Genomic DNA, 55840 nt, shown 5'->3' with positions numbered 1-55840 from the left:
TGATTTCGTGGATTGCGGCCACGATGTTGAACACCGCCGGCAAGACGAAGATGCCTCCGACGCCGATCCATACGCACCCCGCGGTTCGGTAGCCGCGGCTACGCGGCGGCGGTTGGATCAGCCGATCGCCCGCTCTCACCGTCTCGTTCGGAGCGACCAGGCTGCGCCCGGTGCGGCGTTGCCTCCGTCCCAGCCATATGAAGACGACCGCTGCCATCGCCGTGAAGGCGGCCAGCTGGAGATGTTGACTCGGTGAATCAGCGCCAGCAAGCGTCACGGCCATGCACGACACAAGACTTCTCCCCAAAGGATCACCGTGGGTGGATCACCTCACGACGGTTCAACCATGTCAAGCGAGTTGGGGCGCTTGCACGTTGCTCTCCACACGCTTTCCAACTGTGGGGGTGGTCCCGGGGGCCTCGGATGGGGGCGTTCACCTGCGTTCATGGGCGTTCGGCCGTGGGAGCGGCTACCGGCTTCGGTCTCGCTTGAACGGCCGTGAACGGTGCTGAATGAGACGGAAACTGAGACGGCTACGCGCGCCCCTACGGGCACGACAGGTCGTGGGGCAGGTCGCAGTCGTCATCGCGCACGTGCAGCCGGCGGAGGTCTTGGACCAGTGCGACGGGGTAGGGATGCATTGCCCACTTGGCGAGATAGCCGGCCTCGTCGTGCTCCTTGAGCACAGTGTGGGCCGCAGTCAAAACAGCGTGAGCGAACGTGGGACGCGGATGGGCCGACTGCCACATCACCGTGCCGTCGGAGTCCGGAAGGTCGGGGCTGACCGCGATGTCGGGGAACTCATAGATGGTCACGTTGATCACGTCATTCGTTTCGCGGAGCACCCAGCGAAGCTCTTGGGGCTCGGCGTCGAAGAAGAATCGGGCTGAACGCCGCTGCCCAAAGAGCTCGCCCGTGCCTGCTACGAGGTCTGCCAACGCGTCAGTGCAGTAACTGGCGATCACCGATGCCGCCTGAGAGCCATCAGCTAGGTGGCATCGTGCCCAACCGTGGCCCACCAGTTCCCACTTCAGCTGAAGGGCTCCCTCTGCCTCCTGAGTTCTCGACACGGGCCCAGGCTATCGGCAGCGATTGCCCATGGGTTTGGGAGGTTTGGATGCTGCGCCGACCTGCGGCGGACGGTGTTGGAGTACTGGCAGCACCGGGGCCAACCCCCGCTGTTCCCCGTGGTTCCCCGCACGATCTGGCACGCATTTGGCACAGCTTCCCGGGTGACGCTGGCTGACGCCAGGGCGTTGTCAGCGGCGAGCGCTGGCCTCTGGCGCGGTGGGCCGGATCGATGTCCCGTTGAGGGCACGGCGGTGATGAGGACGGGAAGTGAACGGTCCCGTTGGCCTCGGGGCTCCAGCCGTGTCAGCGCACTGTAACCCTCCCACAGCTTCTTGGTGGCGGAACCTCTTCGTCCCGAAGCAACTTGAGTAGGCACTCGCCCTTGGGCTGCTGTGCCGCTCACCTGCTGGGACGGTCCGCAGGCGTCCGCGCATGTCCGCAGCTGTCCGTCGGGTCACACAGGTGGACACGCAGCGCTCCTCGATGCGAACTACGGGCACGACGGTCGTTGCGGTTGCTGCACTTCGCTGCTGTACTGCAGGATCTCGGAGGGGTGGCTATGGAACGGCACTTGTTGAACACGGAGTTGAACGGGAGCGGCTGAATTCAGCCCACTTCATTACTGCTGTCCAAGGAGGACTTCTCGATGTGGGCCAGCATTATTGCCGTGGTCGGCACACTGCTTGGGGGAACTCTGACCGGATTGCTTCAGATCAAGAGCGCGCGCATCACTCAGAGCGCTGCCCGTGCTGACCAGCGGGAAGAGGCGCTGCGCAGGGCTCTGGGTGAATTGGTGGCCGCCCTAGGCGACCATCGGCGGGCCATGTGGCATCGCGAAGTCCTGCGCCTGAACGGTGCAACCGAGGAAGCCGTAGAGGCAGCCCGCACGGTCTCCCGTGCCACCCGCTCGGCTGTAACCGGCCCATTGGTCGCGGTATCCGTCCTTGAACGATCTCTTGCTGGTCCAGCTCGTCAGGCCGCCCTGGCCGCGTTCAACCTGCGGGACGCCACCGACCACACCACCCTGGCTGCCCACCGCGAGGCCGCCATCGCAGCGACTGACGAACTGGTCGCCGCAGCCAGCCGTGCCATGGCGTGAGATGGCGTCCCTTCTCGTGGTGTAGCCGATCAAGGTGGTGGAATCCCCAGGGCGTGGCCCGAACTTCCTTCGTCGGAGGTGCTCTATTGGGGCTCACCGAGCCGGAGCCGGTGGCGATCGCCAGGCGGCCCGCAGCGGCATGTACCGGACGGCTCCGAAGCGGAGCCGACGGACCGTGATCGGCTACCCACGACGAGGGACACAACCTGGCGTGACGTCCCGGACAGCCAGGTAACCCACGGCATCAAGCGATTCAAGTGACAGGTCGATCACGGGGTATCGCCGATGTCGCACGGGCCTTGCTGCGTCCTGCTCGGTCGTCTGCCGACATTCGGTACCCGCCGCTGTTGATGTCGGACAAGGAAGATCACTTAGGGGATGTTGAGGAGATCAACTCCGGCAGTGAGGGTGCGGTGAGGCCGTAGGCAACCTGTAGCCAGAGTGGTAGACGCCAGGGCGAGGAAGGCCCCGGACTCTCGCTGACCTGGGAGTTCCGGGACCTTAGCCCTGATCAACCTGGCGCCCCGGCAGGATTCGAACCTGCAACCTTCTGATCCGTAGGATCGGGCAGCTCGTTGGGCAGGGGCGCCGCCTTCCTCCGGGCTGATCGCTGGCGTTCGTGATCCCTGGCCTCTGTGTGCCATCGTTGCCGTCAGAGGGCGTTTGAAATAGGCGGATCGCCCTTTACGCCCTAGTAGGTTCCTCGCCAGGTGGGGGTGGTCGCGTCCGTTATGGGCTTGGTGAGGTTGTCGATCGAAGCGATGTGGATCATGACTTCGGAGCTGGCGGTGAGGGTCTCGTAGTCGCGGGCCAGACGGCGGTGCATCATGATCCAGCCGATACTCCGCTCGACCACCCAGCGCCTTTTCACGACGTGAAACCCACGGGTATTCGGGTTTCTGTTGACGACTTCGACATCGATTCCGAGGCGGGCACCGTGCTGGCGGTCAACGTCGGCTCGATCAGGGCCCATCGGGCGTCGGACAGGTCGCTGGGGTACGGCTTGCGCTCGCTCACGGCGTAGCGTGATCACGAGTGAGCCGGAGGGATCGGTTCCGCTGCCCATCAGGCGATTCCGTGGCATCGTCAAACCAGACGGACTTCCAGGTATAGAAGCGAACGAGACGGATGGCCAAGCCTCCGCCCTGGAGAAGGCCATTCGGCGCCTATAGGATGAAAGCCCTCAGAGCAGGGCAGGGACCAGAATCGCATATAGGGCCTAACCTGCATAAACGCCCTCTCAGAGGGCGTTTACATAGTTCTATTCTGGTAAATGGCTTTTATCACTGTCATGATTTGCGCTGCTTTAGCCAATATGTGGACTTCGTCGCCTCATGCTGTACAGGCCCCGCCGTCCGTTTCGCTCGCTTCTGCCACCGGGATTCCGTCTGATTTGAAGATGCACCAGAACCTCCCGATGTTCAGCGGAACAGTACCTTCCGGCCCTCTCGTGGCAACGCTACGGCGTGAGCGAGCCGAAGCCGTACCCCAGCGACCTGTCCGACGCCCGGTGGGCCTTGATCGAGCCGACCCTGACGGCATGGCGGAAAGCCCGGCTCGACCGCCGCCCCACGGGCCAACCGGCGAAAGTTGAACTCCGCGACGTGTTCAACGCGATTCTCTACGTGAACCGCACCGGCATCCCCTGGAAATACCTCCCGCACGACTTCCCCGGCCACGGCACCGTCTACTTCTACTACGCGGCCTGGCGTGACGAGGGAATCTTCGCCCAGCTCAATTACGACCTGACCGGACTCGCCCGCGTGAAGGAGGGTCGTAAGCCCGAACCAACGGCCTCTGTCATCGACACCCAGAGCGTCAAGACCTCCACCAACGTGCCCATGACCAGCCAGGGAACGGACGCCGCGAAGAAGATCGTGGGCCGGAAGCGAGGCATCCTCACCGACACGATCGGCCTGATCCTCGCCGTAACCGTCACCGCCGCGAGCCTCTCCGAGAACGCCCTGGGAATACGCCTCCTCGACCAGGCCAAAAGCACCTACCCAACCATCGCCAAGAGCTGGGTCGACACCGGCTTCAAGAAAGCCGTCGTCGAGCATGGCGCGAAACTCGGGATCGACGTCGAAGTCGTCGACAAAAACCCCGGAACCCGCGGATTTCATGTCCTGAAAAGACGCTGGGTAGTGGAGCGAAGTATCGGTTGGATCATGATGCACCGTCGGCTCGCCCGCGACTACGAGACTCTCGCCACCAGCTCCGAAGCCATGATCCACGTCGCGTCGATCGATAACCTTGCCAAGCGCATAACGGATGAAGCTACGCCAACCTGGCGAGGAACTTACTAGGGCATAAGCGGCAATCCTGCCACATCAAACGCCCTCTCAGTGTTTCCGTCAGACTGACGGCACCTTGGCCACCGCTACAGGCAACACCGATGCACCTCAGATCACCCTCAACAATGCCCTCGACGCCTTGTCGCGCTTGACCTGAACATGGTTGACTCCAATTACTTGATCACTGACCAGACCAAGTAATTCACCACTTCATGGGGGGGGATCCACCATGCAGATTGGCCTGCGGAGATTCGCTGTGGCCGGAGCGATGACATTGGGGGCAGGGCTGCTGCTCGCGCCGTCTGCCACAGCGGCCGAGAGCATTCCTCAGGGTTGCCCACCGGACGTCTGGTACAAGGTGGTGTCATCGGGCGCTTCGTACGAAGCGATCGGTAGCACCGCAGGCAAGTACAACGCGAGTCCGACATCGGCCATTCTGCGCTACGACCTGACCACCTCCAAGTCGAAGCAGACGACCTGGAGCGCCGAGCTCGGGGGAAGCCTGGACTTTGGAGTCGGCCAGGTCGAGTCCAAGACGAAGTACGACATCACCAAGTCGACCACCAGAGGCAAGACGGTATCGAACACCATCAACGTTCCGGCCAAAAGATACGGATACACCACACCGAAGATCGAGCGACGTAAGTTCACGATTGAGAAATGGCAGGACACTGCCAGGTGCGGCGCGCGCTTCCTCGGTAACGTGGGAACCCTGGGCGGAATCACCGCCTATCCCTTTTTCTCAGAGTGCACGGCCAAGAGCGCGTGCACGCCCAAGCCGTAACGCTGCGACTGCCGGGGCGGGTTGACCGCTCGTCCCGGCATACTACGGAACCTCTGACTACGCTGGGGGAAGGCCCGATGGTCCGGAAGTTGACTCACGCCACTGTTCGCGCGCGTCGACGTGGTGCCCTGGTCGGTATGGGGGTCCTCGCCGCCTTGGCTGCCGCGTGCGGGCCTGGCGATGGTAGCCAGTCCTCGGCCCCTCACGATGTCGTGGTCGATCTGGGTGGCGAAGTGGCCGTCCTGAAGGACCTGAACTCTCATCCCCGGATCGTGGGTTCGCGGCCGGCCGGAGCCGAGAATGCCGACGCCTATCGTTTGGACAGCCCGCGCCAGCTTGCCTCGGGCGAAGTCGTTGGCATCCGCGACGGCGGGGTTGTCGCCATAGAGCCGAGCACCCCTGGACGAGCGGTTCTCCTTGGTCAAGCCAGCGCATGGTTCCCCAGCGCCGACGGCAAGCAGCTGTGGGCCGTCACCGAAGAGTCAGCCGATACTGCCTGCGCCGGCCAAGAACTGCCGCAGTCGGTCTCGGCCCGCTTTACCGTCAGCAAGTACGAAACCTCCGGTCACCCGTCCCGCACCAAACTGACGCTGCCCTGCGGCATGCGGCCAGTCGCTGACACGTCTCGGGGCTTGCTCGCCGAACGCACCACTGGCGACACAGGTGGAACCGGCACGGGCGGTCGAGCGGTGACCAACATCGTGGTTCTCAACGCCCGAGCCGACACAGCCACAAAGACCATCGCCACCAACGCCAGTGTGGTCGCCGCTGCAAGCAACCGCGTGATCTGGCGCGACGACGCGTGCAACACGGGAAGTTGCACACACTCCTACGATGTGGACAAGCCCAAGAGCGACCACGCTCCCTCGTGCAAGGGCGGCGACACCGTGGGCGTGGGCACACTCGATCCGAGTGGACGCTGGTATGCGAGTGTCCTCCGATCCAACCACCTGGCAGTCCTCGACCTGGACCAGGGCACCTGCCATGAAGTCGACGCGTTGCCCACCACCAACGCCGGCGACCTTGATCAGACATTCGCGGTGGCTTGGTCAGGACAGAACCTGATGTTGCTGGACCAGCGGTCAGGCGTGCTCGCCTCCATGGACGCCTCATCCACCGAGATCGATAAGCGGTCCAAACCGCTCTCGGTCGTCAACCAAGCGCAGATCTGGGGCGCGGGCACTACCTGAACGCGTCGCCATGCGACGGCCGTATCCCCTGTGTGAGCGCCCACGTGGGACGGACTACGCGGCCGGAGGTTTGAGCCTGATCCCTTGGAGTGGACACCCTGACAATGGGTCTTGATGGTCCAGGAAGGGATCTCCGGGTGGGATGCCAGTCTCCGTACCCGGAGGAGTTCCGGAGGGACGCCGTCGCGCTGTTTCGCGCGGGTGGCGGCAAGCGCACGTACGCGGCCGTGGCCGCCGAGCCCGGGATCACCGGGGAGACACTGCGCACGTGGGTCCGCAAGGACACCGGGGCGAACATGTCGGCCGTCCGGGGCCGGAGCGGCCCGGAGAATCAGACCGACGAGCTGGCCGGCTGCGGGCCGAGAACGCCAGGCTCCTGAAGGCCGAAAAGCAGTGGCAGCTGGAGCGCGAAATCCTGCGCCGAGCGGCAGCCTATTTCGCCAGGGAGGTGAAGTGAAGGCCTGCCGCTGGGACTTCATCTCCGACCATCGCGCCAACTTCGGCGTCAAGCGGCTGTGCCGGGTCCTAGAGGTCTCCCGCTCCGGCTCCTACCGGCACCAGGCCACAGAAGAGGCGCGCGCCGAACGCCAGGTGCGCGAGGCGGCGGCCGTCGCCGAGATCCGTGCCATCCACACCGAGCACCAGGGCGACAGGGACGATCCGACTGCGAAGCTTCCCCGGCACACCCACACGCCATCGAGCGCGGGAGTCGCAGATCGGGGCCTGGCGGCCGAGGGCAGGATGGCGTCCCGCCGAGGACAAAGGCCGACCTGCTGGACACCCGCCGTCCATACTCCCGCATGACGGTCATGATCAGGGTCGACTGCACCACGAACTTCGAGGCGGAGGCGGTTGCCGTCAAACACTGCCGTCAAGGCAAAAGCCAGAGGCCCTGTGGATCTCTCCACAGGGCCTCTGAACTGTTGTGCACTCGGCAGGATTCGAACCTGCAACCTTCTGATCCGTAGTCAGATGCTCTATCCGTTAAGCTACGAGTGCTTGTTTCTTATTTTTCATCTTCGCTCCCGGCCCTTTCGGCCCGCTCGCGGCGACAGGAAGAACATTACATGACTGCCGCCGTCATGTGAAATCCGATCCGCACACCCGTTGTGACCTGCGGAAATGCCTGGCAGCGAGGGCCGGGGAGCGAGCCGGGGAATCGAGTAGGAGGGACGGGTCGCCCGTCCCTCCTCTCACACTGGGCTGCCAGAAGACTCACCCGACCAGTACGCCTCATACACGGTTCGTGTTCCTCGGTACCCAGGTCTCGCCTCGGGCTTCCTCCAGACCCCACCTCACGATGACGCCCTTGCCTCCGGCTCGGGGTTAGCACCACCTCTTCCCCCAGGGGACTTCCACCCCCAAGCAATCGCCCATGCTGGGCGCACACGCCGAAGCCCCGGTCCTGAGGACCGGGGCTTCGGGATCAGTGCGGAGGCGGAGGGATTTGAACCCTCGATGGGGGGTAAACCCCAAACCGCATTAGCAGTGCGGCGCCATAGACCGGACTAGGCGACGCCTCCAGCACAACCGCTCGCGCAAGCGCGCGATCGGTGCGTGCAGATGATGACACAGTCGAGTGCGGTGTCACCAATCGCCCCCCACGGTACTAGGCAGTCGGGCCACAGGGCAAAGGCCTTCCGCGGCGGGGCGCCGGGCGACGTGCAGTCGGCGAGCGGGCGGACAAGCAGCGGGGACGCAGGGCCCGAGCCGGCTGCTGACCGTGGGGACGACCGGCTGCGCAACGTCCGGCGGGTACCGGCGTTGGACAGGGCATGGTTCCTGTCCTTCCTGCCGTCGGACGGCGGCTTCTCGTATCGTCGCTCGCCGCTGTCGCCTCCCTCGTCCCGTTCTCCGCCGTGCCCGCCGTGGCAGCCGGTGCCGTGGCACCGCCCCTCCGGCCCGGGGACCGGGGCACGGAGCGGCACGGCGATCACCTCATCGTCGTCGTCCGGCACGCCGGAGCCGGGCAGGACGGAGCGTACGAGGTCTTCTGTCACCCCGATGCCGGCCTTCATCCCGACCCGGCCGGGGCCTGCCGGGTCCTCGACTCCCACACCCGCTGGGGACAGGACCCCTTCGCTCCGGTGGCGCCCGGCAGCGTCTGCACCATGCTGTACGGCGGACCGGCCACCGCCCATGTCACCGGCACCTGGGCAGGCCGGCCGGTCGACGCCTCGTACGACCGCAGCAACGGATGCGAGATCGGGCGGTGGGACCGGATGGTGCCGCTGCTGCCGAAGGTCGGCGGACTCGGCTGACGCTCCCGGGTCTCCCTTACCGACGTACCGATCTCCACCCCGGTTCTCACGATCCTCACCGTCTGTACCGTCCTCGGTGCCTCCCCGGCGGAACCCACGGCACGGCAAGAGTCCCGCGGAGAGACCGCGGAGCCTGAGCAGGCGGTCACGCGTTCGTCGTCACTTGCACGTGGGACCTCCCTCTCATCCGGCATCGCGAGCGCGACGCATGCCTTTAGACTCCCTCCCGTGACACGCCGCGGGCCGGTTGGCAAGATGGCCCGAGCGGTCGGCAAGGAGCAGTAACAGGGAGGAAGCGTCTCGTGAGCAGCAGGCCATCCCGAGGCGCTGCTCGCCTCGCAGCCATACTCGACGCCCTTCCGGACGCGTTGGTCCTGGTCAACGCCAACGGAACCGTCGTCAACGCCAACACCATCGCGCTGGAGGCTTTCGAAGCGCCGGGGACCGCACTCGTCGGGCGCGGGCTGCTCGACCTGCTCCCGCAGTTCGACTCCAGACTCATCCCCGGCTCCATGCGGCGGCCCGATCACATGGACCCGCGCGGGCGGACCAAGCCGACCCGGATGGTCGCCCGGCGGACCGACGGGACCGAGTTCCCGGTCGAGGTCACTAGCGCGAATCTCGAGAACGGGCAGCAGGCGTACGACAGTTACGGCTACACCGGTGACGAGCTGCTGATGCTCGTGGTCCGGGACCTGTCCGGGACCGTCGACACCGAGGCGGAGCTGGCCCGGTCGCAGCGGCAGACGGAGATGATCCTGCGCGCCGCGGCGGAAGGGGTCGTGGGCACCGACACCGACGGGCGAATCGTGCTCGTCAACCCGGCCGCCGCGCAGATGCTGGGGTACCGGGCGGGTGAACTCGGCGGCAGGGAGCTGCACACCCTGGTGCTGCACTCGCGTCCCGACGGGTCCCCCTTCCCCTACGGGGATTCACCGCTCGCCGACACCCTGCGCTCCGGCCGCAAGCACCGGGTGCGCGGGCAGGTGCTGTGGTCCAAAGGAGATGAAAAGGTACCGGTCGATCTGACCACCGCCCCGGTGCGGGACGGCGATCAGCTCGTCGGTGCCGTGATGACCTTCACCGACCGGCGCCCCTTCGACTCCCTCGCCGAGGAGAAGTCAGCGCTGGAGAAGGCGCACGCTGCGGAGCTGGAGCGGCTCTCCGAGGAGCACGCCTCCGATCTGACCGCGCTGCGCCAGCAGCATGTGACCGAGCTCGACGAGCTGCGCGAGAAGCACGCGGAGGAGCTGACGGCCGGCGAGGAACGGTACGCGGCGCTCGCCGAGCGGGAGAAGGACCGGTTCGAGGCCCTCGCCGGGCGGCACGAGCAGCTGCTCAGCCTGCTCGCGCGTTCCCTGCGCGGGCCGCTGGACGAACTGCGACGCGAACTGGCCGCGCTGGCCGCCGACGACGCCGGGCAGCTGTGGCCCGAGGCCAACCAGGTGCTGCATCACCTTTCGGCCGGGTACTCGCGGATCACGACGCTCATCGACAACGTCCTCGGCTACCAGCGGCTGGACGAGGGCTGCGAGGACATCACCCGTACGAAGGTGATGCTGGACGCCGTGGTCACCGCCGGCGTGGACGGAGCGGTGGAGCTGATCGGTCCCGGTCGGGTGCAGTTCGCCGTACACGCGCCGCCCATCGAGGCGGAGGTCGATCCCCAGCGGCTCGCCACCGCGCTCGCACATCTGGTGGCCGACGTCGCCGGGGTCGATGCCACCGGCAACACCTCTGTCTCGGCGGGCGGTTACCTGGACAACACCGTCGTGGTCGCCGCCGCGCAGCGCGGCGAAGTCGCACGGATCGAGGTGCGCGGGCCGTACAGCGGTGGAGACCCGGTCCACGAGCCGATCGTGCGCGGCATCGTGCGTGCTCACGGCGGTGTGCTGCAGACGCACGAGGTGCCCGGCATGAGCGGCAGCGCATACGTGCTGGAGGTGCCGCTGGGCAGCGGCGCCGGGACGGTCGCCGAAACGTCCGCCTCGGAGACCGCGGGCACGGCGGTCGCCGGTGCTGGCGCCGCGCAGCTTCCACGCGCGGGTGAGGCGCCCGCGCGAGAGGCGGCCGAGCAGGATCCGTCGGTGCGGGAGCAGCCCGTGCAGGAGACCGGCGCCGGCGAGCAGGGCGCCGTGGGCCCGGGTGGTGGACGTCGGCGGGCCCGGCGGGCTTCCACCGATGCCTTCCTGGAGAGTGATGTGCCCGGCGCCGACGGCACGAAGGCTCCGGCGCCGACCGGGCGGCGTCGCAGGCGCGCCGCAGCGCCCGCCGAGGAGGCCGGCCCGGTTCCGGCCGAGGGCACGGGAACCGCGTCCAGCGGCACCGGGCGACGCCGTGGACGGCCCGCCGAGAGCGACGCCGGTGACGGCCTGGGGGTGTCCGAGGGCGCGGTGGTGACCGCGGCCGAGCACGCCGCGGGGGCTGCGGCCTCCGGTACGGGTCTCGGCAGCGCGGTGCCGCCGCAGGGCGTGCCCGCGCCCAGTGGCCGAGGTGCCCGCCACGGCTCCGCCGCACCGCAGGCGGCAGCCCTGCCGCCCGCCCTGCCCATGGCCAGCAGCGAGACCGTGCAGGGCCCGGAGGCGGTTCCGGGGTCCGGAGCCGATCCGGCCGAGGGGACCCAGCCGACCGGGCGGCGCCGGCGCGCACTGGCCGCGGCGGCGGAACGCGCCGCAGCCCAGGAGGCGGGCGGTGCCCGCACGGTCTTCGCGCTGCCGCCGGCCGAGGCCGACCGCTCGCCGGAGTCGGCGAACGCCGCCACCGACCTCGGGAAGGGGACGGCACCCGACGTCTCCACCGGGTCGGAGTCCGCTGTGCCTGCGGAGTCAGCGCCCGGTGTCCCCTCGGACACCACGAGGGGCTCAAGTACTGAAGGGCCACAGCAGCTTGCAGGCCCTGTCCCAGGGCAGGCCCCGGGGCAGACTCCAGGACCCAAGCCGGTTCCGGATGCGGTCCCGGAACCAGGGCAGGCGCCCGGTCCGGTTGCCGGGCCGTTGCCCGCACAGGTGGCGGTGTCCGCGGACGGCGGCCCCGGCGACGACGGCCGCCACGATGCCGTGCCGCTCGACCAGGCCGAGGACCACACGCCGCCGCAGCCGCATCCCACCAGCACTCCGACCGGTCGGCGCCGCCGGGCCTCGGCCCAGTCAGCGGATGCCGTCCAAGCGGTGGCACCGGAGGCGGCTCCCGAGGTCGCTGCGGCTGCCGCGCAGCCGGTGGCGGTGCCGGCGGCCCCGGGACAACCGGCTGCCGCGGTTGAGCAGGCCGTAACGGGTGAGCCCGGTCCGGATCAAGCCGATGCGCATCAGGCTGTGCAGGCCCCGGCCGTTCGGGACCAGGCAGTGCCGGTGCCGGCGAATCGGTCTCAAGCGGTTCCGGTTCCGGCCGCTCCCCGGGTTCCCCAAGCTGCAGCGGCACAGTCGGCTTCGGGCCAGGGATCTCCGGTTCACGGCGTTCCGGCACAGGGTACGGCCGGTCCGGCTGTCCCGGCCCAAGCCAGCCCCTCGACAAGGGCCGACCGAGCCCCTGCCGGGGCCCCGGCAGCCGTGCCGCCCCAGCCCGATCTCCCCGTCCCCGGCACACAGACGGCCGCACCGCATACCGCACAGGTCGCACGGGCCGCTGTTCCCGCGCAGGGACCTGCTGGCCGCCCCCTGCCGGTCCCCTCGGAGCAGCCGGCACCTATCCAGCCAGTGGCACCCGTCCAACCAGTGGCACCCGTCCAACCGGTTGTGCCCGCCCAGGCGGGACAGGCCCCGGCGGCACAGCCCGGCACCCCCGCCACCGGCACCCCGGTGGCGCCCCCGACCCCTCAGCCGCTGCCCGCGGAGTCGGCTTCCGGCCGGGCGCCGACGCCACCCACCGGCACGGCCTCCGCGGACGCCGCCTCCCAGCAGTGGCCCGGTGCCGACGGCACCTCCGGCTCGGGCACGCCCGCACTTCAGGCACGCCCGACCGGCACTCCAGCACCCGGCACCCGGCCGCCTGCCGAGCACACCGGTGCCCAGCCGCAGCAGGCCGCCCAGCCGCTGCCTGCTGAGTCCGCGGAGGTCCGGATCGACCCGGACTCGACGCAGGGCCGAGCGATCAACGTCCGGACGCTGGGCCAAGGCGTGCCGTTCGCACGGCAGGCCGGTCAGGCTCAGCAGCCGACGGCGACGCCGCCCCCGCACACACCCGGCGGTTCCGGCCGCCGCCGCAAGTTGGGCACACCCCCCGACCCGGCCAACCGCCCGGAGCCGCAGCCGGGACAGGCGGCCCGGCCGCATCCGCAGACCGACCCCGCGCCCGCATCGCCCGGTGGGCAGTCCCGGCTCGCGCCGGGCACGGAGGGTGCCGGACGGTCGTACGCGATAGGCGCCCCGGGGCCCGGAGCCGCCGAGGGTCCCGAACCGCTGGACGGTCCCGGCGGTGCCGTCGAGATCGCGGACAGCCCGCGTCCGCAGCCGCTGGACGACGAGCTGCCTCCGGAACCACTGGACAACCCGCGTCGGCTGCTGGTGTGGCCGGCTCCGGACGTGACGACCCAGCAGGCGCTGAGCGACTGTGGCTACCGACCGGTGATCGTGCACTCCCGCGAGGAGGTCGATGCGCAGATCGCGGCCTTCCCTGCCGCGCTGTTCGTGGATCCGCTGACCGGGCCCATCACCCGCACGGCGCTGCAGGCGCTGCGACAGGCCGCCGTCGCGGCCGAGGTGCCGGTACTGGTCACGGCAGGGCTCGGGCAGGCGACGCGTGAGGCGGCCTACGGTGCCGACCCGGCCATACTGCTGAAGGCGCTCGCCCCTCGGGACAGCGAGCAACACCCGTCGCGGGTGCTCCTCATCGAGGAGCACGCGGAGATCGCGCTGGCGCTGACCGCGACGCTGGAGCGGCGCGGGATGCAGGTGGCACGGGCCGCGAGCGACAACGACGCGGTGACGCTGGCGGGGCAGTTCCGGCCGAACCTGGTGGTGATGGACCTGATGCAGGTACACGGGCGGCGGTCCGGGATCGTGGACTGGCTGCGCGCGAACGGGCAGCTCAACCGCACCCCGCTGGTCGTCTACACCGCCGCCGTCGACCAGGCCGATCTGCCCCGACTGGCCTCGGGCGAAGCCGTGCTGTTCCTAGCCGAACGGTCCACCAGCAGCGAGGTGCAGTCACGGATCGTGGATCTGCTGGCCAGGATCGGGACGAACTGAACGCCGCCCAGCCGAGCCGCTGAACCTTCAGCGGGCGACCAGCCGGCGGGCCGCCTCCTTGATCGAGGCCCGCAGGCGGTCGCGGTCGGCGTCCTGCGTACCCGTGAGGATGCGCCCCATCTGCGGGACCACGGCGGTCCAGTTGGCGAGGGCGACCAGCAGCAGCAACAGGTCACCGGGCGGGATCACGTCGGTGATCACGCCCCGGGTGATCACCGACGCTCTGGTCGCCTCCCACGTCGCCAACCAGACCCTCGCCCTGACCACGACCTCCGCCCCGGCCACCGCGAACACCGCCCACGTCGTCTCCGGCTTCGCCGGTGGTGCCCTCGCCTCGGCCGCCGCGGGTCCCGCCTTCGGCCACTGGGGCTGGGGCGGGGTGTGCGCGGTGGCCGGGGTGTGGCTGTTGCTCGGTTGGTTGTCAGCCTCGGCCCACAGTGACCGCTCGGTGCACCGGTGAAGCCCCCGGGCTCGGGCGACCGGCGGCCATCAGAGGCGGGTGATGTCCAGCCGGCCGTCCGCGTACTGCCGGCGCAGCACCTTCTTGTCGAACTTGCCCACACTCGTCTTCGGCACCGACTCGATCACCGTCCAGCGCTCGGGCAGTTGCCACCTGGCGATGTGCCCTTCCTCGGCGAGGAAGGCGCGTAGGGCCTCGAAGTCCGCGGTGGCTCCCTCCCTGAGGACAACGGTGGCCAGCGGGCGCTCGCCCCACTTCTCGTCGGGCACGGCGACCACGGCAGCCTCGGCGACGTCCGGGTGGGACATCAGGGCGTTCTCCAGCTCCACCGAGGAGATCCACTCGCCACCGGACTTGATGACGTCCTTGGCTCGGTCGGTGAGGGTGAGGAAGCCGTCGGGGGAGATGATGCCCACGTCGCCGGTCTTCAGCCAGCCGTCCTCGCTGATCTTGTCAGCGGGACGCAGGGGTTCGGCGTCGGGGCCGTTGTAATAGGCGCCGGCGATCCACGGGCCGCGGACTTCGAGTTCGCCGGCCGTCTCGCCGTCCCAGGGGAGGCGTTCGCCGTCGGGTCCGGTGAGACGGGCCTCGACACTGGCCGGGAAGCGGCCCTGGGTGAGGCGGTAGGCGAACTCCTCCTCGGTGCCGATCGCGTGGGCCGGCGGACGGGCCACCGTGCCGAGCGGAGAGGTCTCGGTCATGCCCCAGGCGTGGCACACCCGCATGCCGAGCTCGTCGAAGGCCGCCATGAGGGAGGGTGGGCAGGCCGAGCCGCCGATGGTGACCTGGGAGAGGGAGGAAACGTCCCGGGGCCTGGCCTGGAGTTCGGCGAGCAGGCCCTGCCAGATGGTCGGAACGGCCGCGGCATGGGTCGGCTTCTCCCGCTCGATCATCTCGGCGAGTGGTGCGGGCTGCAGGAAGCGGTCCGGCATCAGCATGTTGACGCCCGTCATGAAGGTGGCGTGCGGCAAGCCCCAGGCGTTGACGTGGAACTGGGGCACCACGACGAGCGAGGTGTCCTGGTCGGTCAGCCCCATCGACTGGGCCATGTTGACCTGCATGGAGTGCAGGTAGATCGAGCGGTGGCTGTACACCACCCCCTTGGGGTCACCGGTCGTGCCCGAGGTGTAGCACATGGCCGCGGCCTGGCGTTCGTCCAGCTCCGGCCAGTCGTAGGCGGTGGGGCGGTCGGCAATCAGCTCTTCGTACTCGTGCACCCGCGCGTCCGCGCCCGTCAGGGCAGAACGGTCGCCGGGACCGGAGACCACGATGTGCTCCACGGTCGACAACCTGGACAGCAACGGCGCGAGCAGCGGTATCAGCGAGCCGTTGACGATGATCACGCGGTCGGCGGCGTGGTGGACGATCCACAGCAGCTGCTCAGCGGGCAGCCGCAGATTGAGGGTGTGCAGCACCGCGCCCATGGACGGGATCGCGAAGTACGCCTCGACGTGGTCGGCGTTGTTCCACATGAGCGTTGCCACCCGCTCGTCGTCCCGAACCCCCAGTTCGTCGCGGAGGGCGTGCGCCAGCTGGGCCGATCGGGCTCCGATGTCGGCGAAGCTGCGCCGCTGCGGCTCAGCCTCGCCGGTCCAGGTGGTCACCCGCGATCGCCCGTGGACCGTCGACCCGTGGGTCAGAATCCTGGAGATCAGCAGCGGTACGTCCTGCATGGTGCTCAGCACGGCGTCCTCCCGGGCGACATCGCCTACGCGGTAGTAGAGGTTCCGCTGATTCTGCGCACATACCAAGCGGTATGTCACTAGGGGAGGAGAAATTCGGGCTACCAGGTGTCCGGCGGAGAGGGTAAGGAGGCCTGGCGGGGGAAGCGGAGGGGCAAGCCACGAGGGGGCGCCGGAAGACGCCGGGAGCGGAAGGCCCTCAGCGCACCAGCACCAGCTCGGGATCCTCGCGCAGTTTGCCGAGAGCCCGGGACACCGCCGACTTCACCGTACCCACGGACACCCCGAGCACCTCGGCGGTCTGGGCCTCGCTGAGGTCCTCGTAGTACCGCAGGACGACCATCGCCCGCTGCCGCGTCGGCAGCTTGGTGATCGCCCGCCACATCGCGTCGTGCAACGCCTGCCGTTCCGCCGGGTCAGCGTCGCCGGACACCGGCTCCGGCTCGGGCAGTTCGTCGCACACGAACTCGTCCACCCGGCGCCTGCGCCACTGCGAGGTCCGCGTGTTCAGCAGCGCCCGGCGCACATACCCATCGAGCGCCCGGTGGTCCTCGATCCGCTCCCATGCCAGGTAGGTCTTGGCGAGCGCGGTCTGCAGCAGGTCCTCGGCATCACTGGGGTTCGCGGTGAGCGAGCGCGCGGTGCGCAGCAGGACCGGTTGGCGGGCCCTCACGTACGACGCGAACGACGGGTACGGGCGGGTCTGCCGCGCTGGTGCGGCGGACGCCGAGGCGCTGGCGCAGACGGGTGTGGTCATGGCTCCACGCTAGAAGGGCTCCCGCCCCACCGGATCGGCCGCAGGTCCCGAAGCGGGGTCCCTCTCAGGTTGTAGGGCAGGCGGCACTTGCACCTCCTGAAGGTGGACTGCGGGCGCATCCCGTCTGCGGGTCCGCCGCCAGCTTCGTGCACGGGTCCAAGCCCGCCCCCGTTATGTTCTTGGCGGTCCTGCAAGAGGACCGCTGGCCTCCGGGCCCGGCATGACTGTGTCCCCCTGTCGAACGGATGACCTGGGGGGTGGTGTCACCGGGCCCGGGAGGTGTTCGTCGGAGACGCTGATGAGAGGTCCGGCCACCGTCCGGTCCGGCGCAATGCCGGGCAGTTCGCGGGCGGCAGGTCTGCATAACGTGGATGCGCGCGTACGACACCGCTGCCGAGGTCGGCACGTTCAACTCCCTGGGAAGGGCGCGATGTTCGACACCGAAGACGTGGGCGTGTTCCTCGGCCTGGACGTCGGCAAGACGACCCACCACGGCCACGCGCTCACGCCGGCCGGCAAGAAGGTCCTCGACAAGCAGCTGCCGAACAGCGAGCCGAAACTGCGGGCCGTGTTCGACAAACTGGCCGCGAAGTTCGGCACCGTGCTGGTGATCGTGGACCAGCCCGCCTCCATCGGCGCCCTGCCCCTGACTGTCGCCCGGGACACAGGCTGCACCGTCGCCTACCTGCCCGGACTCGCGATGCGGCGGATCGCCGACCTCTACCCGGGCGAAGCCAAGACCGACGCGAAGGACGCCGCGGTCATCGCGGATGCGGCCCGCACCATGCCGCACACCCTGCGCTCGCTGGAGCTCACCGACGAGATCACCGCCGAACTCACGGTCCTCGTCGGCTTCGACCAGGACCTCGCCGCCGAGGCCACCCGCACCAGCAACCGGATACGCGGACTGCTCACCCAGTTCCACCCCAGCCTGGAGCGCGTTCTGGGTCCCCGCCTCGACCACCAGGCCGTCACCTGGCTGCTGGAACGCTACGGCTCCCCGGCCGCACTGCGCAAAGCCGGACGCCGCAGGCTCGTCGAGCTCATCCGGCCCAAGGCCCCGCGCATGGCCCAGCGGCTGATCGACGACGTCTTCGAGGCATTGGACGAGCAGACCGTCGTGGTCCCGGGCACCGGCACCCTCGACATCGTCGTGCCCTCCCTGGCCCGCTCGCTCGCCGCTGTCCACGAACAGCGCCGGGCCCTGGAAGCCCAGATCAACGCCCTGCTGGAGGCCCACCCTCTTTCCAAGGTCCTGACGTCGATGCCCGGCGTCGGCGTCAGGACCGCCGCCGTCCTGCTGGTCACCGTCGGCGACGGCACCAGCTTCCCCACCGCCGCCCACCTGGCCTCCTACGCGGGCCTGGCCCCGGTCACCAAGTCGTCCGGAACGTCGATCCACGGCGAACATGCCCCCAGAGGCGGCAATCGGCAGCTCAAACGCGCGATGTTCCTGTCCGCGTTCGCCGCCCTGCACGACCCCGCCTCCCGCACCTACTACGACAAGCAACGCGACCGCAACAAGACCCACACCCAGGCCCTCCTACGCCTCGCCCGCCAACGCATCAGCGTCCTGTTCGCGATGCTCCGCGACGGCACCTTCTACGAACCCCGCGATCCGAAGGACGTCGAGCTCGCCGCGTGACCCCAGCAACGCCAAACCACCCAAACCCGACACAGGCGCCTTGACGAAAGACATAGAGGCACCCCCCACGGGCCCAGGCCCGTGTCGTCACGTGTCCGACCCCAGTACCAGCCCCGAGGTCGGCACCCCCGTGCCGGCCGTCACCAGGACCCGGGCCGCCCCCGGTATCTGGTTCACGGCCGTGCCGCGCAGCTGGCGCACCGCCTCCGCGAGGCCGTTCATCCCGTGCAGGTACGCCTCCCCGAGCTGTCCCCCGTGCGTGTTGAGCGGCAGTCGCTGCCGGGCCACGAAGTCCGCCGCCTCCCCCCTCCCACAGAATCCGAACTCTTCCAGCTGCATCAGCACGAACGGCGTGAAGTGGTCGTAGAGGATCCCCACGTCGATGTCGGCCGGACCGAGCCCGGACGTCCGCCAGAGCCGCCGGGCCACCACACCCATTTCCGGCAGCCCGGTCACATCGTCCCGGTAGAAACTGGTCATCTGCTCCTGCGCCCGGCCGGCCCCTTGCGCGGCCGCCACGATCACGGCGGGCGGATGCGGAAGGTCCCGGGCCCGCTCCAGCGAGGTGACGACGATCGCCTGCCCACCGTCGGTCTCCTGGCAGCAGTCCAGCAGCCTCAGTGGTTCCGCGATCCAACGGGACGCGGCGTGCTCGGCGAGAGTGATCGGGCGGCCGTGGAAGTACGCCGCCGGATTCGTCGCCGCGTACATGCGATCCAGCACGGCCACGTGCCCGAACGCGTCCGGCGTCAGCCCGTGCACGTGCAGATACCGCTGGGCCGCCATCGCCACCCAGGACGCCGGGGTGAGCAACCCGAACGGCAGCACCCAGCCGAGCGCCACGCCCTCCGCCGACGGCTCCCGGTGCTGCACACCCGCGCCGAACCTGCGGCCCGAGCGCTCGTTGAAGGCCCGGTAGCAGACCACCACCTCCGCCACGCCCGCCGCCACCGCGAGAGCCGCCTGCAGAACCGTGGCACAAGCCGCCCCACCCCCGTAGTGGATCCGGGAGAAGAAGGACAGCTCGCCCATCCCGCAGGCCTGGGCCACCGTGATCTCCGGGCTGGTGTCCATCGTGAACGTCACCATCCCGTCCACGTCGCTCGGGGCGAGACCCGCGTCGTCGAGCGCGGCCCGCACCGCCTCCACCGCCAGCCGCAGCTCGCTGCGACCGGAGTCCTTGGAGAATTCGGTGGCCCCGACACCGACGATCGCCGCCCGGCCGCCAAGGGTGTCCGGGGTGCGAGGGCTCACGGCGCGGCCTCCGGAGCCGGAGCCGGGACGCGGGCCGGGACCGTGACCGTGACCGTGCCCTTCACATGTGTGCCGATGCCGTTCGCACCGACGACGTGCACGGTGGCCGTGTCGCCGTCGACCGCGGTGATCCTGCCGGTCAGCACCATGGTGTCCCCCGGATAGTTGGGTGCCCCCAGCCGGATGGCGACCTTGCGGAGCACCGCTGTCGGACCGAAGTGGTCCGTGATGTACCTGCCGACCAGGCCGTTCGTGGTCAGGATGTTCATGAAGACGTCCGGTGAGCCCTTCCGCCGGGCGGCTTCCGCGTCGTGGTGCACATCGTGGTAGTCCCGGGAGGCGATCGCCCCGGCCACGATCAACGTGCGGGTGACGGGAATCTCCAGCGGGAGCAGTTCGGCGCCCACCCTCAGTGCCGTCGTCATGCCTCACTCCCCGCGCTGCGCCCCGTCCGGCTCCCCATCACAGTCCCCGTCCGGCTCCGTCTCCGGTTCCCCGTCATGCCTCCCCGCAGCAGATCCACGTCATCCCTCGCCTTCGACGGCCCTGAAGACCGGGAGGTCCAGCTCCCCCGCGCCGGCTCCTGCGACCTCGTACCGCCGGAACTCCGCCCGCACCGGCAGCCCGATGCGCACCTTGTCGTACGGCACCCCCACCACGTTGCTCACCATGCGCACACCCTCCGCGAGCTGGATCAGGCCGACGGCGTACGGGGGCTCGAAGGCCGGGAAGGGCGGATGGTGCATGATCACGTACGAGTGGACCGTGCCCGCGCCGCTCGCCTCGATCGTGTCCCAGTCCAGACAGCCGCAGGCGTTGCACCCCGGCAGCCAGGGGTGGCGCAGGGTCCCGCAAGCCGTGCAGCGCTGGATCAGGAGTCTGTGTTCGGCCACGCCCTGCCAGAAGCCCTCGTTGTCCCGGTTGACGACCGGGCGGGGGCGCCGCGCACCGGACCCGGTGCGTGCGGTGGAGCTCCTGGAGGCGTCCTCGGTAGCGGACTCGGCAGCCTCCCGGGAGAAGCCTTGCGGAGCGGTCTGCGAGTCAGGCTCCGGGGCAGAGTTCGAAACGGCCGTCGGGGCAAATTTGAGGATGCGGAAACGGTGCCTGCCCACCAGTTCGCCGGCGACCCGTACGTCCGTGCGGGTCGTGACGAAGTGGCCGGTGCCCAGCTTCGTCTTCTTGCGGCTGGAGACGGACTCGATCACCGAGTCGAAGGTGACCTCGTCGCCCGGGCGCAGGGGCCGCAGGTACTCCTGCTCGCAGTCGGTGGCCACCACGGACGTGCATCCCGACTCGTCTAGCAGGGCCAGCAGTTCGGCGTAGGCATCCGCCCGGCCGGTGTACGCCGAGAGGCCGGTCATCGTCCACGCCTGGAGCATGGTGGGCGGGGCGATGGCGTCCGGGCCGGAGTACGCCGGGCTGGTATCGCCCATCGCCTCGCACCAGTGCCGGATCATCGGCAGGTTCACCGGGTCCCTACCCATACGGGCGACGGCGGCCGGACGCCCCTGGTACGCCTTGAGCCGCGATTCCCGCTCATCAGGGTCCGTGCCCGCGGTACCGTCCTCGGCGCTCATCCCGGTCCCCCTCTCCTCGCTCACCGCCGCCCCCGGTCGTCCCGAACCGCAGCGTCGCGACGATCACCCGCCTGCACCTCGCTCACCCCACCCCGAACGTGTCGATGTGCGCCGCCCTGTCCGGTCGACCCGGCTCGCCGTCCCGGTCACCGCCCGCGGCCCCGAACGGGCCGGCCCGCCGCAACGTCCGTGCCGGGCACGTGCCGGCGTACGCGGTACCCGCGCCCACCGATTCGTCGTGCGCAGCCTCGCCTTCTCTACCACTGACAGTTTCTGACTCTCCGTCAGTTCCGAGTCTCTGTCAAGACCGTTCACTGCGAACCGCGCCCGGCCGAGAACGCCTGCGCGGCGGCACCGAAGTGCCGCCGCGCTGACATGTCGCGCCCCCGAAGCACACCCTGCGAGAACGCTCGTCAGGAGCGCCCTCGCCCCAGGCTCACCACAGGTGGACGAAGTGGATGAGCACGTTCTCGTTGCCCTGCTGAATGGCCGCGAACGCGGAACCGTTCACCTGCGCGGTGTTGCTCTGGTTCGAGGCGCCGGGGCCGACCGCGTTCTGCTGCGTGGTGGATGAGTTGCCGTTGTTGTCGTGGCCGACCCCGCTACCGATGACACTCGCCACGCCCGCGTTCGATCCGTCGCCCGCGAAGGCACCGTTGTCCGCGGCCGCAACACCGGTGAAGACGGTGGCTGCGAGCGGGAGCGCGGCGACGGCGGCGAAAACGCGGGCGGTACGGATACTTGCCATGCTGTTCCTCCAGAACCAAGCACTCATCGGCCCCAGGCCTCAAGTGCACGAACTACGGCTTGTGTCGGGGTGGTTGGCCAACCACCCCGACGGTCGTGGACGACGTCGCGCCTCCAGAGTTGCCCAGCGAATCCCCACCGAACCATCCCGGAACCCCTGATTCGCACGCAAGCGTGATGACAAGTCGATAAACCATCATCACCATCTTTGGGAATCCCGCCCCACCGACGGACATGGCCGCACCGCCCCCCGAGCAAGCAGCGCAAGGGGTGAATCGTTTCGTCACACCGCCCGGCACATCACCACACCGCCGACACGCCACGAACCCCCCTCTTCCCATTTTCGAACACAGGTACGAACATGGAGTCATGGCCACCATCGAACGGCAGGCCAGGACGCCGGCCCTCGCAAACGCCCTCTCGGCCGCCGAGCGCGGCCTGGCCGTCATCCCGCTGTCCCAGACGAAGCACCCCGCCCTGCGCTCCCCGCACCACATCGATCAGGCATCGGCCGAGCCGCGCTGTCACGGCGAGTGCGGCCGTTTCGGCCACGGCGTGTACGACGCCTCCACCGATCCGGTCCGCATCCGTGAGCTGTTCGCCGCCGCGCCCTGGGCCACCGGCTACGGCATCGCCTGCGGGCTGCCGCCGTACCACCTGATCGGTGTCGACCTGGACACCAAGCCGAGCACGGACTCCGCCGCCACCCTGCGTGAGCTGGCGCTACGCCACCTGTTCACCATCCCGGAGACGGTCGTCGTCCGCACCCCGAGCGGTGGTCGCCACCTCTGGCTGACCGGCCCGGCCGGTGTCGTCGTACCGAACTCGGCCGGCCGGCTCGCCCCCGGCATCGACATCAGGGGCGCCGGCGGCTACCTCGTGGGCCCCGGCTCCCGCACCGACCACGGTGTCTACACCATCGCCCCCGGCACCGCGCACCTGACTCCCGCCGCCTGTCCGCCGTCCCTCCTGCGCCTGCTGCTGCCCCCGCCCCGTACCAACCGTCCAGCTCCGCCCGCACCTCCCTCCGCGCCCGCACCTCCCTCCGCGTCCGGAGACCACGGCCGCGGCCTGGTCCAGTTCGTCCTCTCCGCCCACCCGGGGCAGCGCAACACCCGCTTGTTCTGGGCGGCCTGCCGCGCCTACGACAACGGCATCGGTCCCGCCCTGGCCGCACCCCTCGCCGAGGCGGCCATCGCCACCGGCCTGCCGGAACGAGAGGCCCGCGCGACCATCGCCTCGGCGGCCCGGATGACGGGGCACCGGCCGTGACATCCGGGGCGCTGCCGGACACGGCACCCCGGCGGGCTGCCCGGGCGGCGCCGACGACGCCGGGCCCGGCTTGCGTCAGCCGGCCGAGGGGCTTGGAGCACCGCGCCTGAGCGCGTCGGCCCACGAGCGGACAGGAGCACCTCGGCGGACGCCCCTACTTGCACGTCTCGACAACCACGTCTCGACAACCACGTCTCGACATCCACGTCTTGATCACCACCGCCAGCGGATCGGAGCTCGCCGAAGCGTCGTTCCCCTCCGTCGGGGCACGCTCCCTGCTGCGAACTCCTGCGTCGGTTGTGGCCGCAAACGCGCCGGTGCGCCGATATGCGTGCACTCGGGTGGCACGCGAGGCTCCGCACCGTGGTTGATCCGCTGCGGAACTGATCCTGCACCCAGGTGTCCGGTCCGAACTCGTGCCGCGCCGTGCACCGTCCCGTCCCGCTCCGCCCAGGACCGGGACTTCGTCACCCTCCGCCATGGACCAGGTCGGCGACGTCCTGAGCCGTCCAGTGGTCGACCGCTCCGGGGCGGCTCGCCACGTATGAGGCCACTGCATCCAGGTCCCATGCACCAGCGGACAGGAGACCCGCCGCCAGGAAGCGGACGTAGGCAGCGGACGGGGGCACCCACGGCACGTCGTTCACCCCCCACGGTGCGGTGAACGTCAGCACCGGTATGCCGTCCACCTGACCTGCGCACACGAGCGTCTCGTAGCGGCCTTCGCCCAGTTCGGCGCGCCCAGTCGTGAGAACGTCGATCACGTCCAGGTCCAGGGCCACGCTCGGACCTGGCGTGCGGTACATCTCCTGGGCCGCGATGTCGGCGAACTGGCCGGTGGTCACCGAGTACGCCCTGGCCAGTACCCGCCCGTCCGCTCGCGGATCGTAGAAGGCCCTTCCACCTCCCCACACGGGAGACTCGGTTGCGAAGTACATCGCTCCGGGCAGTTCCACCGGAATCGACCGCACCGGCATGGCAGGGTCGCGGCACCCCGGATACTCCCTCGCCGCGCCCGGCGGGCGCCCGCCCCGAATATAGGCGGCGAGCCGGTCCAGGTGCGTGTTGGAACCGTAGGACGTGTACCAGACCCGTTCTGGATGCCGGTCTCGTGGCAGCGTCGCGTCGATTCTGCGTAGGGCCTTCACGGCTGTTCGCTCCCGGAAGTCATTCTCACTGTGCCGAAGCGTCGCACCCGGCACAAGGGCAGGAGAGCAAGAGCGAGAGCAAGGCGTCCTGGACCCTGGCCAGGCTGGCCGCGTGCACCGGCCGACGGCCGAGCACCGCCGGATCAAGGGGAGACGGATACACATGCAGAAGGGGTGCCCCTTCTGACCTGCACGTCTCTGACCTGCTGCGCGGTGGGTGTGGGATTTGAACCCACGGTGACTCGCGCCACGACGGTTTTCAAGACCTTTCGCCGGTCAGAGGCCTTCTCCGCTCCCGCGCAGGTCAGACCGGCGAAGCGGCTTCGCCACGGCCGCAACCACGCTCACCGTGCCCTCTGCGTGCCCCAACGCATGGCCGTGCCCGCTCAGCCGCCAGTCACAACGGGAACGATCACCGCGGCGATTGCCGACAGCAGGCCCCCCACAGCAAGAACGCCATTGAACTTGTCTTTGGCTGTGGGAAACACGGACCGCCCCACGTTCCCGACCTTGTTGCGCAGGACGATCATCTTGATCTTCTGCCACCGGTGCTGACGCTTCGAGCAACCCATCAAGAGGCCATAGGCGTTGTTGCGGCAGTAGGTCTGGCCGTCCCGGTTGACCGCCCCGCACCAGACCGGCACCTGGAAGGCGACGTAGGCCGAGACGCCGACCGAGAGAGCCACGATCACCGGCAACGCCCACCGCTGGGTCCATGCAACGACCAAGGCAGCAGCCACCATGCATCCCCAGTACAGACGCACTACTTTCCCCATGAGCACGCAGAGTAGTTATGCATATGCGTTGAGCAAAGGCGGGAATCGGCCAGGTCGAGCCCCAGACCTTCGAGCCGTTGAGGTCCGCCACGGGGCAGGAAGCAGGGCGTGACCATTTGTCTGCCGCGCAACGCGATGCCCCTGACCATGTTCCTGGCCAGGGGCGTCAGCGCATCAGGGACATTCAATGCGGCTGGTGAACCTCAGAGTTGCCGCCCTCTCCCTCCTCTCCGAGCCATGCATCTGCCGCCTCGGCCACCTGATCATCGCGACCGGCGACCGGCCGGGCGTAGTGCCGAGTGGTGACGCTCGCGTTCGAGTGACCGAGCCGATGGGCAGCGGTCATCACGCCGTACCGGTCCGCGACCCACTTGCCGTGTGAGGCACGGAGATCGTGCGGGGTCACGTCGGTCAGCCCAGCCGCCGACACCGCGGGGTCGAAGTACGCCTTACGCCACTGGTTGTAGCGCAGGGGCTTGCCACCTGGGGTCGTGAAGAGGAGCGCGTCCTCCCCGCCGGGCAGAGTCTCCAGGTGCCGGCCGAGCCGCTTGGCGAGGGACGGGCCCACGCGGAGCAACCGCTTCTGATGCGACTTGGGAGTGTCGAAGACCAGAGCGCCGTTCGCTTCGGCCAGGTTCTCGTCGACCAGGACGAAACCGCCGGACACATCGATGTCCACGCGCCGCAGGGCGAACGCCTCACCCACCCGCAGGCCCGCGTACGCAAGGAGGGCGATCAGCAGGTCATGCGGCTTGGTCGCGCTCTTGACGATGCGCGACGCTTCGAGCGGCGTGAGGATGTGCGGCTCGGTCTGCGGCATACGGGGCAGCTTCACGCCCCGACACGGTGTCTGAGGGATCATGTCGTTGTCGACGGCGGACTGCGTGATCTGCGACAGCACCCGGTACGCCTGGCGGATGCGCGAGGCGCTGAGCCCCTTGGTCCGCATCGCACCGACCCACTCCGTGATCGTGATCGGCCGGAGGCTGGAGAGTTCACGATCTCCGAGTGCCGGATTGATCAGCGAGTTGATCAAGGATTTGTACGATGCCTGAGTCTTGTGCTTGAGCTGCGGCGACACAGCGGCAAGCCACCGGGCGGACCAGTCGCGCACGGTCGTCTGCCCCTCGGCCGGGTCCAGCCAACGCCCTTCCTCGATCTCGATGCGCTTCCGCATGAGCCAGCGGTCGGCGTCCGTGGTCGTGGCGAAGGTCCGGTCGGCAGGGCGCAGCACTCCATCCGGCCCGGGGTAGCGCACTTGGAATCGACCGGACGGGAGCTTGCGGACACGGCCGAAGCCCCGGCGGGACTTGCGCTTGCCGGCCATCAGGCAGCCCTCCTCAGCCCGGCGGGCCGCAGGCGGATCGGTTCCACGGTGTTGTCGCTCACGTACGCCTCCACGGCGGTCTCCGGGATGCGGACGTGTCGGCCCACCTTCACGAAGGTGATGCGGCGTTCTTCAATGAGGCGCCGGGGGAAGCGGGCCCCGGTGCCGAGGCGTTCCGCGACCTGGTCCACGGTGAGAAGGCGGTCCATGGTCACCACTCCCCCTCGTCTGCGGGCTGCCCGGACAGGGCGTCACGGGCGGTCTCGCGGTTGAGCTGGATTCCTCGCGCGATGGTGGCGGCGAGGGCGGATTCACCAGGGGTGTGGCCGTGTCCGGCGTACTGCCAGTCGGTGAGGACGAGCACGGTGTCCGGCTCGCGGTCGTCCAGTCCCAGGGGCGTGGCCTCTTGCGCGGCCCGGTAGTCGGCACGTGCCTGGCGCAGGGCACCCAGGGTGGTCGAGTAGCGGCGGGACTTGGAGGAGAAGTGGCCGCGGAAGCCGAGCATGTGAGCCCAGGCCCACAGGCGCCGGTCCGGGTACAGCCGGTCCAGGTCGCGGCATGCGGTGATGAGTCGGCGGGTGTGGTCCGGGATGTCGTGGCGGTCGAGTTCGGCAAGCTCGCCGATGCGCCGGTCGAGGGTGCCGGTGTTCTCTGCCGCCTTCGTGGAGTACTTGGCGACGTACGAGGCGACGGCTTGTTCGGTGATGTCGGAGCCGTCACCGAACGCCTTCACTGGACGGACGTCGAGTTGCGTGCCCCAGCTGAAGGAGCGGGCCGGTTGGTCCCCGGCGGACGGGACGGAGACGGACGTGTAGGAGTGCGCCGCCGCTGCGTGGATCGCGTCGGCGAGGAGGTCGGCCGTGGCCCAGGCGGGTGGCGGTGTTCCGGGTCCGTCCGGCCCGTCGAGCCGGATCACTGCGTGGAAGTGCAGGGCACCGCGCTTCTGGAACTCGGCGACCTTGCCGTAGGAGACGCGGAGTCGGTCGGCGAGTTCTCGGCGGGTGAGGCCGATGCGGGCGGCGAGTTCACGGCGCAGGCGGGTGGTGAAGCGCTGCCAGAGCTGTCCGGCGTGGTTGTTGAAGAGGACGGCACCCGCGTAGTCGTACGTGGCGGGGTCGAGGGCGGTGCCCAGTTCCGGGGCGTCCGAGGCGTGCTGTACACCGCAGCGACAGGCGCCACGGTCGGGTCGGTTGTGGACCGGGCCGAAGGAGGGGGCGGTGAGAGTAGCGAACACGCGGGGGTGGTCGCGGACGGTGGTGGGGATGTCGCGGCGGTCGTCTCCGGCCAGGCCCGCGCGGATGAGGTGGTAGGTGTCGCCCGCGTAGGTCCAGGCGCAGGAAGGACAGCGGGAGGCGCGGCGGTTGCCGCAGGCGAGCCGGAGGCGTCCGCCGGGTTCGGTGGCGGTGGTGTAGTGGTGCAGGGTCTCGCCGGTGGTCTTGTCCTTGTGGAGGGTCCAGCCGGTGAGGTGGATGGGGTCGGAGCAGCCGCCGGTGCGGCGGATCTGGTCCTCCCAGCGGGTGTAGTCGGGGGCCGAGGCGACCCGTAGGAGGTCTTTGAGGGTGGTCGGGTCGAGCGGCGGGGCAGCGGGCACGGCAGAGGCGCGATGCGCCATGCTGGGGTCTTCCTTCCGGTTGTGAGATCGGACAGGGACGGCTCCCGGGCGGCGGATGCTTGGCGGTATCGAGGCCGCCCGGGGGCCGGTCAGCGTCGCTTGGCGTCGGCGTCGGCGTGGACGAGGGAACGGATCACCAGGGCGCAGACGGCAACCGAGGCGCCGGTGACGGCGACTGCCAGGAGCAGGGAGACCAGGACGGCGCCGACGACCAGGACGACGGCCGTTCCGCCGCAGACGAGGGCGAGGGCGGTGCCCGGGGTGAGCTGCACCGAAGGCCGGGACGGCATCGGGGCGACCGGAGCAGCGGGCGGAACCTGAACGCTCGGTGCGACGCTGGTCGGCTCGGTGATCGCGGGCGGTGTGACGTGGCCGGTGGGCGTGGGGTTGGTCGGGATCTTCGGGCGGAGCATCGGTGTTCTCCCTTCGGGCCGTGCTACTTGACGAAGCCGTTGACGACGGGGGCCAGAACGCTGTGGGCGAGGAGGAAGCCGCCGAGGAGGAGTACGGCGATGAGCCACCAGGGCGGGCGGATGAGCTTGACGCCGAGGTAGCCGACGGCGAGCAGGGCGAGCCAGAGCGGAACGTTCATCGGGGGCGGCCTCCTAGCTGACGCGGCAGCGGTGGGTGCGGGCGGCGAGCTGGGCGGCGGACTGGCTGGAGTAGTCGGCGGACCAGCCGCAGCGGTCGTTGGTGCAGACGGCGGCGTGTTTGGTCCGGCCTCGGCGGTCGCGGTGGGTGCCGATCTGCACGGGGCCGATCCGCATGACGGAGTGGAAGAAGTCGCGGGCGGGCATGTCAGTCGGTCTCCTGTCGGGTTGCGGTCGGGTCGGGGTAGGCCGCGCGGATACGGGCGGCGGTGGCCGGATCGGTGGTGCGTCGGGCGGCTTCCTCGGCGAGCAGGTGGGCGAGGTAGGGCCGGTCGGCGGCGGTCATCTCGCGGGCGCTGTCGAGGTAGTCGGCTGCGGTCAGGTCGGCCGGGTCACGGGTCACGGTGTGTCTCGCTTCCTGGTCAGGTGAGTTGGGCGGCGATGGCGTCGGCGAGGGGTGGCGGGACGCCGAGGCGGGCGCGGAGGGTTTCGGTGTCGATGCGTGTGCCGGTGCGGGCGTGGTGGTCGTCGGCGACCTTGCGGGCGTGTTCGATCAGCGCGGCCGGGACCGGCACTGCTGGGGGCGGGGCAGGGGCTTGCTCGGGCTGCGGGGTGGTGGCCGGCTCGGACACGCCGCCTTCGGGTGCGGCGTCCGGGGCCAGGACCGGGGCCGGGGCCGGGGCCGGGGCGGAGGATGTCGAGGGGGCCGGGGCGGGGCCCGTGGGTGAGTGGGCGAGAAGAGTGCCGCCCATGAAGGCCAGCGCGGGCCAGGCAGCGACGAGGATGCGCAGCCAGGCCGGGACGGCGTTCACGTCGAGGAGCCCGGCGGTGGCGACGTTGGCGCCGAGGGATGCGACCAGGGCGACGACGAACCAGCACCAGGCCAGCCGGGACGGCCCGTCGGCACGCAGCCGACGCCAGGAAGCGACCAGGAGCAGGTCGACGGAGACCGGGTAGGCCCAGGCCTTCCACCCGGTCTGCCCGGCAGCGGCGGCAAGGTCATGCAGGTGGGCGAAGGACAGCGCCCCGGCGATGACGGCCTGGACAAGTACGGCGTCGACACGGAGAGCGGGGCGGGCCATCACGGCTCCTTCCTGTCATCGGGCATGGCGGGGGTAGGGACATGGCGCGGAGGACGGTCGCGCCGACCGTGGGGCGGGGGTGGGGTGTCGGGTGTGGGGGTGTGCGAGTCAGGCGGTCGCTGGGGCCGTCTTCGACAGCCGGACGCGGACCGAGGGCAGCGAGGCGACCGCAGGCCGGAAGGGCGCGAGGGCGGGCACTTCGGGAGTGCGGTCGGCGTGCTTGTTGCAGATGTTCACGGCCTGGCGCAGTGAGGTGTGCGGGGCGCGGATGCGGTGCCAGCCGCCGGTGGAGTCAGCGGCGATGGCGATGCCGCGCGTCTCGGCGGGAATCTGGATGGCGGCGAGGACGGCGTCCGGGGCGATGTCGCCGAAGGCCATGTTCGCGGACGTCTCGTCGTTGACGCGGTGTGCGGTGCGGCCGGTGAGCTGGGCGCGGAGCATGGTGATGCCCTTGCCCAGTTCGGAGCCGAAGCGCTGCCCGCAGATCTCCAGGTAGACGCCGGCCGCACGGCCGAGTTGGGCGAGGCGGACCAGGGCGGTGATGATCCTGTCCCGCCGCTTCTCTTCCTCCTTGCTCGCGAAGAGGGCGAGTTCAGCGACCTCGTCGACCAGCACGACGACCGGTACCGGCCGCAGATCCTCGGGCAGGTCCCAGATGTCGGCGGCGATCTCCGCGTCCGGCACGGCGACGCTGATCCGCTGCTCGGCGCGGATGAGCTGATACACGTCCTGCATGTGGGACACCAGCGCTTCCAGCAGCTCCAGTGCGGTGTCGGGGTTGTCGGCGAGCGCGGAGAACCGGAGGGCCAGCGGGAAGAGTTCGACGCCTTGCTTGCAGTCGATGCCGACCAATGCGACGTGGTGCGGGGCGAGCCCGGCGACGAGGTTGCGCTGATAGACGGACTTGCCGGACTCAGTGGCCCCGAGGGTCAGACCGTGCGGGACGGCACGGTAGTCGCGGTAGTGGACGGAGCCGTCCTCCCGCAGCGCGACCGGGATGCGCATCGGCCGGGTGTCGGTCTTGGCGGGCATCTGCACCCGCTTGAGCACGTCGTAGCCGGTCATCCGGATCTCGACCACACCGGAACGCAGCTCACGGGAGGTCACGCCGTACATACCGAAGGAGTGGCGCAACCGGTCCGAGGCGGCAGCGACGTCGAAGGCGTCCTGCCCCGGGCGGAGTTTGAGCCTGAGGACCAGGCCGGTGTAGGTGGGCCGCAGCCGCAGGATGCGCGGCGCGCGGGATTCCGGCGCCGGGCGGTTGCCCATCCGGGCCAGCATCAGCCGCCAGCGCGAGGGCGGAACCGTCAGCCCGCAGGCCTCCATAACGGAGGCGTAGCGGACCAGGACGCGCACACCGGCGAAGACGACCCCGAAGGTCAGCCAGTACCAGGCGGGACGCCGCCACCGCAGGAGACCCGCAGCGGCGACGACCACCAGCAGTAAGACCGTCGGCCATGTCATGGCTCAGGCCGCCTTCGAACCCGTGCCCGCAGTGGCCAGCGAGGTCACGGCGACCGCGCGGAAGGCGATGCCGTGCCGCTTCTGACCGTTGAACTCGTTCTCCCACGGCCGGGCGATCAGCCCGGTCAGCGCGGCCGGGGTGCCCATGGTCAGGTCACCGGAGATGCCGGTCTCCGGGACGGTGACGGACAGGATCTCGACCTCGTCGTTGGCCGCGAACATCACGTCGACGGTCATCAGCTTCGCCCCGGTCTCGGCGTCGGTGGCGATCTCACCGGTACGGCGGTCACGGACCTTGAGCTGCGGAGTCTTGGCGACCATCACAGTCGCGGCGGAGGTGTCGACGGGGATCTGACGCACAGCGGATCACTCCTCTATAGATGACGAACTCCGCCACTCATGTACATGAGTGACATGAAGAAGAGTGCACCACTCCTGTACATGAGTCAACCCGCCGCGACATCGAAGTCACGACGGGTTGCGGGAAGTTGAGCGAGCGTCAGTCGGCAGCCGGGATCCGGTACTCGAAAACGAACTGGTCAGCAGCCATGAGCGTGTCGCACACCTCCACCACGAGCCCGGCCGTCGTACGGGCCTCCCGGATGAGGTGAACCACCGGGGCACCCGGGCTGAGCGCCAGTTCGGAGGCTTCCGCCTTGGACGCCGGCCGCGCCTGCAACGTCTCGACGAACTCTGCGAACTCGTGCCCGTGGTCTTCGAGTCGGGCGTAGATCCCACCGCCGCCGGGGTTCTCGGCGAACAGCTCCGGGATCTCCTTCACGACGTCCCACGGGAGATACGAGGAGGCCGTCTCGACCGGGGTCCCGTTGCGGAAGTAGAGGCGCCGCCGGGCGAGCACCTGAGCGCCGACCGGGACACCGAGCCGCTGGGCGGCGTCCGCGGGGGCCTCCATGGGCCCGATGTAGAGGACGCTCACCTTGGCAGTGGCACCGGACTGCGCGGACTCCGCGAGGTACGCGGCCTGCCCCCCTCGGCGGAGCGAACGCCGGAAGCGATCGGAGGAACGGTGCCGCACCGGCGGCCGGTCCTTCACGATCGACCCCTTGCCGTGCCGGGTCTCCACGAGCCCACTCGCCCGCACCTCGACCATGGCCTTGCGGATCGTGCCGCCGGACACGCCATAGCGCTCCACCAGCTCCGATTCGCTCGGCACCATGTCACCGGGCTTGAGCACACCCGCCCGGATCTGCCGCACGATCTCGTCCGCGATCTGCACGTACCGAGGCCCGGACCTGCCCCCCTCTACCGCAGTTCCCATAGCCCTTCCCTGCCTCCTATGCTCCTGTACATGAGTCAACCACAGGAAGCCACGTCGCCACCCCTGCACTCCGTATCCGTAGCCGGAGTGGTCGTGCGCGAAGACGGACGCCTCCTGTCGATCCGCCGAGCCGACAACGGCACCTGGGAACTCCCCGGCGGCGTACTCGAACTCGACGAGACCCCCGAAGCCGGTGTCGCCCGCGAAGTCTGGGAAGAGACAGGCATCCACGTCGAGGTCGACGAACTCACCGGCGTCTACAAGAACACCACCCGAGGCATCGTCGCCCTGGTCTTCCGCTGCAAGCCATCCGGCGGCACCGAACGCACATCGAGCGAGTCCACAGCCGTCTCCTGGCTCACACCCGACGAGGTCAGCGAGCGCATGTCCGAGGTCTACGCGATCAGACTCCTGGACGCCCTGGACGGCGCCGGCCCCCACGTACGCAGCCACGACGGCAAGCACCTCATCCCAGCGGGATAAGACTTTCCCTACTTCATCAAGGCCCGCGCACGGCGCGGGCGCACGCCGCCTCTGCGGCGCGGCCTGCCTCCTGTCTGCGCCCCGGCTGGCCGCGCCCGGCGGCGCGCTGCGTGCACGCGGGCGAAGGCCAGAGAAAACCCGCTGTGGCTGGGGCGGTCGGCTCCACGGCTTTAGGCAGCCACTTTGGGGCGAGCCTCTAAGATCATGGCCCAACGTCGTGCTTTAACGGTCAGGTCCACAGACTGCCCGACTCGCCGTCAGCTTAACGGGCCATGATCACTCGCCCCAAAGCAGCTCCAGCCCAAAGCCGCTCCGCCGACCTTCGCTATGACGACGCCTCGTCGGCGTCGCGGACTTCAAGATCCTCCATCGATTTTCGGGGAGGGCTCCATGCGCCGGTCTTGTAGTCGATCAGCCTCTGCAGTCGCTCCCGGGGCCACTCGTCAAATGACTGCTCGGACCGCCAGCCGCAGGACGTACATTCGTCATGCAGTAGCGTGCCAAAAGCGCCTTCTTTTTCGATTACCTTACTACTTTCCTCGACGACCTGATATGAGTCGCATTTGGGGCAGCGCTGTTCTACTGGTTGACTGTAATCGACCTGCAGCAGGGCGAATGTTCGGAGTACTTCTTGTGTCGCTCCAAGTACGATCTCTGCATCAATTGCCGATGCGTCGACGTAATGTTGCAGCCACACGGCGAGATCCCAAGTTCGCTCGCCGAGCGACTTGAAATATGCGCGCGGCTTGCTATTGGCGCTGAGACTATTCGCGAAGATCGCAAACCATGCTTTGGCGTTAGCTACTTGCGGCTGTTCTCCGTGGACGCGAACCCAGGACGCTTCGATATTATCTCGCACCAGAGCCAGCAGCGACTCACGACATCGAATTCCTACCGCCTGGAAGTCCTCCGCTTCCTCGGCAGTGGCCAAGGCTTCGACAGCTCCAGCGTAGCGGCGCCAGGGCTTCCCAACGGTCTCTACTTGCTCTTCGTCCGGCTGTACTGCGAACTGCTCGCGAATAACCGCGTTGCGGCCGAGATGGTATGTGAACGCCTGATCTAGGCCCTTGAAGTCATCTTGAGGGTAGAAGTTGGTCATATTTGTGATGACCCACCAGCGTTGACCGCTTGACATCCAAACGTCATAAAGATCGTAATTTTCGCGTGCTACTCTTCGGCGACCAACTTTTTGCACGATAGTGACTTCGTCTCCAGATTCTGGCAACGTCTGGGAATCGACGTAGTCACGGATCTTACGTTCTTCCAATTTCGTCATCTCAGCCATGACCGAAGTATGCCACCGCAGATACCTGGTCTGACGACTTTCACCGGAATCCCGCAACTGTCGCTTGACTGTAGCCACCAGCTGCAGCCAGTCGTGACCGGTCCTGGTTGTGCAGCAGCGAAGTACAGCAACCTCGTCGACTCCAACCGTACGTGTCGCTCACAGGCCGTCCGACGAGCCTAGGAGCCTTCAGCGACCTCCCCGCTCGTAGTTCACGCCGAGATGCAGTCTGACGCAAGGACTGCTCGGGGCGCCGTTCACAGCCGAAGGACGGGACTCCGTCAGCTTGGCGCAGTCTCTGTGACTCCATCGACCTCAGTCGGGCCGCCGCTCACTCTCCTGTGGCCCAGCACTCTTCAAGTACTTTTTCTCTTTGCGTCGAGATAGGATATTCCAGCGACTCGGGTTGTAGTTGAGGTCATGGCGCGCGGCTTCCATGAAAAGTGCTTGCGCCTTCCTGAACTTCACCCCCTGGTCTTTAAGCTGGGCCTCGACGGCGTCCTCCGCGGCGGCAATGACATACGCTGGCGCACAGAGTTGGACGATGCGGAGTGCCGCAAGAACGTCCGAGCTGGCCGACACGAACCGGCCGGTCAAGTCCGCAAAGAGATTGAAATCACCGGGATTGGTGACATTCCCTATCGTCTCCCAGGCGCTCTTTGTCACGTCTAGGTCTGCGAGAGCTCCTAGGAAATGCCGATATGCCTGTGCTCTGTCCTCAGGACTCCCACATCGAACGACCCCAACCGGTTTGTATCGATTGATGGCCGCAGCCGCTATGCCACTAAACCCTCGCGCGGCACTCATTGCACTGCCCGTAATCGGATCCATGTGGACGAGCATGCCTCACACCTGCCTACCAGGTGCAGATATGTCTACATCTCGTGATCCCGGTGGTCGACAGTCATGCACTGGTTGCCGTACCCGGGGCCGTCAACGACAACCAGCGCTGGCAACCGTCGACAGCAAAGCCGCAGGTCGCAGCGTTGATCGATTGCTCGATCACATTCTCACTCAGCGGGAGATGGCGGTCACAATCCGGCATCTGGAGAAGATCTTGCGCGAGTGACAGCCTTGCCGAGAGGCTGGCTGGTCAGACCATGGGCAAGCCGTGATTCTCGGGCCGTCTCTGGGCCGTCCGAGGCCGCTCAGCAGTGACCAGCGGCGACCGTCAGTGACAGGCGTCCAGGACGACGGCCCCAGGTCACCCCCTTCCATCAGCGACACTGGTACGGCTATGCCTAAGCCCGGAGAACTGTGCTGACGTGCACTGATCCCGCGCACTGGAAGCCGCACGCCAACGAACAACGGCGGATGCCCCAGAGGCCTGCTGCCCCTCAGCGCATGTAATGAGCACGACGTCCCAAAGACCGAACGTCCACCCAGGTCGCTTCGAGACAGAGCGGTCCTCCGCTATGGTCCGCCACATGACCGACGACACCCCGGTGTGCCCGGAGTGCGATCAGCCCATGAAGCCTGGTGGCTTGGTGCTCTCCCGGCGGGAGGACGACGGCCGGCGCGTCTGCCGGTCGCTACTCAGATGCGGTTGTGGACATGCTTGGTGGGGCTGGGCGGATCGGCCGGACGAGCCTTTGGAGGTCTGCCCGAGGCCCGAGTTGTTCCGATGACGAAGCGGCACCCACAGGCCCGAGGTCGGCCGCCGCTGAGCGGCCCAAGGCCAGCTGAGGCCAACCAGCAACGGCAGAAGCCCGCGGCGTCCGACGAGGTCAGAGCCGTGGGCTTCTTCCCGGTGCTCAGCGACAGCGCCGATGGGGAGACAGGCCCGTGAGGGGCACCCCAGGCAGCGGCTTCGACGGCTCCTCTCAAGCGTGCGGTTCGACGACCGCCAGGAGGTGACCGCGGCTGGTTGCTACGCGGAGCACGTCTCCGAGCGCTCTTGTCAGTTCGGTCAGCAGGGGCCGTAGGTCATCGGGGTACGCGTCCTGGTCACCGAGAACTTCTAACGCGTGCTCCAGGAGTTCGACTGCCGTCCCGAGCTGTACGGCTTCGATGTTGTCCGCCAGGCGGGACATGAAGCCGCTGGTGTCATCGGTGCTCAGGTAGCAGGGCTTGCCGTCCGGGCCCGACCACGGGAGAAGTCGCAGTTCGTTCTGCGGCATCATCTGTACGCCTGCCTTTCGTCAGTCTCGTGGTGGGTGGTGAAGACGGCGTCGACGCGCTCTCCCGGGAAGACGATCAGTGCGGCTTGGAGGACCCGTCCGGCGCTGTCTGTCGCAACGCGAGTGATCGCGAGGACTGCCAAGGTCTTGTTGATCCGCAGGGTCGACACCTCGTCCGGAGTCGGGAGCCGAGCGGACACCGTTTCGCGGACCTCGGCCGGCGGCGGGTTCGGCACGGAGAAGCTTGCTTCCGCCCACGCCCTTGAGGATCTGACGCCGGGCACTGTGGCCGACCTCGGATCTCGGGGGACGTAGATGCGGGCCAGGCTGTGAGGGGAGTCCCCCTCGTAACTGAGGTGGAGGAGTTCGGTCAGTGGGCTTCCGTCTGCGACCCTCAGCAGCGTCGTCAGGTGTCCCCGGGCTTGGGTCGCGGTGGTGCGGACCGTGACGCGCAGATTCACGTCTGCGGCAGTCCGGGGGTCCAGCGTGCCCCATCCTCCGACGTACGTGACCTTACGCAGAGGGCGGCGGACGAAGTTTCCCTTGCCGTGGATCTTCTCGACGAGGCCTTCGCCCTGGAGGGCCGCGAGGGCACTGCGCAATGTCGCCGTACTGACCTTGTACCGGTCCGCCAGAGTGGATTCGGAAGGAAGTCGGTCGCCGGGCCCGAAGCATCCGGTCGTGATCTGGCGCCTCAGGTCGTCGGCGACGATGAGGCGGCGAGACGTCATGGACTCGGTCACCGCCTTCTCATCATCCGCACGGCGACGAGCCGGGTTCGCCCGTTGATGGTCAGCAGCTCTCCCGAGTCGAAGAGGAGTTGCTTTGCGCCCTGGGGCAGTTGGAAGAGGTCTCTCACCCGGCATGCCCGGCCGCCCACTTGGATGACGTCGCCGCGCAGCACGGTGGCGGCTGTGATCTCGACGTTGGATGCCAGAGCGCCCCCGGGTGCCCAGTTGCTCACCGCTTCACCTCCCATCGCTTGGAGTGGTCAGGTGCCGAGTGGCAAGGGCAGTCGCACGTCTCGTAAATCACCGGCAGGCCGGTCTCTACCGGGGTCGAGGAGGCAGCGGCTTCCGTGCAGGTGATGTGGGTGCCGATTCGGCAGGCGGCCGAGCGGTAGGAGGCGACCGAGGTTTGCGTGATGCGGTGTCGTGGGTGTGGAGGCATCAGTGGACCGCCTCCATGGTCGACGGTGCCTGAGTCGACCAGCGCGGCGCCATGACCGACGAACGCCGCCGTGCACGCTCCTCCAGGGTCAGTACGTAGGGGCGGACAAGTACGTCTTCCTGGTCCAGGAGCAGGTGAAGGTGGTCCGGGGTGCCCGGATTCCGCTCCGGGATGGTCGGTAGTCCTGCGGCGAACGCGGTGGGCGTCATTTCAGCCGTCCGGGACAGCTCCGGGGCGCGGCGGTGCCTGCCCTTGGGGGCGTACCGCTCTCTGGCGAGCGTGACGGCGCGGCGGATACGGTTGAGCACGCTGCTCAGCTCCTATCGCTGATGGCTCGGTCCCCCGACATCGCCCGTCGTGGGGACCGCTTTGCGTACGACCGCCCAGAGGGTGCGGCCGTTCAAGTTGGTGGCGAGAAGCCCGAACCGGTCGGCGTCGGCCAGCGCTTCCAGGACCTCCCGCCATGTCTCGGCGGAGAGTGATTCCGGTACCTCCGCCTCGATCGACGTGCACCGGTCGCGCTCGTCCACGCGTGTGGTGAGCCCGGCGGCTGACAGCCGGGCGGCGATGGCTTGCGCGCTCACTCGCGAAGCGGGCACAGGGCAGCCTCCGTCACTCGGCGATCACTTTGAGTGAAGCTAGTTAACTAGATTAGAGCTAGTGGACTAGATTTTCCATATGCCTGAGCAGCCGCCCTATCTCCGCATCGCCGACGAACTGCGGCGGCGGATCGCGGAGCACGAATGGGAGCCGGGGGACCGGCTTCCCTCGCGCGCCCAGATCGGCCAGGAGTGCGGCGTGGGCGAGAACGTGGTGCGCAGGGCTCAGGAGTTGCTGATCTCCCAAGGAGTGCTGGAGGGACGGGCCGGTTCAGGCACGTACGTCGCGGAGCCCCGGCAGCGGGTACGGGTCGTACGGTCGTCGGCGCGGGAGCAGCCCAGCGGGTCACCGTTCCGGGCGGACATGAAGGCTGTTGGTCGGCAGGGCGATTGGGAAAGCCGGACGGATGCCAAGGTGCCGGCGCCTGCCGATATCGCGGCGCGGCTCGGGATCACCGAAGGCGAGCTGTGCGTCCGGACGACGTACGAGTTCCTGGCGGACGGCAGGCCGGTTCAGCTGTCGACGAGTTGGGAGCCGTACGACCTCACCGCAGGCTCTCTGGTCGTCCTTCCCGAGGGCGGGCCACACGCGGGCGCGGGGGTCGTGAACCGTATGGCCGCGATCGGAGTCACCGTCAGCCACGCCGTGGAGCACCCGGAACCGAGGCAGGCGACCGCCGAGGAGGCATCGCTTCTCGGCATCCAGAAGGCCGCGCTCGTCACGCACATCCGGCGGACGTACTACAGCGACCAGGGACGACCGGTCGAGACGGCGGACATCGTGATCCCCGCCGCGCACTGCGAGATCGTCTACGAGATTCCGATCAATCCCTGACCGGGCCCACGCTGAACACCGGGTCGCACCGGTGTGAAATATCCAGCAGACCGCAGGGGAACGGCACCGACAGCCTCAGAGTTCGTCCGGACGATGCTCGAACCCGAGGACATCGTGAAGCCACCGGTCGAAGTAGCGCCGCTCCGCCGCGCGGTCGCCCTCGACGAGCAGCCACTCACGGGCAGCGTCGACCATGTACGCCTCGGCCTGGCCCGCTTCCGCAGGATGTAGCTCGACCCAGTCGGTCAGTTCGCCCCAGAGGAGCGGGAGCGCGCTGCTCGCTTCGTCGCCCTCGTCCGCAGGGAACACGACGCTCGCGAGACCCAGGATCTCCAAGCCCATGTCGTACGCGGGCGCTTCGTTGCCCAGCATGGCCGTGGCCCGCGCCCTTACCGCCGCGCGGAGAGCATCCGAGTTCCGCATGGCTCCAAGGATATGAACCGCCGCAGTTCGCGCCCGCCGTCAGAGACGCGCTGTGGCTCAGGGGTGCCGACCGACCGTTACCGGAGCCCCGCACCGGCTCGAACCGCGCCGCGAGTCCGTGCCCCCGCCGTGCCCCTCGCGTGCCCGTCAGCGCGGGAAACCGCGGATTCCGGCGGTGCCCGGCAGGCAGCGGGCACGACAACGGCCCCCGACCGTAACGCCTGGTCAGGGGCCGTTCGCTGCTGCGGTGGGTGTGGGATTTGAACCCACGGTGACTCGCGCCACGACGGTTTTCAAGACCGTTCCCTTAGGCCGCTCGGGCAACCCACCTCGGCCCCGTCCCACCTGGGGCGGAGCGGCTACAGCCTACCGGCCTCGGGCCTCGCGCGGGTCCGTGGCCGGCAAAGGGTCCGCTGGCTGCGTTTCGGGGCACCTCCTGATCGGGCCCTCACCCAGCCCTCACCCCGGAGCGCAACGAGGTGCGCGCTCTGCACGAGCGGTGGCAGACCCGGGCCGCCGGCCAGCGAGGCAAGCGGTACGGGCGCGGATACGCACCTGCGGTGTTCCGGCAGTGGAGGTACGAGCGGGGCTCCGACGGACGCCCGTACAAGGTCGAGGCCCTGCGCTTCGACACGCGGGAGATGGCGGAACCCCTGCGGGACACGGGTCGGCGCCGGATGGACCTGGTGCGGTGTGCTCAAGCTGTGAGCGAGACAGCGCGAAGGGGGTGCCGCTCAGTGCGGGCACCCCCGTACGCGTGTGCGGGCCGGCGCGTCAGTTGTCGCCGTTCCGCGAGCCCAGTGTCAGGTCCACCGTGTGTTCCTGGCCGCCCCGTTTGTAGGTGATCGTGACCTTGTCGCCCGGCTTGTGGGTCCAGATCTCACCGATCAGGGTCGGGCCGCTGTCGATCACCATGTCGTCGAGCTTGGTGATGACGTCCCCGGGCTTGAGACCCGCTTTGTCGGCCGGACCGCCCGGCTCGATCGCAGAGGCTCCGCCCGCGCCCTGCTCGGTGATCTTCGCACCGGCGGTGGTGTTCTCCAGGGAGACCGAGGCACCGATCTTGGCGTACACCGGCTTGCCCGTCTTGATCAGCTGCTGGGCGACGTACTTGGCCTGGTTGATCGGGATGGCGAAGCCCAGGCCGATCGATCCGGACTGACCGGAGCCGAAGCCTCCGTTGCTGGTGGACTGGATCGCCGAGTTGATGCCGATGACCGCACCGGTGGCGTCCAGCAGCGGGCCGCCGGAGTTGCCCGGGTTGATGGACGCATCGGTCTGCAGCGCGCTCATGTACGACGCCTTGCTGGTGGCGCTGCCGTCGCTGGAGGCCACGGGGCGGTTCTTGGCACTGATGATGCCGGTCGTCACCGTGTTGGACAGGCCGAAGGGGGCACCGATGGCGATGGTCTCGTCGCCGACGGCCACCTTGTCGGAGTTGCCGAGGGGCAGCGGCTTGAGGTCGGACGGCGCGTTCTTGAGCTTGATGACGGCGACGTCGTAGCCCTGCGCGTGGCCGACGATCTCGGCGTCGTACTTCTTGCCGTTGGGGAAGGTGGCCGTGAGCTTGCCGCCGTTCACCGCGTCGGCCACCACGTGATTGTTGGTGACGATGTGGCCCTGGGTGTCGAAGACGAAGCCGGTGCCCGTGCCGCCCTCGCCGTTGTTGCTCTCCGCCTCGATGGTGACCGTGCTGGGCAGGGCCTTGGCGGCCACGCTGGCGATCGTGCCGGGCGCACGCTTGACCTGCGCGGCACCGCTGTCGGAAGCGGAGACGGTGGTGGAGCCGCGGGAGTCGCTGTCCTTGGCCAGGGTGTATCCGAGGCCGCCGCCCAGGCCACCGGCGATCAGTGCGGCGACCAGGACACCGGCGATCAGGCCGCCGCGACCGTTGCGCGGCTTGGGGGCGGGCTGCTGGTACGACGCTCCCCAGCCGCCGCCAGCGCCGAAACCGGCACCGCCAGCACCGGCGCCGTAGGGAGCACCGTGGGAGGCGCCGTCACCGTAGGCCGGGGTGGGCGGCGGCGGAGGGGGCCAGGAGCCGTCGGGGGCCGGGCCGGCAGCGTGCGGGGGACCGGACGGTCCTGCCTCCCCCGCCATGGGCCCGTGGCCCGGCGCCGCGGGCGCGGAGGCCGGCTCGGGTGCGGCCGGGGTACCCGGCGTGGCCGGAGCGTCCTGCGGTACCTGGGGCAGCGGAGTCGTCGGCGCGCTCCCCCCGGGTGCAGGGTCCTGGGGGGAACTGTCGGAAGAGGCCACCGGCACGGGAGGTGCGGACGGGGCCGGGGGTACCGCGTTGCCCTCGTTCTCGGTGCTCACAGCTCTTCTCCTCGATCCACGGCTGTTGTCGTCGGTCGCACTCGGTCACGCTCGTTCACGCTCGGCGGGGCGGTCACGCTCGTCGTGAGCCCGTCTCGATGCAGCTGCGCATGGTCCTGTGTTTCTGTCGTACGCGGTCAGCTTTTCCCACGGGCCGTCAGAGCACCATAAGCGGTGGCTGTGGGTCCAGGGCCACCCTTTATATAGGATTTTCCAGGCAAACGTCACATAAATGAGCATGGCGTGTGCCACCACCGTCCACAGAGAGGCACCCTCGCCACCGCCACCACCCCGCAACGGTGACACCATGACGCAGTGACCCACGCACCACAGCAATCCATTCAAGTCGTCGCCCACCGGGGCGCCTCCGAGGACGCGCCCGAACACACCCTGGCTGCTTACCGGAAAGCGCTTGAGGACGGCGCGGACGCGCTTGAGTGCGATGTACGACTAACCGCCGACGGCCACCTCGTCTGTGTCCACGACCGGCGGGTGAACCGGACCTCCAACGGTCGTGGAGCCGTCTCCGCGCTGGAACTGGCCGACCTCGCCGCCCTCGACTTCGGCTCCTGGAAGACGCGCGAGGCATGGCGCGGACGGGACGAGGAGCCCGACTGGGAGACCCCGCCGGAGGACCTGGCGGACACCTCCGTGCTCACCCTGGAGCGACTGCTGGAGCTGGTCGCCGACTCCGGACGCCGGGTGGAGCTGGCCATCGAGACCAAGCACCCCACACGGTGGGCGGGCCAGGTCGAGGAACGGCTACTGATGCTGCTGAAGCGGTTCGGCCTGGACGCACCGGCCTCCACCCCTGACTCCCCGGTCCGGATCATGAGCTTCTCGGCACGTTCCCTGCACCGTGTGCGTGCCGCCGCGCCAACACTGCCCACGGTCTACCTGATGCAGTTCGTCTCGCCCCGGCTGCGCGACGGGCGGCTGCCCGCGGGGGTACGGATCGCGGGCCCGTCGATCCGCATCGTGCGCAACCACCCCACGTACGTGGAGCGGCTGAAACGAGCCGGTCACCAGATCCACGTGTGGACCGTGAACGAGCCCGAGGACGTCGACCTGTGCGTCGACCTCGGCATCGACGCCATCATCACCAACCGCCCCCGCGCGGTGCTGGGACACCTCGGCCGCTGACTCCCTGCGGCCCCGAAAGGTGCGCGCCCGAAAGGCTCCCAAGAGGTAGGTAAGGAGCCGTGCACGACCCTTGACCCGGCACCGCGCCTGCTGAATGCTCCACTCTCGGCCACACCACTGAATTCCAGCCACGGAAAGCCGACGACGACCGCCGACCACGGCCGTTCGTCACCGGGAGTGCTCCGGCGCGTTCGTTCCGTGCACAGTCGTTCGGAATGCGTCAGCGGAAGAGGATTGGCCGGTTTCCGGTACAGGCCAATGGGGCATCCACACCGTGGCGTGGGGCAAAGGAGGTCTCGGGGGTGGCGTTGGTGGTGGCACAGGAGGTGCCCACGTCGTCGAGCATGGCCGTACCTCATGGCCCTGCGGGCGTGGGGCGGGCGAGGCACCGGATGCGCATACAACTGCGCAGCGGTGGCGTATCGGAATCGGTCATCGACGATGCCGTACTGATCCTGTCTGAACTGTTGAGCAATGCGTGCAAGCACGGACGGCCCCTGGGGGACATGCCGTCCGGGCACGGTGATGTCCGTGCCGCGTGGCGAGTGGATGCCCGGGGCAGACTCATCGTCGAGGTGACGGACGGTGGCGGCCCGACCCGCCCTGCGCCGGCCACCCCGTCGGTGACCGCGCACGGCGGCCGTGGCCTGAACATCATCACGGCTCTGGCCGACGAGTGGGGTGTCCGGGACGACGTCCAGGGCGAGGTGACGGTGTGGGTGGTGGTGCACGGGGACGTCCACGATCCGGATGCCGGGTGCCACCGCGACGGCTTCACTACGCGCGTCGCGGTCCCCTCGCTCCCGGGCATGACCCTTGCGGACGGGACGCTCCCGGACACCGTTCTTCCGGACCTGGCCGGCCTGGACTTCGCAGACGCGTTCGAGGATCTGGCCTGACCCCGGGACACGTTCCAGGAGTTGGCCCAAACCCCGGACCCAGCGCCCGGGCCGGTCCGCAGGCCTGGCCGGCCCGGGGACACCGGGAGGGCGCCGGAGCCGCGGGCTGGCCTCCGGCACGCCGGCCCCCGGTGGATGCTCCACGGGTACGCACCGTCGGCGGCGGCGTCGGCGTCGGCGTCGGCGTCGGCGTTGTCCACAGGTTCCCGTCTGTCATGGCCAAAACGGCTAGGCTCCCGACCGTACGAGAAGAGCCGTAACCGGGAGACACCCACGATGGCCAAGAAGCGACCCCAGACGAAGGCCAAGCGCCCGCAGATCACGGACGGAGAGATCCCGGTTGTCGGCGCCCGTGAGCCCTGCCCCTGCGGCAGCGGACGGCGCTACAAGGCGTGCCACGGTCGATCCGCGGCACATTCCGCGACCGAACTGGTGCAGCGTCCGTTCGAGGGACTGCCGGGCGAGTGCGACTGGGTGGCACTGCGTGAGCTGGTCCCGGCCGCCACGGTCCGGCTGACCCTCAAGGACGGCCTGCCCGAGGGCGTCCCGTCGGTCACCCTCGCCACGGTGCTGCCGATGGCCTGGCCGGCGCTGCGCCGCGACGACGGCTCGGTCCTGATCGGTCTGCAGAACGACACGGCGTCCGGCGACATCAGCCGCGACCTCGCCGACACTCTCCAGCGCGCTCTGGAGGCGGAGCCCGGCACACCGGTGCAGGGACGCCGCGCCCCCGCGGAGGGTCCGCGACTGCAGGACCTGCTCGATGCCGAGGCGCCGTTCGAGCCTGTGGTGCACGACGGCTTCGAGTTCTGGGTGCCGGACGCGGAGAACGCCACCCCGGAGGTGACCGCCTCCCTGGAACGGGCGAACTCCGCCGCCATCCCAACGGTGAGACTGGTCGGCCTGAATGCCGCGTACTGGTGCGAGACCCCGGAGAAGAACCACTTGCGCTGGGTGATGCCGCACCCGGAGGAGCAGCTCCTGGACGCTCTCGCACGGCTGCACGCCGCTGGCCGCTCCAGCCTCGGGGAGGGTACCCGGCTCGTGGGCTCCTTCCGTGCCCACGGCCTCACCGTGCCGGTTTGGGACCTGCCGAGCCGGGTCACGGCGGACGATGTGGCGAAGCCGGCCGCCGAGTTCGCCGAGCGACTCGAAGCCGCCCTCGCCGTCAAGGAGCCGCTCACCGCGGACGAACGCCGGGCACGCGGCGGTCTGACCAACCGGCAGGTAACCCTCAGCTGACGTCCCACACGAGACGTCACGGCTGACTGGCCGGTCAGCCGTGACGCCAGTCCGGTGTGCAGGTGAATCCCGTCACAACTCCCCCTCGTGACAGGGAATTCGGTGGCCGAATGACCGAGATCGAATTTGCGAACTGCCGATCTCTTGTTACCGTTCCAATAGCCCGGTTGCTGGTGCATCCCCCGTCGCCAGCAACCGGGCCTTTCTCTGTCCGCAGGTGCGACCCCGCCCCGGCAACGAAGTACCGTGACGCCTCAACTGCCTTTGCCCTCAGGGGCGTTGCTGCCCGAGCGCAACAGCAGCGCACCATCGGTCCCGGGTACGGCGAACTCGCTGACGGCCAGGTAGGTGTCCGGCGCACCCCTGGTGTGCTCGCGCGGCGTCTCGCAGGTGCCGGGCTCGTCATCGGCCCCCGTGACGCAGTGCATCTGCACGGTCCGACCGTCCGGCCCCAGCAAGCTCAGCTCCGCGTCCAGCGGCTCCCCGGTGGCATTGCGGTAGTAGGCGCGCGCCCAGGTCTCGGCACCCTGGGTCAGCACACAGGTCTGCGCCTCGAAGCCCTGCGGCGAGGTGAGTTCCGGCCCGCAACGGGCACCAGTGGCCAGGTCCGGGCCGAGCGGCCGGGGAGAACGCCCGACGGTGACCGGGCGAACCCGGGTGCCGGCAGCGCGGGGAGCGGCCGGCACGACGGCCCGGCCGGCGTCGCCCACCTGCCTCGCGGACGCCACGGCAAGCGGCAGCACGACGGCGGCCGTCACGGCACCCACGAGGGCGGCCAGACGGAACCTGCGGGGGGCCGGCCCGCGCTTTCGGTGGCCCGGCCCGCTATGGAGCGGCAGCCGTCTGCCGTGCCGCCCGGAAATTCGCAGCATATGCGGAAGATATCGAGCGCCGGAGCCCCGCCCGCCCCTCCGCGCCGGACACCCCTACAACTCGGGCGCGCTCACACCCGTACGAGTGAGGGCGTCGACGACCGCGTCCACCACGGCCTCCACATCGGGCACCCACGGCGTGGCGGAGCCCGGCAGCGGAGCACGTTCCCAGCGAACGGCCCCCGTACCGGTCTCGGACGGCGGCAGTGCGAGATAGCCGCCCTCACCGTGGAAACGGAGGGAGCCGGGGACGAAGTCCCTGGCATAGAGTAGTTCGCCCAACTGCTCCATGGAGTACGGCTCCACCAGCAGCGCCCAGCGGGTGGGCGAGGCGATCACCGGACCGAGGCGCATGCCGCGCCGGTCGAGCAGCACGAGGGCACGGGACGCGGCCAGGGCCGGCAGACTGACCGCGCAGGGCGCTTGGCCGCCGGTGGCCAGGATGATCGACGCGCTCGGTCGATTGGTCCACCACCAACGCACCATCCGCGCGTCGGTGGTGGCGGCGAGCAGACCGGGGTCGAGGGGATGTGCACCGGGCACCGTGCACTCCGGGTCGGGGCAGGCGCAGCGGGCCTGTCCGCGCGGGTCCGGGGCCACGCCCGGCAGTACCGGCCACTGCCATTCCGTCGCGAAGGTCAGGGCCGCGCCGATCGGCTCAGGCTGCCCGTCGTTCCGCCTGGACAGGAGCCTGCGTCGCCTTCCGGGGATCTCGCGCATGAGCGCTCGTTCCTTTCCGTTGCACCGCTGGCAACACCGTGGGCCACATCACACCATGTGTCGATCACTTCACCGTGCGTACCTGTTGGCGCATCACGCCCCCGCGCACCGCGAGGGGAACCCCAGGGGGTCGAGCATGGGCCGCGTCCGCGTCCATGGTGCGTCCGTCAGAAGCACGGCTGCGGCGTGGGGGTGGCGAAGTATGGCGTTTGCCGTCGCACGTATGTCTCTCCGCCTCCGCCACGGGAGGATAGGGCTCGGCCGTCGGTGGCTATGACGCCCGGGTCCGTCGCCAGGTTCCGGGCGGCCCCCAACCACCCCTGGCCTTCTCCGAGTACGTACCCATCACGACCGCTGTGACGCTCTGTGGAGCAGAGCCAGTCGACCGCAATGAACCGTTACCCGAGGCAGTTTCAAGCCAACTTGACAGTAAGGCAAGGGGTTCGAGGAAACCCACTTCCCGCCCATGGACACCAGGAATCCCAGCAGGACAATGCTGGACATCCCCTCACGAGTGCGTGTACATGTGGAGACACTGCTAGCGGCGCAGAATGACATGGGGGTTTGCGATGCTTCCCAGCAATACGCACTGGTCTGAAGGCCGGACGCCATGAACGCCCCGCACCCAGCGAAAGTGGCCGGAATCGATCCAGCGGTTCCGACGCCCGCACACACTGTCGCGCCTTCTCCCCCCGCACCGGGCGCCGCTCCCGTGCCCGCGCCGAACACCCCGGCCCCCGGAACCCTCCTCCAGGACCGGCTGGCCAGCTGGGTTTCCGACCTCACGACCCTCCACGAACTCACCGAGCGTCTCTCCCGCACCAACGCGCTGGACGCCGCATTGCACGAACTGCTGCGCGCCGGGGCCGTCCTCGTCGGCGCCCGCCGCGGCCTCGTCGTGCTGAAACCCGGTGACGGGCTCGGCCCCCGTACCACCGTCGGGCTCGGCCTGGGCCGCGCCGACCTCGGCCACATCGAGACCGTCCCGCGCGGCTCACTGCTGTACGGCACGGGGGAGGGCGCCGAGAACGTCCACTCGGATCTGCTCGCCGAGGACGGCCTCGACCCCCGTCACCGCGACGTGGCCGCCCGCCTGGGCTACGCCGCCAGCTACGCCCTCCCCCTGGCCACCGAGGGCACCGGGCACCTCGGCACCGCCGCTTGGCTCTACGACGAGCCGGCCGAGCCGCACGAACGGCAGCGGCACCTCGCCGGGCTCTACGTCCGGCACGCCGTCGAGCACCTCGCCCGACTGCTGGAACTGGAGCGGACCCGCGCGTACGTGGCGACCGTGACCGAGGAACTGCTGCCCTCCCGGCTGCCCCGCGTGGCCGGTGTGCAACTCGCCGCCCAACACCGCACCGGCCCTCGCGGCGGCGGCGACTGGTACGACGCACTGCCGCTGCCGGACGCCGCCCTCGGCCTCTGCGTCGGCTCGGTCACCGGCTCCGGGCCCAGCGCAGTGGCCGCCATGGGCCGGCTGCGCGCATCGCTGCGCGCCTACGCCGTGATGGAGGGCGAGGATCCCGTCGCCGTCCTGTCCGACCTGGAACTGCTGCTACGGCTCACCGAGCCAGCCCGCTCGGCGACGGCCCTGTTCGCCTACTGCGAGCCCGTCCTGCGCAGGGTCACCCTGGCCGGTGCCGGGCACAGCCCGCCCCTGTTGATCGGCGAGCGGCGCACCGAGTTCGCCGAGACCTCCGTCTCCGCGCCGCTCGGCATGCTCGCCTGTTGGGAGGCACCCAGCGTGGAGATCCGGGCCGAGCCCGGCGAGACGGTTCTGCTCTACACCGACGGGCTGCTGCAGCGCACCGGCGAGCCGATGGACCGCGCCTTCGCCCGGCTGCACGCGACCGCCGCGGGCATCCCGCGCGCGCTGCGGCACGATCCCAACGCCATGGTCGACCACGTCCTGCGCGCACTCCTACCGGACGGCCTGGACACGGCGGACAGCGACGAGGACGTGGTGCTGCTGGCGGCGCGCTTCGACTGAGCACTCGGCTGGCATGAGCGGGCATAACAGGTCGTCCAACCCTGACCCCGCCCCGGTACGACCGTACGATGATGGAGGCCCCCGCTCGGCCACAAGCACGAGCGTCCCGGGCCCCGGGGGAGATCACATGGCGTACCGAGGAGGATCACGTGTCCGACGAACTCAACCCGGAGACCCCGGAGACTGAGTCCGACGAGCCCATCAAGCAGCGGAAGAACGGCCTGTACCCGGGTGTCTCCGACGAGCTGGCCGAGAACATGAAGTCCGGTTGGGCCGACACAGAGCTGCGTGACCTGCAGCCGATCGAACAGGCCGGGCACACCGCGCGTCGCCGTGCCGCGCTCTCCGCCCGCTTCCCGGGCGAGCGCCTGGTGATCCCCGCGGGCAACCTGAAGACCCGCTCGAACGACACTGAATACCCCTTCCGCTCCTCCGTCGAGTACACCTACCTCACCGGCGACCAGACCGAGGACGGCGTGCTGGTCCTGGAACCCACTGCCGACGGCCACACGGAGACGATCTACCTGCTGCCGCGCTCCAACCGCGAGAACGGTGAGTTCTGGCTCTCCGGTCAGGGCGAACTGTGGGTGGGCCGCCGCCACTCCCTCACTGAGGCCGGACGGCTCTACGGCATCCCCGCCTCCGACGTGCGGGAACTGGCCGACCGGCTGCGCGAGGCCACCGGTCCGGTACGGGTCGTACGCGGCTACGACGCGGGGATCGAAGCGGCGCTGACCGACAAGGTCACCGCCGAGCGCGACGAGGAACTGCGCGTCTTCCTCTCCGAGGCCCGGCTGATCAAGGACGAGTTCGAGGTCGGTGAGCTGCAGAAGGCCGTCGACTCGACGGTGCGCGGCTTCAAGGACGTCGTCAAGGTCCTGGACAAGGCGGAGGCGACCAGCGAGCGCTACATCGAAGGCACCTTCTTCCTCCGCGCGCGCGTGGAGGGCAACGACGTCGGCTACGGCTCCATCTGCGCGGCCGGCCCGCACGCCTGCACCCTGCACTGGGTCCGCAACGACGGCCCGGTCCGCTCCGGCGACCTGCTCCTGCTGGACGCGGGCGTGGAGACGCACACGTTGTACACGGCCGACGTCACCCGCACGCTGCCGGTCAACGGCACGTACAGCGAGATCCAGAAGAAGATCTACGACGCCGTGTTCGAGGCCCAGGAGGCCGGTATCGCGGCCGTCAGGCCGGGCGCCAAGTACCGTGACTTCCATGACGCGGCCCAGCGTGTGCTCGCCGCGAAACTCGTCGAGTGGGGCCTGGCCGACGGTCCGGTCGAACGCGTCCTGGAGCTCGGCCTGCAGCGCCGCTGGACCCTGCACGGCACCGGCCACATGCTCGGCATGGACGTACACGACTGCGCGGCCGCACGGACGGAGACCTACGTGGACGCCACGCTGGAGCCGGGCATGGTGCTCACCGTCGAACCGGGCCTGTACTTCCAGGCCGACGACGTGACGGTCCCGGAGGAGTACCGGGGCATCGGCGTCCGCATCGAGGACGACATCCTCGTCACCGAGGACGGCAACCGAAACCTCTCTGCGGGCCTGCCGCGCCGCTCCGACGAGGTCGAGGCGTGGATGGCGTCGCTGAAGGGCTGAAGGACTGGGAGAACACTGATGGCCGGGCACCCGTGAGGTGCCCGGCCATCGACGCGTCCGCACGCCTGTGCAGACTTCACGTGCCTAGGGGGAGGGTGCTCGTGAACCGCCCTCACAGGGCCGGACCACGGTCGTGCAGGATCCGCTGGAAGAGCCGGCAGTCCCGCCAGGCGCCGTTGATGTGCAGGTAGCCCCGGGCCGTACCGATCGGTTCGAAACCGCATTTCGCCAGCACCCGCTGCGAGCCGGTGTTGTCCGGCAGCGTGGACGCCTCGATCCGGTGCAGCCCCGCCGTGTCCCGCGCCATCCGGCAGACGCCCTCCACGGCAGAGCTGGCCAGTCCACGGTTCTGCCGGTCGGCGGCGACCCAGTACCCCAGATGTGCGCTGCAAAAGGGGCCCCGCGAAATTCCCGACAGGGTGATGGTCCCGACGATCCGGCCGTCCGCCGCCACGAGGACCAGGGGCACCGCGGACCCCTCGGCGAACTGCCGCAGCAGCCCGTGCACGCGTTCGGACTGTCCTGCCGCAGTGAAGAACGACTCCGGTCTGACCGGCTCCCAGGGTTCGAGGTGCCCGCGGTTCTCCACGTACGCCGCACAGAGCGCGTCCGCATCCCCGCGGGCGAGGAGCCGCAGCGTCACGTCGTCCGGTATCTCCTCGGTCTGGATACGCATGCACAGCACCCTAGAGGCTGTCGCACCACCGACCTCAGGAGAGACAAGCCGCGTCAGCCGGTGGACGGGCCCCGATTCCTCGGCGCCACACGACCGTCAGCCGACGGTTCGCCGGAAGCGGCACCGGCCGGACGAGCAGCGTCCCGGTGGTCGTGGGCGACGTGGGCAGGGATACGGGCACCAGTTCCCAGAGCGCCGTCGTCCGCGTAGACGGGGTTCGGGCTGGTCGTCACACGGACATTGCAGGTTCGGCCCCCCTTGACGGCCAGGGCACAGCCAGGCGCCCTGCAGTGTATTCCGGATCCGGCCAGTGTCCGGAATACTCCTGAGGGCTCCACCACCTGCCGGACGCGAAGGGCTCGTTCTCTCGAGGGTGACCGACGAGTCGAAGGAGAAAAGTGCGGCACCACATACGCCGGACGGCGCTCGCCCTAGCGGTCCTGGCGACAGCGGCGGCCCTTACCGCCTGCGCCGGAGCCAGCAGCGTCTCGGGCCGACTGGACGGTACGCGGCACCTCCCGCAGCAGACCAGGCGCGCGACCCGACCCCGCATGGTCAAACGCTGCCGGCCTGGCACCACACGGGTGCGGCACACCTCTGGCCGTGGCAGCAAGAAGCGCACCTGGTACACCACTGAGCACACCACCGTGTGCAGCACGGTGCGGCAGGGCACGGAGACCTACCGCAAGGTGATCCGCCCGGAACGCTGGTGCGTCGAATTGGACGACGTGAACGGCAAGAAGTCCAGGGACGAGATCTGGTACCAGGTCGGAAGGGGAACCTACCAGCGCGCCCTGGCGATTCAGGTCGGTGACCGGATGTCCTTCGTGCCCGAGGACGACGGCTGCTGAGCCCGGACCGACGGCCGCTGCGGACATCGTCGCCGCACCAGCCGCAGTCCCGGAACATCCGGTTGGAGGCAGCCCTCCGCCCCATCCCGCAGCGTTCCCTCCGTGCCCGCCACCAGCGCTACACCGCCAGCAGCGGCGCGTCCTTCCGCCACTTGAGGATCTTGTCGAAACTGACCACCGTCCCACCCCGACCGGGCCTGCCGATGTGCACGTGATCGGCCAGTTCCCGGATCAGACAGAGTCCGCGGCCGTGCTCGGCGTCCGGGTGGGCGGGCCGGATGTCCCGGGCGCGGGCGCTGAGTCCGGGACCGGAGTCGGCCACTTCGATCCGGCACTTCTCACCGTCCAGGTACGCGGTCACCCGGTACGCCTCCGAGGGGCCCACGGCGGTGACGGTCCCGCCGTGCTCGACGGCGTTCGCACAGGCCTCGCCTAATGCGACGGACAGGTCGTAGGAGATCTCCGGATCGACGCCCGCCGTCTCCATGGCACCGATCAGCAGCCGTCGGGCGAGTGGCACGCTCGCGGCCTCGCGGCGCAGATGGAGTGACCACCAGATGCTCATGCTCCAGCCTCCTGGCCGCGGCTCGACATACCGATAGGTATTGCCCCCGTAGGCGGCCATAAGCACTCCGTTGACGTGACCCCTCCCATACGGCCGATGCGCCCAGGGGCAAAACGGTGTACGTGGGGTACCTCCGGCGCCCTGCCGCAGGGCGCCGTCACGGGCAGTGGGATGATGAGGCCGCCATGACTGCCCCCCGCCCACACCCGGCGCACCCCGGAGCCGGGCTCCGGATCCTGCGGGCCGCGGTGTTCGCCGCGGTCTGCGTCGTGCTGGCTGCGGCCGGGCACGCGCTGGCCTCCGGCGCACGGGTGCCGCTGTGGACGCTGGGCGTGGGTTTCCTCTGCTGCCTGCTGCTCGTGGTGCCGCTCGCCGGACGGACGCGGTCGCTTCCGGGCATCGCCGCACTCCTCGCACTCGGCCAGATCACCCTGCACACGCTGTTCGGGCTGGGTCAGCAGGCGGTCGCTCTGGGCACAGCAAGGTCGGCGGGCACTGCGGGATCGGCGGGCACTGCGGAGTCGGCGGGCGTGGCCACCGGCTCCTCGCTGAACGACACGGCACTCGTCGAGCAGGCCTCGCGACTGCTGTGCGGATCGAGCTCAGCGTCCCTCACCCCCGGGCACGCCTTCCGGCTACTCCTCGATGCGCACCTCATCGACCGCCAGGGCCGACCGCTGACCGCCATGGGCAGCCTGCAGCACGCACGCGACACCGCCGCCGACTGCTGTTCGGCGCTGCTTCCCTCGCTGCCGATGCTGCTCGGCCACGTCCTCGCGGCGGTGACCGCAGGCTGGCTGCTGCGCCGAGGTGACCTGGCCGTGCTGCGGCTGATCGGACTGTCGGCGCACGGAGTCGCCGAGGCTGCGCTCGTACGATCGCTGCGTGCGGCGCTCACGCTGACACACCTCCTGTGCACCGGGCTGGTGCCCGTCGCCGGGCCGGCCGCACACGGCCGCCGTACCGCTTCGGACGACCCACCCGCCCCGCACACCACCGCGCTCCAGCACACGGTGATCCGACGCGGCCCGCCCGCTGGCGCCTTCCTCCTCGCGGCCTGACGCGACGCGCCCCGACCACTGCGCACCACCGGTGGAGAGAGGCGGCCGTCGCCCGGCTCGCACGCGTGCGCACGGCCGACGAAGCCGAGTGCCCCGGCCACCCGCACGCGCATCTCTCACCATCACCGGACTCACACGGAGTGGAGTGCTCCTGCCATGCAGGCTTCTCACGTCGTCTCCCGACGTACCACCTCGCGCCGGATCGGCTCACGTGCCGCAGCCGCCGCCGCGGTCGCGGGCGTGACCGTCCTGACCCTGTCCGCCCCCGCGTTCGCGCACGTCACCGTGCAGCCCGAGGGCACCGCGGCCAAGGGCGGCTACGCGGTCGTCGACTTCAAGGTCCCCAATGAGCGCGACAACGCCTCGACCACCAGGCTTGAGGTGAACTTCCCTGCCAGCCACCCGCTGGCCTCAGTCATGCCCGAACCCCTGGCCGGCTGGTCCGTGAAGGTCACCAAGACCAAGCTCGACCAGCCACTGGCCCTGCACGGCAGGAAGATCAACGAGGTCGTCTCCAAGGTCACCTGGACCGCCGACGGCAAGGGCATCCAGCCCGGCTACTTCCAGAAGTTCCCGCTCTCCATCGGCGCCCTTCCCGAGAACACCGGCCAGTTGGTGTTCAAGGCGGTCCAGACGTACTCCAACAAGGAGGTCGTGCGCTGGATCGAGGTGCCGCAGGAGGGCCAGGAAGAGCCGGAGAACCCGGCCCCGGTACTGGAGCTGTCGGCCGCGGCCGATGACCACCACGGCTCGGTCAACGCCCAGGACGCCTCCGACCGGACCGGCGAGACCGGGACGACACCCACCACCACGGACCCCGGCGGCAGCGACACCACCGCGCGCGTGCTCGGCGCGACCGGCATCGCCGTCGGACTCGCGGGGGTCGCCTACGGAGTCTTCGCCGGCCGCCGCCGGACCACTGCCTGAGCCCGCCTTCCGCCCGTGTACAAGGGGTCGTGCGACGCTGCGTGCGACCCCGGTACGCGCCGGAGTTTCCGACATCTGGGATGTTTCTCTATGCGTAAGAAGACCTTCGCCGCGGCCGCGCTGCTCGCCGCCGCCACCCTGACCCTCTCCGCCTGTGGCAGCGGGAACGATGACACTTCGCCGGTCACCGTGGTCTCCATGGATTCCGACTCGGATACGGCAGCGACCGTTCTCGACCAGCCGTTCGAGAAACCGGACCTCGTCCTCACCGACACGCACGGCAAGAAGTACGACCTCCGCAAGGAGACCCAGGGTCACCCGACCCTGGTCTACTTCGGCTACACCCACTGCCCCGACGAATGTCCGACGACGATGAGCAACATCGCCGTCGCCAAGAAGGCCCTGCCCAAGGCGGAGCAGAACGACCTCAGGGTCGTGTTCGTCACCACCGACCCCGGCCGTGACACCCCTGCCGCACTGGGCACGTGGCTCAATGGAATCGACCCCCAGTTCATCGGCCTGACCGGCGACTTCTCCACCATCCGGACCGCCGCCCGCTCACTGGGCATCGCCATCGAGCCGACCAAGAAGGACAAGAACGGCAAACTCGTGTCGGTGCACGGCACCCAGGTCATCGCGTTCTCGCCGAAGACCGACGCGGGATACGTCGTCTACGGCCAGCAGGCGACGGTGGATGACTACACCAAGGACCTGCCCAAGCTCGTCAAGGGAGCGAAGCCGTGAAGCGCCGTGCCCCGCTGACCGCGGTCGCACTCGCCGGTTCCCTGGCCCTCGCCGGGTGCTCCGGCTCCAGCTCCGGCACGGCAGATCTGTCCGTCAGTTCCCCGTACATGCCTCAGCCGGTCTCCGCCGACATGGCCGCAGGCTTCCTGACGATCACCAACAAGGGGGGTGCGAAGGACGAACTGACCTCGGTCAGCAGCGACATCGCGGGCCAGGTCACGATGCACAGCACCGTCGGCGGGGCCATGGAGGAGAAGTCCTCCTTCGTCATACCGGCGCACGGTCGGCTCGTGTTCAGGAGCGGCGCCAACCATCTGATGTTCGAGAAGCTGAAGCGCAAGCCGAAGCAGGGCCAGACGATCACCGTGAAGCTCACGTTCGCCGGGTCCGGTCCTCTCACCATCAGCATGCCGGTGAAGTCCGCCACCTCCGTCCCGTCGACCGGCCGCTGAGGGAGGGACCACGTTGACGCGGACCATCGCCCCTCGCTTGCGGACTCTGATGCTGCTGTTCCTCGCTGCCACCGGCACCCTGCTGGCGGGAGCGGGGCCGGCCTCCGCGCACGCGGCACTGACCGGCAGCTCCCCCGGGCAGGGGGTGGTGGTCCAGAAGGCACCCACCCGGGTATCACTCACCTTCTCCGAGAAGGTGGCGACGAACGACGACTCCCTGCGCGTCCTCGACCCCGGGGGCAAGCCGGTCCAGACCGGGCGGCCCGCCAACGTGAGCGGGACGACGTACGCCGTGCGCCT

At 69.1% G+C, this 55840-nt stretch carries 56 protein-coding genes, 3 tRNA genes and 3 pseudogenes (2 of these 62 running past the window's edge); 23 read left to right on the top strand and 39 right to left on the bottom strand.

All coding sequences use genetic code 11. From position 1 onward, the window contains the following. Both LK06_RS16570 and LK06_RS16565 read right to left on the bottom strand, forming a co-directional pair. Positions 1 to 283: the 5' portion of a hypothetical protein gene (locus tag LK06_RS16570; RefSeq protein WP_234367421.1), read on the bottom strand. The gene continues 8 nt to the left of window position 1, outside the view; 283 of the gene's 291 nt are visible here — the first part of the coding sequence; the start codon lies at positions 281 to 283; the stop codon falls past the left edge of the window. A gap of 262 nt (positions 284 to 545) precedes the next feature. Further along, a complete protein-coding gene (locus LK06_RS16565; protein ID WP_234367420.1) occupies positions 546 to 938 on the bottom strand; it encodes a hypothetical protein in 393 nt (130 codons plus the stop codon). A gap of 779 nt (positions 939 to 1717) precedes the next feature. Between LK06_RS16565 and LK06_RS16560 the strand changes: the two genes are divergently transcribed. Beyond that, positions 1718 to 2170, top strand: coding sequence for a hypothetical protein (locus LK06_RS16560; protein WP_039655199.1), 453 nt, complete (start codon positions 1718 to 1720; stop codon positions 2168 to 2170). Between the two features lie 691 nt (positions 2171 to 2861). On the opposite strand, the pseudogene LK06_RS16555 reads toward LK06_RS16560, so the two are convergent. Continuing rightward, positions 2862 to 3113, bottom strand: a pseudogene (locus tag LK06_RS16555) (transposase); the annotation flags it as partial. Between the two features lie 523 nt (positions 3114 to 3636). Here LK06_RS16555 and LK06_RS16550 point away from each other — a divergent pair. The 4 genes and pseudogenes from LK06_RS16550 to LK06_RS34385 form a co-directional block, all read left to right on the top strand. Then, entirely contained in the window at positions 3637 to 4476 is an 840-nt protein-coding gene (locus tag LK06_RS16550) for an IS5 family transposase (RefSeq protein ID WP_039658060.1), read from the top strand. 217 nt (positions 4477 to 4693) lie between these two features. Further along, positions 4694 to 5248 carry a hypothetical protein gene (locus LK06_RS16545; protein ID WP_039654893.1) on the top strand — a complete coding sequence of 185 codons (555 nt, stop codon included), beginning with the start codon at positions 4694 to 4696 and terminating at the stop codon, positions 5246 to 5248. A gap of 137 nt (positions 5249 to 5385) precedes the next feature. Then, positions 5386 to 6438 carry a hypothetical protein gene (locus tag LK06_RS16540; protein WP_159025306.1) on the top strand — a complete coding sequence of 351 codons (1053 nt, stop codon included), beginning with the start codon at positions 5386 to 5388 and terminating at the stop codon, positions 6436 to 6438. Between the two features lie 137 nt (positions 6439 to 6575). Further along, positions 6576 to 7083, top strand: a pseudogene (locus LK06_RS34385) (transposase); the annotation flags it as partial. A gap of 281 nt (positions 7084 to 7364) precedes the next feature. On the opposite strand, the gene LK06_RS16525 reads toward LK06_RS34385, so the two are convergent. Both LK06_RS16525 and LK06_RS16520 read right to left on the bottom strand, forming a co-directional pair. Then, positions 7365 to 7437: transfer RNA gene (locus LK06_RS16525), tRNA-Arg, on the bottom strand. A 433-nt stretch (positions 7438 to 7870) separates the two neighbouring features. Next, positions 7871 to 7961 (bottom strand) — tRNA-Ser (locus LK06_RS16520). A 252-nt stretch (positions 7962 to 8213) separates the two neighbouring features. Between LK06_RS16520 and LK06_RS16515 the strand changes: the two genes are divergently transcribed. Beyond that, on the top strand, positions 8214 to 8699 hold the full coding sequence (locus LK06_RS16515; protein WP_039654895.1) for an SSI family serine proteinase inhibitor: 486 nt from the start codon (positions 8214 to 8216) through the stop codon (positions 8697 to 8699). Positions 8700 to 9001: 302 nt separating this feature from the next. Beyond that, complete coding sequence (locus LK06_RS16510) at positions 9002 to 13882, top strand: PAS domain-containing protein (RefSeq protein ID WP_078858930.1); 4881 nt, start codon at positions 9002 to 9004, stop codon at positions 13880 to 13882. A gap of 27 nt (positions 13883 to 13909) precedes the next feature. Here the strand turns inward: LK06_RS16510 and LK06_RS34380 are convergent. Beyond that, positions 13910 to 14089, bottom strand: a pseudogene (locus LK06_RS34380) (TetR/AcrR family transcriptional regulator); the annotation flags it as partial. A 1-nt stretch (position 14090) separates the two neighbouring features. Here LK06_RS34380 and LK06_RS34375 point away from each other — a divergent pair. Further along, positions 14091 to 14342: a hypothetical protein gene (locus LK06_RS34375; RefSeq protein ID WP_039654898.1), complete on the top strand. Its 252-nt coding sequence runs from the start codon at positions 14091 to 14093 to the stop codon at positions 14340 to 14342. 29 nt (positions 14343 to 14371) lie between these two features. Here the strand turns inward: LK06_RS34375 and LK06_RS16495 are convergent, their stop codons facing one another. Then, positions 14372 to 16027 (bottom strand): long-chain fatty acid--CoA ligase, encoded by a 1656-nt coding sequence (locus LK06_RS16495; RefSeq protein WP_043434010.1) that lies wholly within the window; start codon positions 16025 to 16027, stop codon positions 14372 to 14374. 196 nt (positions 16028 to 16223) lie between these two features. Then, positions 16224 to 16781 carry a SigE family RNA polymerase sigma factor gene (locus LK06_RS16490; protein ID WP_039654900.1) on the bottom strand — a complete coding sequence of 186 codons (558 nt, stop codon included), beginning with the start codon at positions 16779 to 16781 and terminating at the stop codon, positions 16224 to 16226. A 430-nt stretch (positions 16782 to 17211) separates the two neighbouring features. On the opposite strand from LK06_RS16490, the gene LK06_RS16485 reads away from it, so the two are divergent. Beyond that, positions 17212 to 18426 (top strand): IS110 family RNA-guided transposase, encoded by a 1215-nt coding sequence (locus LK06_RS16485; RefSeq protein ID WP_086083247.1) that lies wholly within the window; start codon positions 17212 to 17214, stop codon positions 18424 to 18426. Positions 18427 to 18513: 87 nt separating this feature from the next. Here the strand turns inward: LK06_RS16485 and LK06_RS16480 are convergent, their stop codons facing one another. The 4 genes from LK06_RS16480 to LK06_RS16465 all read right to left on the bottom strand — a co-directional run bounded on the left by LK06_RS16480 (position 18514) and on the right by LK06_RS16465 (position 22005). Then, the gene (locus LK06_RS16480; RefSeq protein WP_043433002.1) at positions 18514 to 19680 is read right to left on the bottom strand and encodes a lipid-transfer protein; all 1167 of its coding nucleotides are present in this window, start codon (positions 19678 to 19680) and stop codon (positions 18514 to 18516) included. Next, a complete protein-coding gene (locus LK06_RS16475) occupies positions 19677 to 20093 on the bottom strand; it encodes a MaoC family dehydratase (protein ID WP_043433021.1) in 417 nt (138 codons plus the stop codon). Before LK06_RS16475 ends, LK06_RS16480 begins: the two co-directional genes overlap by 4 nt. Positions 20094 to 20204: 111 nt before the next feature. Further along, the gene (locus LK06_RS16470; RefSeq protein ID WP_039654902.1) at positions 20205 to 21257 is read right to left on the bottom strand and encodes a bifunctional MaoC family dehydratase N-terminal/OB-fold nucleic acid binding domain-containing protein; all 1053 of its coding nucleotides are present in this window, start codon (positions 21255 to 21257) and stop codon (positions 20205 to 20207) included. A 436-nt stretch (positions 21258 to 21693) separates the two neighbouring features. Continuing rightward, positions 21694 to 22005, bottom strand: coding sequence for a hypothetical protein (locus LK06_RS16465; RefSeq protein WP_039654903.1), 312 nt, complete (start codon positions 22003 to 22005; stop codon positions 21694 to 21696). 368 nt (positions 22006 to 22373) lie between these two features. Here LK06_RS16465 and LK06_RS16460 point away from each other — a divergent pair, with 368 nt between their 5' ends. Continuing rightward, entirely contained in the window at positions 22374 to 23276 is a 903-nt protein-coding gene (locus LK06_RS16460) for a bifunctional DNA primase/polymerase (RefSeq protein WP_043433000.1), read from the top strand. A gap of 467 nt (positions 23277 to 23743) precedes the next feature. Here the strand turns inward: LK06_RS16460 and LK06_RS16455 are convergent, their stop codons facing one another. The 13 genes from LK06_RS16455 to LK06_RS16395 all read right to left on the bottom strand — a co-directional run bounded on the left by LK06_RS16455 (position 23744) and on the right by LK06_RS16395 (position 32554). Beyond that, complete coding sequence (locus LK06_RS16455) at positions 23744 to 24424, bottom strand: histone deacetylase (RefSeq protein WP_071659299.1); 681 nt, start codon at positions 24422 to 24424, stop codon at positions 23744 to 23746. A 386-nt stretch (positions 24425 to 24810) separates the two neighbouring features. Then, the gene (locus LK06_RS16450; RefSeq protein WP_043432997.1) at positions 24811 to 25200 is read right to left on the bottom strand and encodes a hypothetical protein; all 390 of its coding nucleotides are present in this window, start codon (positions 25198 to 25200) and stop codon (positions 24811 to 24813) included. A gap of 184 nt (positions 25201 to 25384) precedes the next feature. Further along, entirely contained in the window at positions 25385 to 26527 is a 1143-nt protein-coding gene (locus LK06_RS16445) for a tyrosine-type recombinase/integrase (protein WP_043432995.1), read from the bottom strand. After that, on the bottom strand, positions 26527 to 26736 hold the full coding sequence (locus tag LK06_RS16440; protein WP_043432993.1) for a helix-turn-helix domain-containing protein: 210 nt from the start codon (positions 26734 to 26736) through the stop codon (positions 26527 to 26529). The genes LK06_RS16445 and LK06_RS16440 overlap by 1 nt, the downstream gene beginning before the upstream one ends. 2 nt (positions 26737 to 26738) lie before the next feature. Continuing rightward, the gene (repSA, locus tag LK06_RS16435; RefSeq protein WP_043432990.1) at positions 26739 to 28139 is read right to left on the bottom strand and encodes a replication initiator protein RepSA; all 1401 of its coding nucleotides are present in this window, start codon (positions 28137 to 28139) and stop codon (positions 26739 to 26741) included. 89 nt (positions 28140 to 28228) lie between these two features. Continuing rightward, a complete protein-coding gene (locus tag LK06_RS16430) occupies positions 28229 to 28552 on the bottom strand; it encodes a hypothetical protein (protein ID WP_043432987.1) in 324 nt (107 codons plus the stop codon). 23 nt (positions 28553 to 28575) lie between these two features. Then, complete coding sequence (locus tag LK06_RS16425; RefSeq protein WP_086083360.1) at positions 28576 to 28731, bottom strand: hypothetical protein; 156 nt, start codon at positions 28729 to 28731, stop codon at positions 28576 to 28578. Between the two features lie 13 nt (positions 28732 to 28744). After that, complete coding sequence (locus tag LK06_RS16420) at positions 28745 to 28936, bottom strand: mobile element transfer protein (protein ID WP_043432985.1); 192 nt, start codon at positions 28934 to 28936, stop codon at positions 28745 to 28747. Between the two features lies 1 nt (position 28937). Further along, a complete protein-coding gene (locus LK06_RS16415) occupies positions 28938 to 29132 on the bottom strand; it encodes a hypothetical protein (protein ID WP_043432982.1) in 195 nt (64 codons plus the stop codon). Positions 29133 to 29151: 19 nt separating this feature from the next. Further along, on the bottom strand, positions 29152 to 29811 hold the full coding sequence (locus LK06_RS16410; RefSeq protein WP_043432979.1) for a DUF2637 domain-containing protein: 660 nt from the start codon (positions 29809 to 29811) through the stop codon (positions 29152 to 29154). A gap of 108 nt (positions 29812 to 29919) precedes the next feature. After that, positions 29920 to 31275 carry an FtsK/SpoIIIE domain-containing protein gene (locus LK06_RS16405; RefSeq protein ID WP_043432976.1) on the bottom strand — a complete coding sequence of 452 codons (1356 nt, stop codon included), beginning with the start codon at positions 31273 to 31275 and terminating at the stop codon, positions 29920 to 29922. A 3-nt stretch (positions 31276 to 31278) separates the two neighbouring features. Further along, positions 31279 to 31635 carry an SCO3933 family regulatory protein gene (locus LK06_RS16400; protein WP_043432973.1) on the bottom strand — a complete coding sequence of 119 codons (357 nt, stop codon included), beginning with the start codon at positions 31633 to 31635 and terminating at the stop codon, positions 31279 to 31281. A 139-nt stretch (positions 31636 to 31774) separates the two neighbouring features. Beyond that, positions 31775 to 32554, bottom strand: coding sequence for a GntR family transcriptional regulator (locus tag LK06_RS16395; protein WP_052318882.1), 780 nt, complete (start codon positions 32552 to 32554; stop codon positions 31775 to 31777). A gap of 18 nt (positions 32555 to 32572) precedes the next feature. Here LK06_RS16395 and LK06_RS16390 point away from each other — a divergent pair, with 18 nt between their 5' ends. After that, complete coding sequence (locus tag LK06_RS16390; RefSeq protein ID WP_043432968.1) at positions 32573 to 33037, top strand: NUDIX hydrolase; 465 nt, start codon at positions 32573 to 32575, stop codon at positions 33035 to 33037. 325 nt (positions 33038 to 33362) lie between these two features. Here the strand turns inward: LK06_RS16390 and LK06_RS33205 are convergent, their stop codons facing one another. From LK06_RS33205 to LK06_RS16350, 7 genes are all read right to left on the bottom strand, one after another. Further along, positions 33363 to 34322 (bottom strand): hypothetical protein, encoded by a 960-nt coding sequence (locus LK06_RS33205; RefSeq protein ID WP_159025305.1) that lies wholly within the window; start codon positions 34320 to 34322, stop codon positions 33363 to 33365. Positions 34323 to 34637: 315 nt separating this feature from the next. Further along, complete coding sequence (locus LK06_RS16385) at positions 34638 to 35165, bottom strand: hypothetical protein (RefSeq protein WP_159025304.1); 528 nt, start codon at positions 35163 to 35165, stop codon at positions 34638 to 34640. Positions 35166 to 36145: 980 nt separating this feature from the next. After that, positions 36146 to 36445, bottom strand: coding sequence for a hypothetical protein (locus LK06_RS16375; protein WP_043432965.1), 300 nt, complete (start codon positions 36443 to 36445; stop codon positions 36146 to 36148). Beyond that, positions 36442 to 37173, bottom strand: a complete 732-nt coding sequence (locus LK06_RS16370; RefSeq protein WP_043433019.1) for a GntR family transcriptional regulator — start codon at positions 37171 to 37173, stop codon at positions 36442 to 36444. The genes LK06_RS16375 and LK06_RS16370 overlap by 4 nt, the downstream gene beginning before the upstream one ends. Positions 37174 to 37181: 8 nt before the next feature. Continuing rightward, complete coding sequence (locus tag LK06_RS16365) at positions 37182 to 37406, bottom strand: hypothetical protein (RefSeq protein ID WP_043432962.1); 225 nt, start codon at positions 37404 to 37406, stop codon at positions 37182 to 37184. Positions 37407 to 37611: 205 nt separating this feature from the next. Beyond that, the gene (locus LK06_RS16355) at positions 37612 to 37920 is read right to left on the bottom strand and encodes a hypothetical protein (protein WP_043432959.1); all 309 of its coding nucleotides are present in this window, start codon (positions 37918 to 37920) and stop codon (positions 37612 to 37614) included. Positions 37921 to 37932: 12 nt separating this feature from the next. Continuing rightward, the gene (locus tag LK06_RS16350; protein ID WP_043432957.1) at positions 37933 to 38211 is read right to left on the bottom strand and encodes a hypothetical protein; all 279 of its coding nucleotides are present in this window, start codon (positions 38209 to 38211) and stop codon (positions 37933 to 37935) included. A gap of 79 nt (positions 38212 to 38290) precedes the next feature. Between LK06_RS16350 and LK06_RS16345 the strand changes: the two genes are divergently transcribed. Then, positions 38291 to 39046, top strand: coding sequence for a GntR family transcriptional regulator (locus LK06_RS16345; RefSeq protein WP_043432955.1), 756 nt, complete (start codon positions 38291 to 38293; stop codon positions 39044 to 39046). Positions 39047 to 39121: 75 nt separating this feature from the next. Here the strand turns inward: LK06_RS16345 and LK06_RS16340 are convergent, their stop codons facing one another. The 3 genes from LK06_RS16340 to LK06_RS16330 form a co-directional block, all read right to left on the bottom strand. Further along, positions 39122 to 39469 carry a hypothetical protein gene (locus LK06_RS16340; protein ID WP_043432954.1) on the bottom strand — a complete coding sequence of 116 codons (348 nt, stop codon included), beginning with the start codon at positions 39467 to 39469 and terminating at the stop codon, positions 39122 to 39124. A 245-nt stretch (positions 39470 to 39714) separates the two neighbouring features. Next, positions 39715 to 39799: transfer RNA gene (locus tag LK06_RS16335), tRNA-Ser, on the bottom strand. Positions 39800 to 40243: 444 nt separating this feature from the next. Beyond that, positions 40244 to 41785, bottom strand: coding sequence for a S1C family serine protease (locus LK06_RS16330; RefSeq protein ID WP_043407199.1), 1542 nt, complete (start codon positions 41783 to 41785; stop codon positions 40244 to 40246). Between the two features lie 315 nt (positions 41786 to 42100). Between LK06_RS16330 and LK06_RS16320 the strand changes: the two genes are divergently transcribed. The 3 genes from LK06_RS16320 to LK06_RS16310 all read left to right on the top strand — a co-directional run bounded on the left by LK06_RS16320 (position 42101) and on the right by LK06_RS16310 (position 45069). Beyond that, positions 42101 to 42928, top strand: coding sequence for a glycerophosphodiester phosphodiesterase (locus tag LK06_RS16320; RefSeq protein WP_039654907.1), 828 nt, complete (start codon positions 42101 to 42103; stop codon positions 42926 to 42928). A 215-nt stretch (positions 42929 to 43143) separates the two neighbouring features. Then, entirely contained in the window at positions 43144 to 43827 is a 684-nt protein-coding gene (locus LK06_RS16315) for an ATP-binding protein (RefSeq protein WP_043432953.1), read from the top strand. Positions 43828 to 44103: 276 nt separating this feature from the next. Continuing rightward, positions 44104 to 45069: a DUF5926 family protein gene (locus tag LK06_RS16310; protein ID WP_039654909.1), complete on the top strand. Its 966-nt coding sequence runs from the start codon at positions 44104 to 44106 to the stop codon at positions 45067 to 45069. A gap of 254 nt (positions 45070 to 45323) precedes the next feature. On the opposite strand, the gene LK06_RS16305 is transcribed toward LK06_RS16310, so the two are convergent. Both LK06_RS16305 and LK06_RS16300 read right to left on the bottom strand, forming a co-directional pair. Further along, positions 45324 to 45941 carry a hypothetical protein gene (locus tag LK06_RS16305; protein ID WP_234367419.1) on the bottom strand — a complete coding sequence of 206 codons (618 nt, stop codon included), beginning with the start codon at positions 45939 to 45941 and terminating at the stop codon, positions 45324 to 45326. Positions 45942 to 45995: 54 nt separating this feature from the next. Next, positions 45996 to 46661 (bottom strand): bifunctional DNA primase/polymerase, encoded by a 666-nt coding sequence (locus tag LK06_RS16300; protein WP_039654910.1) that lies wholly within the window; start codon positions 46659 to 46661, stop codon positions 45996 to 45998. Between the two features lie 610 nt (positions 46662 to 47271). Here LK06_RS16300 and LK06_RS16295 point away from each other — a divergent pair. Then, complete coding sequence (locus LK06_RS16295; RefSeq protein ID WP_039654911.1) at positions 47272 to 48654, top strand: PP2C family protein-serine/threonine phosphatase; 1383 nt, start codon at positions 47272 to 47274, stop codon at positions 48652 to 48654. A gap of 149 nt (positions 48655 to 48803) precedes the next feature. Continuing rightward, complete coding sequence (locus LK06_RS16290; protein ID WP_039654912.1) at positions 48804 to 50264, top strand: aminopeptidase P family protein; 1461 nt, start codon at positions 48804 to 48806, stop codon at positions 50262 to 50264. Positions 50265 to 50376: 112 nt separating this feature from the next. Here the strand turns inward: LK06_RS16290 and LK06_RS16285 are convergent, their stop codons facing one another. After that, positions 50377 to 50940 carry a GNAT family N-acetyltransferase gene (locus tag LK06_RS16285; protein WP_043432951.1) on the bottom strand — a complete coding sequence of 188 codons (564 nt, stop codon included), beginning with the start codon at positions 50938 to 50940 and terminating at the stop codon, positions 50377 to 50379. A gap of 398 nt (positions 50941 to 51338) precedes the next feature. On the opposite strand from LK06_RS16285, the gene LK06_RS16280 reads away from it, so the two are divergent. Then, on the top strand, positions 51339 to 51791 hold the full coding sequence (locus LK06_RS16280) for a hypothetical protein (protein ID WP_039654914.1): 453 nt from the start codon (positions 51339 to 51341) through the stop codon (positions 51789 to 51791). A gap of 118 nt (positions 51792 to 51909) precedes the next feature. Here the strand turns inward: LK06_RS16280 and LK06_RS16275 are convergent, their stop codons facing one another. Continuing rightward, positions 51910 to 52356, bottom strand: coding sequence for an ATP-binding protein (locus LK06_RS16275; RefSeq protein WP_039654915.1), 447 nt, complete (start codon positions 52354 to 52356; stop codon positions 51910 to 51912). Positions 52357 to 52541: 185 nt separating this feature from the next. On the opposite strand from LK06_RS16275, the gene LK06_RS16270 reads away from it, so the two are divergent. The 5 genes from LK06_RS16270 to LK06_RS16250 all read left to right on the top strand — a co-directional run. Next, complete coding sequence (locus LK06_RS16270; protein WP_039654916.1) at positions 52542 to 53417, top strand: hypothetical protein; 876 nt, start codon at positions 52542 to 52544, stop codon at positions 53415 to 53417. Positions 53418 to 53573: 156 nt separating this feature from the next. Then, positions 53574 to 54344, top strand: a complete 771-nt coding sequence (locus LK06_RS16265; protein WP_052270111.1) for a YcnI family copper-binding membrane protein — start codon at positions 53574 to 53576, stop codon at positions 54342 to 54344. A 90-nt stretch (positions 54345 to 54434) separates the two neighbouring features. Beyond that, a complete protein-coding gene (locus tag LK06_RS16260; protein WP_039654917.1) occupies positions 54435 to 55088 on the top strand; it encodes an SCO family protein in 654 nt (217 codons plus the stop codon). Continuing rightward, positions 55085 to 55540, top strand: a complete 456-nt coding sequence (locus tag LK06_RS16255) for a copper chaperone PCu(A)C (protein WP_039654918.1) — start codon at positions 55085 to 55087, stop codon at positions 55538 to 55540. The genes LK06_RS16260 and LK06_RS16255 overlap by 4 nt, the downstream gene beginning before the upstream one ends. A gap of 13 nt (positions 55541 to 55553) precedes the next feature. Further along, on the top strand, positions 55554 to 55840 hold the 5' portion of the coding sequence (locus LK06_RS16250; RefSeq protein ID WP_039654919.1) for a copper resistance CopC/CopD family protein. Its footprint extends 1711 nt past the window's final position; 287 of the gene's 1998 nt are visible here — the first part of the coding sequence; its start codon is at positions 55554 to 55556; its stop codon lies beyond the right edge, outside the window.

Source organism: Streptomyces pluripotens (genome assembly GCF_000802245.2).
GTDB classification, from domain to species: Bacteria; Actinomycetota; Actinomycetes; order Streptomycetales; family Streptomycetaceae; genus Streptomyces; species Streptomyces pluripotens.
This window is presented reverse-complemented; position numbering and strand designations above follow the sequence as displayed.

Coding starts and splice junctions, on each gene's coding strand:
- LK06_RS16560 (WP_039655199.1), top strand. CDS start 1,718: ATGTGGGCCAGCATTATTGCCGTGGTCGGCACACTGCTTGGGGGAACT.
- LK06_RS16305 (WP_234367419.1), bottom strand. CDS start 45,941: ATGCTGCGAATTTCCGGGCGGCACGGCAGACGGCTGCCGCTCCATAGC.
- LK06_RS16450 (WP_043432997.1), bottom strand. CDS start 25,200: ATGGGGAAAGTAGTGCGTCTGTACTGGGGATGCATGGTGGCTGCTGCC.
- LK06_RS16260 (WP_039654917.1), top strand. CDS start 54,435: ATGCGTAAGAAGACCTTCGCCGCGGCCGCGCTGCTCGCCGCCGCCACC.
- LK06_RS16395 (WP_052318882.1), bottom strand. CDS start 32,554: ATGGGAACTGCGGTAGAGGGGGGCAGGTCCGGGCCTCGGTACGTGCAG.
- LK06_RS16545 (WP_039654893.1), top strand. CDS start 4,694: ATGCAGATTGGCCTGCGGAGATTCGCTGTGGCCGGAGCGATGACATTG.
- LK06_RS16465 (WP_039654903.1), bottom strand. CDS start 22,005: ATGGCAAGTATCCGTACCGCCCGCGTTTTCGCCGCCGTCGCCGCGCTC.
- LK06_RS16285 (WP_043432951.1), bottom strand. CDS start 50,940: ATGCGTATCCAGACCGAGGAGATACCGGACGACGTGACGCTGCGGCTC.
- LK06_RS16420 (WP_043432985.1), bottom strand. CDS start 28,936: ATGCCCGCCCGCGACTTCTTCCACTCCGTCATGCGGATCGGCCCCGTG.
- LK06_RS16390 (WP_043432968.1), top strand. CDS start 32,573: ATGCTCCTGTACATGAGTCAACCACAGGAAGCCACGTCGCCACCCCTG.
- LK06_RS16310 (WP_039654909.1), top strand. CDS start 44,104: ATGGCCAAGAAGCGACCCCAGACGAAGGCCAAGCGCCCGCAGATCACG.
- LK06_RS16275 (WP_039654915.1), bottom strand. CDS start 52,356: ATGAGCATCTGGTGGTCACTCCATCTGCGCCGCGAGGCCGCGAGCGTG.
- LK06_RS16375 (WP_043432965.1), bottom strand. CDS start 36,445: ATGATGCCGCAGAACGAACTGCGACTTCTCCCGTGGTCGGGCCCGGAC.
- repSA (WP_043432990.1), bottom strand. CDS start 28,139: ATGGCGCATCGCGCCTCTGCCGTGCCCGCTGCCCCGCCGCTCGACCCG.
- LK06_RS16345 (WP_043432955.1), top strand. CDS start 38,291: ATGCCTGAGCAGCCGCCCTATCTCCGCATCGCCGACGAACTGCGGCGG.
- LK06_RS16425 (WP_086083360.1), bottom strand. CDS start 28,731: ATGAACGTTCCGCTCTGGCTCGCCCTGCTCGCCGTCGGCTACCTCGGC.
- LK06_RS16490 (WP_039654900.1), bottom strand. CDS start 16,781: ATGACCACACCCGTCTGCGCCAGCGCCTCGGCGTCCGCCGCACCAGCG.
- LK06_RS16265 (WP_052270111.1), top strand. CDS start 53,574: ATGCAGGCTTCTCACGTCGTCTCCCGACGTACCACCTCGCGCCGGATC.
- LK06_RS16295 (WP_039654911.1), top strand. CDS start 47,272: ATGAACGCCCCGCACCCAGCGAAAGTGGCCGGAATCGATCCAGCGGTT.
- LK06_RS16485 (WP_086083247.1), top strand. CDS start 17,212: ATGTTCGACACCGAAGACGTGGGCGTGTTCCTCGGCCTGGACGTCGGC.
- LK06_RS16440 (WP_043432993.1), bottom strand. CDS start 26,736: ATGGACCGCCTTCTCACCGTGGACCAGGTCGCGGAACGCCTCGGCACC.
- LK06_RS16470 (WP_039654902.1), bottom strand. CDS start 21,257: ATGAGCGCCGAGGACGGTACCGCGGGCACGGACCCTGATGAGCGGGAA.
- LK06_RS16300 (WP_039654910.1), bottom strand. CDS start 46,661: ATGCGCGAGATCCCCGGAAGGCGACGCAGGCTCCTGTCCAGGCGGAAC.
- LK06_RS16340 (WP_043432954.1), bottom strand. CDS start 39,469: ATGCGGAACTCGGATGCTCTCCGCGCGGCGGTAAGGGCGCGGGCCACG.
- LK06_RS16540 (WP_159025306.1), top strand. CDS start 5,386: ATGGGGGTCCTCGCCGCCTTGGCTGCCGCGTGCGGGCCTGGCGATGGT.
- LK06_RS16385 (WP_159025304.1), bottom strand. CDS start 35,165: ATGCTCGTCCACATGGATCCGATTACGGGCAGTGCAATGAGTGCCGCG.
- LK06_RS33205 (WP_159025305.1), bottom strand. CDS start 34,322: ATGGCTGAGATGACGAAATTGGAAGAACGTAAGATCCGTGACTACGTC.
- LK06_RS16370 (WP_043433019.1), bottom strand. CDS start 37,173: ATGACGTCTCGCCGCCTCATCGTCGCCGACGACCTGAGGCGCCAGATC.
- LK06_RS16315 (WP_043432953.1), top strand. CDS start 43,144: ATGCGTCAGCGGAAGAGGATTGGCCGGTTTCCGGTACAGGCCAATGGG.
- LK06_RS16430 (WP_043432987.1), bottom strand. CDS start 28,552: ATGCTCCGCCCGAAGATCCCGACCAACCCCACGCCCACCGGCCACGTC.
- LK06_RS16270 (WP_039654916.1), top strand. CDS start 52,542: ATGACTGCCCCCCGCCCACACCCGGCGCACCCCGGAGCCGGGCTCCGG.
- LK06_RS16515 (WP_039654895.1), top strand. CDS start 8,214: ATGGTTCCTGTCCTTCCTGCCGTCGGACGGCGGCTTCTCGTATCGTCG.
- LK06_RS16445 (WP_043432995.1), bottom strand. CDS start 26,527: ATGGCCGGCAAGCGCAAGTCCCGCCGGGGCTTCGGCCGTGTCCGCAAG.
- LK06_RS16460 (WP_043433000.1), top strand. CDS start 22,374: ATGGCCACCATCGAACGGCAGGCCAGGACGCCGGCCCTCGCAAACGCC.
- LK06_RS16405 (WP_043432976.1), bottom strand. CDS start 31,275: ATGACATGGCCGACGGTCTTACTGCTGGTGGTCGTCGCCGCTGCGGGT.
- LK06_RS16410 (WP_043432979.1), bottom strand. CDS start 29,811: ATGGCCCGCCCCGCTCTCCGTGTCGACGCCGTACTTGTCCAGGCCGTC.